We start from the raw sequence: 56,373 nt of genomic DNA on the forward strand, positions 1-56,373 counted from the left end.
ACACGGAGCGACGTGACGACGGCTCAGTCGATCGAGCGCTGCACCCCCTTGACGGGCAGCATCAGCACGAGCCCGGCCAGCAGGACGAGCGCGATCCCGACGATGCCGAAGCGGGTGTCGCCGGTCGCCGAGACGAACAGCGTGAAGAGTCCGGGCGCGAGGAAGCTCACGGCCCGTCCGGTCGTTGCGTACAACCCGAAGATCTCGCCCTCGCGCCCGGGCGGCGTCACCCGCGCGAGGAACGACCGGCTCGCCGACTGGATCGGACCGACGAAGAGCGCCAGCGCCAGGCCGAACACCCAGAAGAGGTTCGTCGCGGTCCCGATGGCGAGCACCGCGAAGGCGGCGATCACGAGCCCCACCAGCGACGCCACGATGATCGTCTTCGCGCCGAGGCGGTCGTCGAGCCAGCCCCCGACGAACGTGCCGATGCCGGCGACGAGGTTCGCGCCGACGGCGAAGTAGATCACCATGCTCGGTGAGAATCCGAAGACCTGAGCGGCGATGATCGCGCCGAAGGTGAAGACGGCCGCGAGGCCGTCACGGAACACGGCGCTGGCCAGCAGGAAGAGCAGCACCTGGCGGTTGGTGCGCCACAGCTTGGCGATCGTCGACCCCAGGAGGCGGTACGAGTGCCACAAGCCCACCCGGGTCCGTGCGGCGGTGGCGGGCAGCTCGGGCACCGACAGCAGGACCGGCACCGCGAAGATCGCGAACCACGCCGCGGCGACGACGATCGACAGGCGGACGTCCCAGGCGCCTCCTGCCGTTCCCGTGGCGACGCCGAACAGGCCGCCGCGTCCCTCGACGCCGAAGCTCTGCAAGAAGGCGACGAGCAGCAACAGCAGCAGGACGATGCCGCCGACGTAGCCGAGGCCCCAGCCGAACCCCGACACCTTCCCGATGGTCCTGGGCGTCGAGACCTGCACGAGCATGGCGTTGTAGTTGACGCTCGCGAACTCGAAGAAGAGGTTGCCGACGGCGAGCAGGGCCGCGCCGAAGACGAGGTACCCGGGTGCCGGGGCGACCAGCACCATCGCGGCCATGGCCAGCACGACGAGCCCGGTGTTGATCGCGAGCCAGAGTTTCCGGCGCCCCGAGCCGTCGCTGCGCTGGCCGAGCACCGGCGCGAGCAGCGCGATCAGCACCCCCGCGATCGTCAGGGCGGTCGAGATGACCGTCGCGTTCTCGGCCTTGGCCAGCACCAGGGCCGGGTTGCGCGCGTCGTCGCCGGCGGCGGCCACGATCGCCGGGTCGACGAAGGCGCCGCTCGCCAGGTAGGTGCTGAAGACGAACGAGGTGACCACGGCGTTGAAGGCGGCGGAGCCCCAGTCCCAGAGGGCCCACGAGAGCACCCGGCGGCGGGGGATCGGGTCGGCGTCGGCGAGCGTCTGCGCTGCGGTCATGGGGGTCAACCTAGTGGGCGTCCGTGGCCGAGGGGGGTCGCGCCTCCTCGTCCGGCGTGGGCGAGGTGACCCCCTTCGAGAGTTGAGCCATTCTGGCTCAACTTTCAGGTTCGCCGCTTGACCTCGTCGGCAGGGCGAGTAAAGTTGAGCCTGGCCGACTCAAGGCCGGCCCCCACAGGTTTCCGCAACATCGCACCACGAAGGAGAAAAGCACATGGCACGTGCAGTAGGAATCGACCTCGGTACCACCAACTCGGTCGTCAGCGTCCTCGAGGGTGGCGAGCCCACCGTCATCGCGAACGCCGAGGGTCTGCGCACGACCCCCTCGGTCGTCGCCTTCACGAAGGACGGCGAGGTGCTGGTCGGCGAGACCGCGAAGCGCCAGGCCGTCACCAACGTCGACCGCACCATCGCGTCGGTCAAGCGCCACGTCGGCACCGACTGGAAGGTCGAGATCGACGACAAGAAGTACACCCCGCAAGAGATCAGCGCGCGCATCCTGGGCAAGCTCAAGCGCGACGCCGAGCAGTACCTGGGCGAAGAGGTCACCGACGCCGTCGTGACCGTCCCCGCGTACTTCAACGACTCCGAGCGCCAGGCCACCAAAGAGGCCGGCGAGATCGCGGGCCTGAACGTCCTGCGCATCATCAACGAGCCGACCGCCGCGGCGCTCGCCTACGGCCTCGACAAGGGCAAGGAAGACGAGCTCATCCTGGTCTTCGACCTCGGTGGCGGAACGTTCGACGTCTCGCTGCTCGAAGTCGGCAAGGACGAGGACTTCTCCACCATCCAGGTGCGCAGCACCTCGGGTGACAACCGCCTCGGCGGCGACGACTGGGACAACCGCATCGTCGAGCACCTCATCAAGAAGTTCAAGGACGCCCACGGGGTCGACCTGTCGACCGACAAGATCGCCAAGCAGCGCCTCAAAGAGGCTGCCGAGCAGGCCAAGAAGGAGCTGTCGTCGAGCACCTCGACCAGCATCCAGCTGCCGTACCTCACGCTGACCGCCGACGGCCCGCTCAACCTCGACGAGACGATCTCGCGCTCGCAGTTCGAGCAGTGGACGAGCGACCTGCTCGACCGCACCAAGAAGCCGTTCAACGACGTCATCAAGGAGGCGGGCGTGAAGGTGGGCGACATCGCCCACGTCGTGCTCGTCGGTGGCTCGACCCGCATGCCCGCGGTCACCGAGGTCGTCAAGCAGCTCACCGGTGGTCAGGAGCCCAACAAGGGCGTCAACCCCGACGAGGTCGTGGCCGTCGGTGCCGCCCTCCAGGCCGGCGTGCTGAAGGGTGAGCGCAAGGACGTCCTGCTCATCGACGTCACCCCCCTCAGCCTCGGCATCGAGACCAAGGGTGGCGCGATGACGAAGCTCATCGAGCGCAACACCGCCATCCCGACCAAGCGCAGCGAGACCTTCACGACGGCCGACGACAACCAGCCGTCCGTCGCGATCCAGGTGTTCCAGGGCGAGCGCGAGTTCACGCGTGACAACAAGAACCTCGGCACCTTCGAGCTGACCGGCATCGCGCCGGCCCCCCGTGGCGTGCCGCAGATCGAGGTCACGTTCGACATCGACGCCAACGGCATCGTGCACGTGTCCGCAAAGGACAAGGGCACCGGCAAGGAGCAGTCGATGGTCATCTCGGGCGGCTCGTCGCTGTCGAAGGACGACATCGAGCGCATGGTGCGCGAGGCCGAGGAGAACGCCGCCGAAGACAAGGCGCGTCGCGAGGCCAACGAGACCCGCAACTCGGCCGAGCAGCTCGTCTACTCGATCGAGAAGCTGATCAAGGAGAACGACGAGAAGCTGCCCGCGGACGTCAAGTCCGAGGTCCAGGCCGACGTCGACTCGCTCAAGTCCGCCCTCGCCGGCGACGACGAGTCCGCGATCAAGCCCGCCTTCGACAAGCTCAACGAGAGCCAGCAGAAGCTCGGCCAGGCGATCTACTCGCAGAGCCAGGCCGACCAGGCCGGTGCTGCCGGTGCCGAGGGTGCTCCCGCCGACGGCCAGGCCCAGGGCGACGACGAGGACATCGTCGACGCCGAGGTCGTGGACGACGACGACAACGACAAGAAGTAGAGGCGGTCGGCATGACTGACGACAACAAGATGCCCGACGACGAGCCGCGTGCCACGACCCCGTCCGAAGACGGTGGCACGGCCGACGTGGTCGAGCCCGACGAGCTCGTCGACGCCGAGGCCCCCGACGTCGAGACCCCGGCCGACGCCGAGGCCCCGGCCGGGGCCAAGGCCGCCGCCGAGTCGATGGCCGAGGCGCCCGAGGGCACCGAGACGCTGAGCGCTGACGACGAGGCCATCCTCGACGCGGCCAGTGCCGACCTGGTGGCCGACATGCGACAGGACATGCTGCGGGCCCAGGCCGAGCTGGTGAACTTCCGGAGGCGCGTCGAGCGTGACCGCGAGGCCAACCGCGAGGCCGTGGTGGCCGAGGTCGTCCGTTCGCTGCTGCCGGCGCTCGACGACCTGGCCCGTGCCGAACAGCACGGAGACCTGGCCGAGGGCCCGATGACCGTCATCGCGCAGAAGATCCGCGGGGGGCTCGACAAGTTCGGCCTGGCGCAGATCGGCGCGAAGGGCGACGTCTTCGATCCCAGCAAGCACGACGCCCTCGTCCAGCTGCCGAGTGCCGACGTCACGGTCAACACCGTGGCCGACGTGATCGAGCCGGGCTACACGATCGGCGACCGGGTCATCCGGGCCGCCAAGGTCGCGGTGCACACCCCCCAGTAGCACCCCGGTGACGGGCGGCCACCGGGCTGCCCGTCACCACCCCCTGCGACGCGAGTCGCGATCGGCGGTGGGCTCCTCGACGAGGTGCCCACCGCCTCCCCCGTTCTCTTCCGGTCGCTGCCAGGCAGCGACCTCCAGTCAAGGAAGGAGGTGCCGCATGGCGAGTCAGGACTGGTTCGACAAGGACTTCTACGCCGTCCTCGGTGTCTCCAAAGACGTCACGCCCGCCGAGCTCAAGAAGGTCTACCGCAAGCTCGCGCGCAAGTACCACCCCGACTCCAACCCCGGCGACGCGGCCAGCGAGGCGAAGTTCAAAGAGATCAGCGAGGCCCACTCGGTGCTCTCCGATCCCGAGCAGCGTCGCGAGTACGACCAGGTGCGCGCCATGGGCGGCGGCGCCCGTTTCGCGGCCGGCAGTGGTGGCCCCGGAGGCGCGGGTGGTGGTTTCGAGGACGTCTTCGGCGGCATGTTCAACCAGGGCGGGCAGCGCACGCAGTACCGCCAGGGCGGCGGCGGCGGCTTCGACGACATCTTCGGTGGCATGTTCGGTGGCGGCGGTTTCGGTCAGACGAGTGGCGGCTACCGCGGCTTCGGCGGGCCGCAGAAGGGTCGCGACATGACGGCCACGACGACCCTCGACTTCCAGACCGCCATCGTCGGCGAGACCATCACGCTGCAGGCGTCGAACGGCAAACCGATCAAGGTCCGCATCCCGGCCGGTGTGCACGACGGCCAGAAGATCAAGCTGCGCGGTCGCGGCGAGCAGAGCCCCGACGGCGGCGAGGCCGGCGACATGGTGTTGACCGTCGCCGTCCGCAAGCACCCCGTCTTCGAGCTCGACGGGAAGAACCTGCGCCTCGACGTGCCGGTCACCTTCGCCGAGGCGACCCTCGGTGCGACCATCGAGGTGCCCACCCTGGGCGGCGACCCCGTGCGACTGCGCGTCGCGCCGGGTACGCCTTCCGGCCGGGTCCTGCGCGTCAAGGGGCGCGGCGTGCACGCGAAGGACGGCGTCGGCGACCTCCTCGCCACCGTCCAGGTCGCGGTGCCCGCCCACCTCAACGACAAGGCACGCGAGGCCGTCGAGGCGCTGGCCGCCGCCCTGCCGGCCGAGAACCCGCGCGACGACCTGATCGCCCGCGCCCGGGCCTGACGAGACCGACCCGACCCACGCCTCCTCGGCGGCAGGTCACGAGCGACGAGACAGGAGACGAGATGGACCGACCGGACCCCACCCAGTGGCCGATGGACGAGCACTCGCCCCTCTTCGCGATCGCGACCGCCGCCGAGCTCTCGGGCCTGCACGCCCAGACCCTCCGGCAGTACGACCGCCTCGGCCTGGTCGTCCCGCAGCGGACGGCCGGCAAGTCGCGACGCTACTCGATGCGCGACGTCGTGCAGCTGCGCGAGATCGCTCGACTGGGCGGCGAGGGCATCTCGCTCGAGGGCATCAAGCGCATCCTCGAGCTCGAGAACCAGGTCACCTCGTTGCAGTCCCGCGTGCGCGAGCTCGAACGGGCTCTGGCCGACGAGATGGTCAACCGCCCCGGCGCCCGGGTCTTCGCCGCGGGCGAGAGCGGCGTCGTGCCGCTGCGACACGGCACCCGCCCGTCGCGGCAGACCTCGGTCGTCGTCTGGCGGCCGCTGCGCTGACGGGCGGCACCGAGACGCCACGACGCGCCGCTCAGCAGGGGAGGCGAGCGGCAGGTCGTGACCTCCCGGTCGCGCCGACTAGCGTTGGCGGGTGATCGACTTCGAGCAGCTCCGCCGGTGGCCCGACATCGAGGCGCCCGAACTCGTTGCGCACGACGCCACCGACCGGCTGCTGCTCGACACCGCCGACGAGGCGCTCGCCGCCCACCCCGAGGCCGTGAGCGTGATCGGTGACCGCTACGGCGCACTGACCCTCGGGGTCGCGGCCCTGGTGCCGGGGGCGCACGTCCGGGTGCACCAGGACGCCCTCTCGGGCGAACAGGCGCTCGATGCCAACGCCGACCGCCTCGGCGTCGCCCCGACGTGGTCGCACCACGGTCTCGACGCGGCCCTGCTCGAGGGCGCGCGGACGGTGCTGCTGCAGCTGCCCCGCGGGCTCGACGCCCTGGACGAGATCGCGGGGTCGATCGCCCGGTACGCGCACCCCGACGTCCACATCCTGGCCGGGGGACGCGTCAAGCACATGACCCTCGCCATGAACGACGTCCTGGCGCGCCACTTCGGCGAGGTGACCGCCAGCCGGGCACGCCAGAAGTCCCGGGTGCTCACGGCGACCTCCCCGACACCAGGAGGCGCGCTCGGCTGGCCGCGCACCTCGCGTCACGGCGACGTGGTCGTCGTCGCCCACGGTGCGGCGTTCGCGGGCACCTCGATCGACGTCGGCACCCGAGCGCTGCTCGCCGTCCTCGACCGCGAGGCTCCCCAGGCCCGCGACGTCGTCGACCTGGGCTGCGGCACCGGGGTGCTCGCCGCCTCCTTCGCCCTCGCGCGGCCTGGGGCGAAGGTGGTCGCGACCGACCAGTCGTGGGCGGCGGTCGAGTCGGCGCGGGCCACGATGACGGCGACCGGGGTGTCCGATCGCGTGTCCGTGACGCGCGACGACGCCGGGTCGTCGCTCCCGGGAGCCTCGGCCGACGTCGTCCTGCTGAACCCGCCGTTCCACGTCGGGGCGACGGTGCACACGGCCATCGCCCACAAGCTGTTCGAGGCGGCCGCCCGGCTGCTGCGCCCGGGCGGCGAGCTGTGGTGCGTGTGGAACTCCCCCCTCGGTCACCGGCCGGTCCTCGAGCGCCTCGTGGGGCCGACGACCCAGGTCGCCCGTGACCGACGGTTCACGGTGACCCGGTCGATCCGACGGGTCTGACCCGGGCCGATGCCGTCAGCGGGCGCCGGCGTCGGTCTCTGCTCGGGCCTCGGCCTCGGGCTCGCCTTCGTCGAGGCGCAGGGACGCGTCGATGTAGGCGAGCAGGGCGTGCGCGTAGGCGTCCTCGGCGACGGAGGCGCGGTGCCGAAGATCCTCGTCGCCCCCTGTCGGGCGCGTGGTCACCTCGTAGACGGACCCGCCACCGTCGCGACCGCCGCCCGAGTCGGTGGTGCCGCGGGATCCGGGCTCAGGGTCGGGGTGGCGGGTGAGGCCCTGGAAGACGGGGCCGAGCAGCTCGCGCAACTGGTCCTCGCGGGGAAGCCAGAGACCGTCGTCAGCGGCGACCGAGTCGAGGGCCCACTCGGTGGTGCCGTTGAAGCCGAGCACCGTGCCGGTCGGGTAGTCGTGGGCCTCGATGGTCATGTCGCTGAGCGTGAAGACGTCGCCGTCGAATCCGGGCGTCTCGATGACGAAGCGGTCTCCGGCGCGGGGGTGCCAGCGCAGTCCGGCGTCGCGCAGGCGGCGGGCGAGGTCGTGGTCGAGCATCGGCCAATGATGCACCGTCCAGGTGGGAGGTGCCGCCGTGGCCGCTGGTGCCGACTCGCGCCGGGTCGGGCGGGGGAGGCGTGGGCGGGGCCGGTGCGTCAGCGCGTGGTGACGACGTTGCCCGTGCCGTCGGTGTTGAGCACGGGCTGGATGTCGTGGTCGAGTCGGACGGTGTTGTCGTCACCCATGGCGTCGACCTGGTCGACGTGGGGGACGTCCACGGTGTTGCGGTCGCCCAGGACGACCACGACCCGGGTCGGACCGAGGGCCAGCACGGCGTCGCTGCCGTTCACGATGACGGTGTCGCAGCCGTTGGGCAGGGCCTTCGCACGGGGTTCGCCGTCGCCGAACTGCATCCAGGCGAAGCCGTCGACGCAGGTGTCGTCGGCGGCATCGGCGGCGCCCTCGGCGGAGGGACTGTCCGACGACGGGGCGGTGGCGGGGGAGGCGCTGGTCGGGGAGGGGGACCGGTCGGTCGTCGCGGACTCGCTCGTGCAGCCGGCGAGGCCCGCGCCGAGGGCGACGGCCGTCACGAGGGCGATCAGGGTCGAGGTCGTCGTCATGGAGTGCTCCGGTGTCGGGAAGGGGAGGGGTGGGTGGAAGCGGATCGGGGCGGAACGGAGTGGGGCGGGTCCGGCGGTGGGTCGGACCCGCCCCTCCGGTCACTCCGTGGCGGGTTCTGCCGCGGGGGTGACGGTGTTGTCGTGGCCCTGGTCGTCCACGGCCGGGGCGTCGCCGGCGTGGTGGATCGTGTTGCGGTCGCCGGCGAGCTGGACGGTGTCGATGTCCTGCACCGAGACGGTCACGTCGGAGCCTTCGATGACGAGCGTGCCGACCTCGTCGAGCACGACGGTCCCGGTCGAGCCGACGATCGAGACGAGGTCGCAGCTGCTCGTGTCGAGCGGGGGTGCGTCGTCGTCGGTGGTGCCGAGGTCGACCAGCATGAAGCCGTCGTCACAGCTGCCGACGGGGGCGGCGTCGACGGTGGCGGTGCTGCTCGTCGTCGGGCTTGGCGTCTCGTCGGTCTCGGCCGAGGAGCACGCGGCGAGCGGCAGGGTCGTCGTGACCGCGGCCAGGGCGACGGCGGCGGGCCATCGTCGGGGGAGCAATCCGGCCATCAGCGCGCGGTGACGGTGTTGTCGAAGGTGCCGTTCTCGTTCACGGTCGGGGCGGCCCCGGTGTGGCTGACGGTGTTGCCGTCGCCGGCGAAGTCGACCGTGCCCACGGCACCGGCCGTGACGGTGACGCCCTGGCCCTCGATCACGAGGTGGCTGACGTCGGCGAGGGTGACGGCGCCGTCGCTGCCCACCACGTTGATGCTGTCGCAGGGTTCGGTGAAGGTGACCTCGGGGGTGTCTTCGTCGAGGACGACGACCGCGTTGCCGTCCACGCAGGTCTCGGTGACGGCGGGCTCGGGGGTGACCTCGGCCAGGGGCGTCGTCTCGACCTCTGCTTCGGTGCTGGTGGCGTTCGAGGTGCAGCCGGCGAGGGCGGCGACGAGCACGACGCCGAGAGCGGCTGTCCGCAGGGCGGAGGTGCGCATGGTGGTTCCCTTCGGGACGTGGGGGGAAGGTGCGGGGGCGTCGGCACGGGGTGTGGCCGGCGGACGATCTGAGGAGCCGGGGAGGCGCTGTGTGGGCGCCTCCCCGGCCGGGTGGTGCGGGTGGTGCGGTGTGTTGGTGGTGCGGGTGGTGTCAGTTGCCGCTGTGGTGCCAGGCGAAGCCGCTGATCGGGTCACCGGTCTGACCGTCGAGGGCCTTCTGGGTGATGTTCAGCGAGTAGTTGTGGCTGGGGCCCCAGGCGCGGCTGAAGGACCACTCGCCCTGGGCGTCGGCCTGGACCTCGCGGTACACGGTCGAACTCGCGGCCGAGCTGACGGTGACGGTGGCGAACGGGGTGGCGGTGCCGCTGAACGTGACGGCCACTCCGTTCTCGTAGGTGTCGCCGACCGCGGGGCTGGTCAGGACGAGGGGGGCGAACCGGGGTGCCTTGACGTTGACCGTGGTCTCGGAGGTCGTCTTGTCGGGGTTCGTCTGCGTGACCTTGATGGCGTAGTCGTTCGCGGGGCCCCAGTTGCGCTCGGGCAGGGCCCAGTTGCCCTTGTCGTCGACCCTGGCTTCGCCCATGGGCACGTTCCAGTTGTTCGTGGCGTTCACGGCCCGGACGGTGGCGCCGGGGGTCCCGGTGCCCTTCAGGACGTTGAGGCCGGGGCGGTAGGTGTCACCGTCGGCGATGCTCGTGACGGCCACGGGGACGGTGGTCGCGCGGTAGTCGAGGTGGACGAGCTGGCGCTGGACGTCCGTGCCCTTGGTGGCGACGAAGCGGATGTCGTAGCCGGCCGAGGTGGGTCCGAGGTAGCGGTTGAAGCTCCAGGTGCCCTGGAGGCTCGCGGTCGTGTTGCCCATGATGGTGCCCCACTGGTTCGTGGCGACGATCTCGGCGTTGGGTGCCGCGGTGCCACGGAACGTGGTGGTGCCCTCGGTGTAGGTGCTGTTGTGGACCGGGCTGGTCACCTGGAACGCGACGACGGTCGCGTAGTTCAGCTTCAGCGTGACGACCTGGGGGGTGCCCACCCGCGGTGTGGCGGTGAAGGTGATCAGGTAGCCGGCGGTGGTGGGGCCGAGGTTGCGGTTGAAGGCCCACGTGCCGTCGCTCGCGATCGCGGTGCCCATGGGGGTGCCCCACTGGTTCTTCGCGGCCACGGTCGATCCGATGGGTGCGGTGCCGCGGAAGGTGGTCTCACCCGCGTCGTAGAACTGGTCGTTCTCGTGGCTCGTGATGTGCAGCGGCAGATCGGCGGCGACGCGGTTGACGGAGTGCGCGATCGTCTGGACGTCGGAGCCCGAGGTCTGGGTCACGACGAGGTTGCTGGTGCCCAGGCTGAGCCCGCGGTTCGGGGTGATGGTCCACTCGCCGTCGACGACGATGCCGGTCCCGATGATGCTGTTGGGTCCGTAGCCGACGGTGATCGTTGCACCGTCCTGGCCGTGGCCGGAGAAGACCGGGCGGCTGGTGGTGACCGTGGAGCCCGCCTCGGGGGTCTCGACCGTCGGAGCGGTGATCACGGGGGGCTGTTCGCCGTTCTCGGGGTTGAGGGTCACCGTCGCGACGGTGGTGTTGTTGCCCTTGCCGGACTGGGTGGCCTCGAGGACGTGCTTGCGGTCGTCGACGTTCGTGGTGCGGATCGTCCACTGACCGTTGGCGAGGACCTGCTCGGAGCCGAGCACCGTGCTGCGGCCCTCCTCGCGGACCGTGACCCGCGCGCCGACCTCTCCGGTGCCGCGGAGCACGACGGGGCCTCCGTCGTGTGCCATGCCCTCGGTCGGGGCCGTGATCTGGACGGCCTCGCCGTACGGCACGGCGACGATGATCTCGCCGGTGGCCTCGCCGTCGATCTCCTGGTGGACGCGGACGTCGTAGTCGCCACCGGCGTCGGGGGCGGTGATCGGGGTGGACCACCGGCCCGACTCCCCGTGCGCGTCGGTGCGCGCGATCTCGTCGCCGTCCACGTCGGTGACCACCACGGTCGCGCCGGGGTGGGCGGTGCCCGACAGGACGGCGTCCTGACCCAGGTCGGTCGGGAACGACACGCTGCCCGCCACCGGGGTGACCTCGAGCTCGGCGTCGATCGTGGTCTCGCCGGTCTTCTCGCGGTTCTCCCATTGCTCGAGCGTGACGGGGTTCGAGCCGAGCTTGAGACCGGTGAGGGTGTGCGACCATCGGCCGTCGGGTCCGACTTCCACCTGACCCGGTTCGTCACTGCCGATCACCACGGACGCACCCGGAACGGCGGTGCCGGAGATCTCGGCGGTCCGGTTCGGGATGTCGGTCGAGTCCACCCGGGCGGAGAACCCGGCGACCTCGATCGGGGTGCGGACGCCGTTCACGGCGTTGTAGACGTAGGCGGTGCCCAAGGCGGCGGCGTCGTCGTTCAGCACGAACGAGAACGTGCCGTCGGCCTGCGCCTCCTCGGTCTGGACCGCGTTCGCGGACAGGCGGTCGGGACCGACGAAGACTTTCTCCGCCCCACCGGAGGCCTTGCCGCTCATGGTCACCGTGCCGTCCTCGCCGTGCACGACCTCGAGGTCGCTGACGGCAGGTATCCGGCCGGTCGACACGGTCTCCCACTGGCCCGATGCACCGAACTTGATGCGGACGTCCTCGCCGGCGCTGAGCAGCGACGACAGCGTGATCGTGGCGTCGCCGTCACCGTCCGTCCGATCCGTCGCCCCGTTGCCCCCGGCCATGTCCTCGACGAACACGTCCGTGTCCGGCGTGCGGCCCGTGAGCATGATCGTGACCGTGTCGTCCGCGACGTTGTAGGTGGCGCTGTCGGCATTGTCGAAGGCGTCGACGTCGGCGATGCTGTCGGAGTACCAATCCGGTTCGTACATCCCCGTTGCGGTGTCACCCGTCCGGGGGGCCTGGGCGCCGAACGTCAGCGCGGCGTCACCGGCCATGACCGGGCCGAGGCCGGTGCCCTTGGCCCACTGGTTCGACACGTCGATCCAGTGGAAGTCCTGCCGGGGCGAGCCGTCGCACCGTGCGGTGGTGGTGGTCACCGCGTTCGTCGACCCGACGAGACAGACGTCGGCAGAGGCGCCCGTGCCGCGCACGGGCCCCGTGGCACCGACCGCGGGGAGCTCCCAGTCGACGGCAGCAGCCCTCGCTGCCTCGATGCTCCTGTGGACGTTGCCGGAGATGCTCTGGTTGAGCTTCGGCGCCTGTGGGGTCCAGTACTTGTAGCGCAGAGATCCTGTGCCGTTGTCGAACTGGGTGATCAGCTTGCCGACGACACGGGAGGAAGACGTCGGTGTGGTGGCGGGGTCGACGGCGGCCGACGCTGCCGCGGGCCCGACGCCGAGGCCGGTGACGATCGTGGCTGCGGCGAGCCCGACCGCGCCGGCGCGCTGGAGATGTTTCTTCATGTGGGAGAGGTGTTCTTTCATGTCTGGGCAACGCGATGCGCCGCCAGGCGAACAGATGGTGAAATGTTAGACACAAAACAAGGCATGCACAACATGACGACCGCGAGGGCTTGCGATCCGGGCGTGTCGGCGTAAACTTGAGTCCGCTCCACTCAAGTTCCGAGAAAGGCACATCCATGGCGAACATGCAGGGCGCTCCGGCTTCCGACGAGAAGCAGAAGTCGGCGCTCGAGAAGTACGGCGTCGACCTCACCGCCATCGCCCGCAGCGGCAAGCTCGACCCGGTCATCGGCCGTGACGCCGAGATCCGTCGCATCAGCCAGGTGCTCACCCGCCGCACCAAGAACAACCCGGTCCTGATCGGCGAGCCCGGCGTCGGCAAGACCGCCGTCGTCGAAGGCCTCGCGCAGCGCATCGTCGAGGGCGACGTCGCCGACAGCCTCAAGGACAAGCGCCTGATCAGCCTCGACCTCGCCGCCCTCGTCGCCGGGGCCAAGTACCGCGGCGAGTTCGAGGAGCGCTTGAAGGACGTGCTCAAGGAGATCACCAAGAGCGACGGTCGGGTCATCACCTTCATCGACGAGTTGCACACCCTGATGGGTGCCGGCGGGGGCGAGGGGTCGGTCGCCGCGTCGAACATGCTCAAGCCGATGCTCGCCCGCGGCGAGCTGCGCCTCATCGGCGCCACCACCCTCGACGAGTACCGCCAGTACATCGAGAAGGACGCCGCCCTCGAGCGCCGCTTCCAGCAGGTCTACGTCGGCGAGCCCAGCGTCGAGGACACCGTCGCGATCCTCCGCGGGCTCAAAGAGCGGTACGAGGCGCACCACGGGGTGACGATCACCGACGGCGCCCTGGTGGCCGCCGCCTCCTTGTCCAACCGCTACATCCCCAGCCGTCAGCTGCCCGACAAGGCGATCGACCTCGTCGACGAGGCGGGCTCGCGCCTCAAGATGGAGATCGACTCGTCGCCCGTCGAGCTGGACCAGCTCTACCGGGGCCTGGTGCGCCTCCAGATCGAAGAGCTGGCCCTCAAGAAGGAGACGGACGACGCCTCGCAGGCGCGTCTCGCCACCCTGCGCGAGACCATCGCCCAGCAGCAGGCCGCCTACGACGACCTCGACGCCCGCTGGCAGGCCGAGAAGGCCGCGCTGCAAGGCGTCGGCACGCTGCGAAGCGACCTCAACGAGGCCCGGATCGACGCCGACCGCGCCCTGCGCGAGGGGCGCTACGAAGATGCGGCGCGCATCAGCTACGAGCGCATCCCCGACATCGAGAAGCGCCTCGCCGACGCCGAGTCGTTCGAGAAGTCGGGCGACCGGCTGGTCAGCGACTCGGTCACCGACGCCGACATCGCCGAGGTCGTCGCCGCCTGGACCGGCATCCCGGTCGGTCGTCTGCTCAGCGGCGAGACCGAGAAGCTGCTGCACCTCGAGAGCGAACTCGGGAGGCGCCTCATCGGTCAGAAGGCGGCCGTCCAGGCCGTCAGCGAGGCGGTCCGGCGCACCCGCGCGGGCATCAGTGACCCCGACCGCCCGACCGGTTCGTTCCTCTTCCTCGGCCCCACCGGGGTGGGCAAGACCGAGCTCGCCAAAGCCCTCGCCGACTTCCTCTTCGACGACGAGAAGGCGCTCGTCCGCATCGACATGAGCGAGTACGGCGAGAAGCACAGCGTGTCCCGCCTCGTGGGCGCGCCTCCCGGGTACGTGGGCTACGAAGCCGGTGGTCAGCTGACCGAGGCCGTGCGTCGTCGCCCGTACAGCGTCGTGCTGATGGACGAGGTCGAGAAGGCCCACCCCGAGGTCTTCGACGTCCTGCTGCAGGTGCTCGACGACGGCCGGCTGACCGACGGGCAGGGCCGAACCGTGGACTTCCGCAACACGATCCTGGTGCTGACGTCGAACCTCGGCTCGCAGGTCATCACCGATCCCGGTCTCAGCGACCCCGAGAAAGAAGAGCTGGTTCGGGGCCTGGTGCGCCAGGCGTTCAAGCCCGAGTTCGTCAACCGGCTCGACGACATCGTCGTGTTCTCGACCCTCAGCACCGACGACCTCGGCCAGATCGTGTCGCTCTACGTCGACCGCCTCGGACGACGGCTCACCGATCGCCGCCTCTCGCTCGCCGTCACCCCCGACGCGCGGGCCTGGCTCGCCGACCGGGGCTACGACCCGATCTACGGCGCCCGGCCTTTGCGCCGCCTCATGCAGCGTCAGATCGACGACGAGCTCGCGATGGCGCTGCTCGGGGGCGAGATCGCCGACGGCGACACCGTGCGGGTCGACGTGGCCGACGGGGGTGACGGGCTGAGCGTCACCCGGTACGACGTGGTCGAACCGGATGCCGACGAGCTCGACGACCTCGGCGACTGATCGTGGCGCCGCGGGCCGGGACGCCACCGACATGTGATGAGTGACATGTAGGTGCTACCGTGTGGGGATTCTGACGAGACCCCCGAAAGGCCCTGCATGACAATCGACGCCCCTCCGTTCCCGAGTCGTGACCAGAGGGGGCGTCGTTTGGCCGGTCGACTCGCTCTCGGCTCCGGTCTCTCGATGCTTCTCGTCGGCGGGGCCCTCGTGCCGGCCGTCGCCTCGCCGGCTCCGGGCGTGTCTCCCGCCGCGGCCGTCCGGGACTCCCCGCGGGCACCCGGTGCCCCGACCGAACTCTTCGTCGAGGACTTCGAGAACGAGCCCACCGGAAGCGCACGGCTCGTGACCGACTACGTCGGATCGGCGGGCACCCGGTACGCGGCGGACCCGGTCTGGGCCGACCCGGCGCGCTGCAACGGTCTCGTCGTCGACCACTCGTCGACCGGTTCGTCGTGTGGCAGCATGCCCGCGGTTCGTGCCCTGGCCTCGGCTCTGGGCACGATCGGTGGGTACGACGACCCGAACGCCAACCACGCCGTCTCGGCGTACACCAACGGTGGCGCTCCCGGGGCGGACCGCGTCCAGCTCGAGACGGTCCAGCCGATCCCGCTGCAGGTCGCGAACCGGTTCGTCACGTTCTCGGTCGACACCGTCGCCATGAGCTGCCACGCGTCGGACGACCCCCTGCTGGCGTTCTCCCTGCTCGACGGATCGACCGAGACCCCTGTGTCCGACCGTCCGATCGACCCGTGCGTCGACCCCGGCATGAGCGAGTTCACCGTCGACGGCCACCGCATGCGTGGCGGTCGCGTCGTCAGCCCCGGTGCCGTGCTCTTCAGCGGCACCGAGATGGGGGTCCGCCTGCGCAATGTGCAGGGCGGAGGGGCGGGCAACGACGCCGCCTTCGACAACGTCCGCGTCGTCGATGTCACGCCTCGCGCCGACGTGTCGCTGCCCGCCTCGGCCGTCCACGGTGACGTCGTCGACCTGATCGTCGACGTCACCAACACGAGCGAGGTCGGCGCGAAACCCGGCTGGTCCTTCGCCCAGACGTTGCCGGCGGGCCTGACCGTCGCCTCGGCGGGCGGCGCGACGTCGACCTGCGCCACGTCCGACCTCGTCGCCGAGCCGGGTGCCAGCGGGTTCTCGGTGTCCGCCGACTTCGACGAGGGCGACGTGCGGTGCCGGGTCCTCGTCCCGGTGCTCGTCGGTGAGGCGGGCAGCCACGTCGTGGCCGCGTCCCGGAGCGCGCTCTCGGGTCTGCTGCCCGACACCGACCAGACCCTGGTCGCCGACACCGAGGCGGCCACGATCAGCACCAGCCTCACCGCGCGACTCGACGACGTCGCGGCCGCCGGGACTGCCGGCGTTGCCGACGTCGGCGACCGGCTGACCTGGGTGCAGACCGTCGTCAACGTCGGCAACGCGCCCGTCCGTGACCTCGCGAGCACCCGCCCCGACATGGCGTGCGAGGTGACCGACCTGGCCGTCGGGACCCGCACCTCGTGCAGCTCGCCGACCTCGACGATCGACCAGGACGCCGTCGACGCCGGCGACCTCTCGGCGACCGTCCGAGCCGAGGCCGTCTCTCGTCTCGGCACGGCCCTCTCGACGAGCGAGGCGCGTGCCGTCGTCCCCGTCACCGACCCCGCCGGATCGATCGGCATCGTGGGCGAGGTCGCGCTCAGCGACGTCGACGGTACCGACCGCACCGGGCAGGAGGCTCGCCCCGGCGACCTCGTCGACGCTCGGTACACCCTCACCAACGAGGGCACCGTCACCCTGACCGACGTCGTCCTGAGCGTCGACGACGGTCTGCCCCCGGTGCCGACGGACCGGGCGGCGGGCCTGCCCGCCGCCGAGGCCCGCACCGTCTGCGACGACGACCACCTCGCGCCCGGCGACTCGACGGAGTGCGTCGTGGGCACGCGGACGATCGTCGAGGAGGACCTCGACTCGTCGTCGTTCTGGTTCTCGGCCACCGCCACGGGTCTACGCCCCGACGGCGCCACGGTGACGGCCATGCGAGCCTCCGACCCGATCGGACTGATCAAGCCCGCCCCGGCCCTGACGGCCACCACCGTCATCACTTCGGGCGGCTCACGGGTCGGTGACCTCTCGCTCGGCGACGACTGGCGGGGACGCGTCCGCGTGGTCAACACCGGCAACGTCGAGCTGTTCAGCCTGAGGGCCCTCGGCTTCACCTGCGACGTCGACCGCCTCACGCTCGGCCGGGCGACGCACTGTACGAGTGCGACGCGCACCGTCGCGGCGGCCGACGTCGCGGCAGGTCGGGTCTCGGTGTCGGCGACGGCCCGGGCCGTCGACCGGTGGGGCACCCGGGTCGAGGCCACCTCGTCCGCCCGAGCCGGTGTTCCGGCCGAGTCCGCGGCCGGCGCGCCGAACACCTCGCTCACCCCGGTCGCGAAGGTGCTCGCCTTCACTGGCTCGCCCCTGGCCGTGGCCGTCGTCGGCCTGGGTCTGCTGCTCGCCCTCGCCGGTGCGTGGCTCGTGGTGGTCAGCCGTCACGGCTCCCGTGGCGGGCACGCGGGCTGAGACGGTTCGCACGCCGAAGCATCACGACATGCCGCTCACCTGCGGAGGTGGGCGGCATGTCGCGTCCGTCCTAGCGCACGCAGAGGCCCGGCGCGCGGGCAGACTGGCGTCATGCGCACCTGGGTGAAGATCTGCGGCCTGTCCACGCCCGAGACGGTCGACGCGGCCGTCGAGGCCGGGGCCGACGCCGTGGGGTTCGTGTTCGCGGCAGGAAGCCCGCGCACGATCGACCCCGAGAGCGCACGCGAGTTGGCAGCCCGTGTGCAGGTGGGCATCGAGACCGTCGGCGTGTTCCGCGGCCAGGACATCGGGACGGTGCTCGAGCTGGCCCGCGCCTCCTCGGTCTCGACGGTGCAGTTGCACGGCGACGAGACGCCCGCCGACGTCGCCGCCGCCCACGCGGCGGGCTTCCGGGTGATCCGTGCCGTCAGCGCCGCCGCCTACGCGACCGAATCCGAGGAGGCGCGGGTCGCCTTCCGCGAGGACGCCTTGCTTCTCGACGCGATCGACCCGGGTGCCGGAGCCACCTTCGACGCCGGGCCGCTGCTGTCCGCGCCGCCTGCCCGGGAGTGGCTGCTGGCCGGGGGACTCGCCCCCGACAACGTCACCGGGCTGCTGGCCGAACTCCGTCCCCACGGTGCCGTCGGGGTCGACGTCAGCTCGGGCGTCGAGTCGTCTCGCGGCGTGAAGAGCGTAGAGCTGATCCGGGCGTTCGTCGAGGCCGCCAGAGCCTGACCGAATCTCGGCCCGAGCGGGCGCGGTCTCAGCCGACGAGCGCTCGGGCGTCCTCGACGAACCGGTCGACGTGCGCCTCGGTGGTGTCGAACGAGCACATCAGTCGCACCTCTCCGGTCACGCGGTTCCAGTCGTAGAAGTGGTGCGCGGCACGCAGGGGCCCCACGGCCTCGCGGGGCAGCACGACGAACACGGCGTTGGCGTCGACTGCCTGTGTGACGGTGACGCCCGGCAGCGTCGCGAGCCCGGCGGCGAGACGCGCCGCCATCGTGTTGGCCCGTGTCGCTGATCGCAACCAGAGGTCGCCGTCGAGCATCGCCAGGAACTGCGCGGAGACGAAGCGCATCTTCGAAGCCAGCTGCGCGTCCATCTTGCGCAGGTAGACCAGGCCGTCCCGCGCCTCCTCGGTGAAGGTGACGACCGATTCACCCAGGACCAGGCCGTTCTTCGTGCCGCCGAACGAGACCGAGTCGACGCCGGCGTCGCGCGTGATCGCGCGGAGCGACACCCCGAGCGACGCTGCCGCGTTCGCGAGCCGTGCACCGTCGAGGTGGACGCGCATGCCGAGCGAGTGGGCGTGGTCGGTGACGGCACGGATCTCGTCGGGCGTGTAGACGGTGCCGAGTTCGGTGCTCTGCGTGATCGTGACCGCGAGCGGCTGTGGGCGCTGCTGATCGCCCCAGCCGTAGGCCTGCCGGTCGACCAGCTCGGGCGTGAGCTTGCCGTCCGGGGTCGGCACCGTCAGCAGCTTGATGCCGCCGAGGCGTTCGGGTGCCCCGCCCTCGTCGGTGTAGACGTGCGCGGTCGTCGCGCAGATCACGGCCGCCCAGCGCGGGGTCAGGGCCTGCAGGGCGGCGACGTTCGCGCCCGTCCCGGTCAGGACGGGGTCGATCGTCGCCCCCTCGCCGAACGTCTCGACGACGACCTCGGAGAGGCGCTGCGTGTAGGGGTCGGCGCCGTACGAGCCGACGTGGCCGCCCGCCGCGTCGACGATCGCCTGCAGCACCTCGGGATGGGCCCCGGCGTAGTTGTCGCTGGCGAACGTGTGGACCGAGGGATCGTGGAGGCGCGTCACCCGTCGATTCTGCCCGACGGCCGACCTCTCGAGGTGTCAGGAGGCGCGGGGGTGTCGTGCGGTGAGGTGCCGTTCCGGTCGGGACGACGACGAGCGCCTTGTGCTGTGCAAATATCACACGTAGAGTTGTACGTGACACATCGTCGACTCGATGTCCCGCTCGGTCGAACCCGCCGGGCGCTCCTTCCACCCCGAGAGGCCCCGTCATGCTCTTCGCCCATGCCCCGAAGCTCGTCCTCGCCGGTCCGTACCCGGCGATCCGTCCCGTCGCCGATCGGGCGGCGGCACTCGACGCCGAGGTCGTCGTGCTCTCGTGCGAGATGGCGACCCCGACCGACGACGTCGTCGGCTTCGACTGGGCCGTGGTGGCCGTCGACGCCGCCACCCCCACCGCGGTACAGCTCGACCGTGCGGTCGACAGCCTCGCGGACGGCCTGCGGCGCGGTGCCCTCGTCGTCGTCGCGTCGGATCGCCCGGTCGCTCAGGCGGCGAGGCGTTTCGCCGACGACCTCGCCCGCGCCAGCGGCCTCCCGACCGGCGAGGCGTTCGCCGTCGCCGCGTGCGAGGCGGGTGTCGTCGCCTGGGCGGTCGACGCCCAGGCCGAGGACGAGGCGACCCATCTGCTCGAGCGCATCGGAGCGCCGGTGGGTGGCGGCGTGCCCGCGGCCTGACCCGGTCGTCCCGCCGGCCCCCGGGGCGTGCGACAGGATGGACCCATGGGTGGAGTGCTGATCGGGTTCGCGATCATCGGCGTGATCATCGTGACCGGCTACGTCGTCGGTCGCATCGACCTGCTCGGAGAATCCGGCCACCGGGTGCTCTCCCGCCTGGTCTTCTTCGTCCTGACGCCGTGCCTGTTGTTCTCCACCATCTCGCAGGCCGACGTCCACGTGCTGTTCTCGCGCCTGTTGGTGGTCTCGGCACTCGCCTCGCTCCTGGCCGCCGTCCTCTCGGTCGTCGTCCTGAAGTTCGTGCTCCGACGCAGCGCGGCGCAGACGGCCATCGGCACGATGGGTGGCGCCTACGTCAACGCGAACAACATCGGCCTGCCGGTCGCGACCTACGTGCTCGGCAGCGCCACCTTCGTCGCCCCCGTCCTGCTCTACCAGCTGCTCGTGCTCACGCCGATCGTGCTCGCCGTGATGGACACCGTGACGAACCGCGGCAGCAGCATCGGTCGGACGATCGCCCGACCGTTCACGAACCCCCTGCTGATCGGGTCCGCTCTGGGCGTGCTCGTGGCGGTCGCCGGCCTCGAGATCCCCCAGGCCGTCCGCGAGCCGTTCGAGTTGGTGGGCGGTGCCGCCGTGCCGGTCGTCCTGCTCTCGTTCGGCATGTCGCTGTACGGCTCGAAGCCGTTCCAGGCAGGGCAAGGACGCGCCGACATCGTCGTGGCCGTCGTCCTCAAGCTCGTCGTCATGCCGGTCGCGGCATGGTTGCTCGGGGCGTTCGTCTTCGACTTCGACCGCGACGAGCTTTTCGTGGCGGTCGTGCTGGCCGGTCTGCCGTCGGCCCAGAACGTCTTCAACTACGCCCAGCGCTACCAGACCGGGGTGGTCGTGGCGCGCGACACCGTGTTGGCGACGACCATCCTGTCGGTTCCCGTGCTGGTGCTGGTGGCGGCGTTGCTCGCCTGACCCGCGCCTCCTCGTGTCGAGGGAGCCGGGCCGGTCCGCGTGGGCGTCAGAAGATCATGGGGCGGTCGTCGTCGAGCTCGGTCTCGAGGTCGAGGTCGACGACCACGGGGACGTGGTCGCTCGGGGCGTCGCCCTTGCGTTCGTCGCGGTGGATGGCCGCGGACGTCACGAGGCCGTCGAAGGCCTTCGAGCCCAGGACGAAGTCGATGCGCATGCCCTCGTTCTTGGGGAAGCGCAGCTGCTTGTAGTCCCAGTAGGTGTAGCCCTCGGGCAGGCGCGAGCGGACGACGTCGGTCAGGCCGACCTCCTCGAAGCGGAAGAACGCGTCGCGCTCGGGCTGGCTGACGTGGGTGTGGCCCTCGAAGACCGACATGTCCCACACGTCGGTGTCGAGCGGTGCGACGTTCCAGTCGCCCATCAGGGCCAACGGCTGGTCGGGGCGCGCGGCGAGCCAGGCCTCGGTCTCGGTGGCGAGCTTCGACAGCCAGTCGAGCTTGTAGTCGTAGTGCGGGTCGCCCAGTTCGCGCCCGTTCGGCACGTAGAGGCTCCACAGGCGGACGCCCTCGACCGTGACGCCGATCGCCCGCGCCTCCTTGGGCTGGTCGGGGCCTTCCTGGCCCTTGGCGAAGCCCGGTTGCGACGGGAAGGTGATCTCGACGTCCTCCATCGGCAGGCGGCTGGCGAACGCCACGCCGTTCCACTGGCTGAGCCCGTGCAGCTCGACCTCGTAGCCCGCCTCGCGGAAGGCGTCGTAGGGGAACTGCTCGGGCTTGCACTTGATCTCTTGCAGCCCCACCACGTCGACGTCCTCACGGACGAGCCAGTCCACGACCCTGCCCACTCGAGCCCGGACGGAGTTGACGTTGTAGGTGGCGACGCGCATGCCGACCACGGTACCGGGCGGGCCCGGGCGTGGTTCGAGGCGGCCGTCGTCGGCCGACGGGGGGTCGGGCCCGATCCGCCCGCCCCGGTGTTCCCGGGCCGTCTGCTCTACCATGGGTCACCGTGACCGACGCACGCACGCAGCTCATCGACTACATCGGCTCCGAGGCCGTCTTCCACGGCGACTTCACGCTGACCAGCGGCAAGAAGGCGACGTACTACATCGACCTCCGCAAGGTCAGCCTCGACCACCGCGTCGCGCCCTTGATCGGTCGGGTCATGGTCGACCTGATCGACGAGGTGCCCGACGTGTTCGCGGTCGGTGGCCTGACGATGGGCGCCGACCCGATCGCCGCCGCCGTGCTGCACCAGGGCGTGGCGCTCGGCAAGGACTACGACGCCTTCGTCGTCCGCAAGGAGCCCAAGGACCACGGCCGCGGCAAGCAGGTCGAGGGGCCCGACCTCGAGGGCAAGCGCGTCATCGTGCTCGAGGACACCTCGACGACCGGCGGTTCGCCCCTCGCCGCCGCCAAGGCCCTCGAGGCCGTCGGAGCCGAGATCGCCGCCGTCGCCGTCGTCGTCGACCGCAGCACCGGGGCCCGCGAGGTGATCGAGGCGGCCGGCTACCCCTACTTCGCCGCGATCGGGCTGGAAGACCTCGGGTTGACACCGTGACCGACGACCGGCGCAAGGACGACGACGGCGACGACGCCGGGCGCGACGATGCCAGCGACTGGCTCGCCGCCCAGTTCGACGGTGACGCCGACGCCGACGACGACGCGACCGACACCCCGTCAGGAGGCGCGGGTCGTCTTCCCGACACCGCCCCCGAGGACGTCCCCACCCAGGCATTCGACCTGCCGCCGGCCACGCGCGCCGTCGAGGTCCCCCGCGACGACGTCGGTGCCGAGCGCCCGGTCGACCCGGGTGCCGAGCCGCCGTCCGAGGACTCGTCCGTGGTGCCGCCGACGCCGACCCCCCTGCCGTTCGTCGTGCCCGAGTCCCCGGCCGGGACGCCTCCGCCGAAGACGTCAGGCCACCCCCAGGCGCTCGACCTCGGAGCGCTGACGGGGTCCGTGTCGCCTCCGCCTCCGTCGTCCGTGCCCGTTCCCGACAGTCCCGCGCAGCCCGAGTCGAGGCGACCCGGGTCGCCGCAGTCCGGCCCCGAGCCCGCTGCGGACGCCGGTGACGCCGGTCAGGCATCGGGTGCCGCCGACGTCGAGGAGCGCACCGGCGTGAGCGACGAGCCAGGGCCCTTCACCGCCCTGATCTCGGCACCCCGGGCCGAGTCCGCCGAACCCGCGACCTTCGACTGGGATGCTCTGCCCGAGCCCGAGCCCGAGCCCGAGCCCGAGCCCGAGCCCGAGCCCGAGCCCGAGCCCGAGCCCGAGCCCGAGTCCGAGTCCGAGTCCGAGTCCGAGTCCGAGCCCGAGCCCGAGCCCGAGCCCGAGCCCGAGCGCCGAGCGGAGCCGACGTTCCAAGCAGCGGCAGAGCCGGAGCCGACGCCCGGGCCCGAGGCCGAAGTCGAGTCCGAGCGCCGAGTGGAGCCAGAGTTCCGAGCAGAGCACGAGCCAACGCCCGAGCCGGAGTTCCAGCCCGAGCCCGAGTCCGAGCCCGAGCCCGAGCCGGCGTCCCAGCCCGAGCCCGAGCCCGAGCCCGAGCCGGCGTCCCAGCCCGAGCCCGAGCCCGCCGTCGATTCCCGCGAGGGCGGTGTCGAGGCACCGTGGTGGGTCGAAGAGCACCACGAGATGACGCGGCGTGAGCGTCGTCTGGCCGAGGCGGCCGCAGCTGCTGCGGCCGCTGCCTCCGCGGCGGTCTCCCGTGGCGGGGTCGAGCCCGGCGTCCCCGGCGTCGCTGCGGTCCCCTCGACGCCGGCGCCGTCCCCCACGACCGAGGCGTCGTCCGTCCCGGAGCCCCGGGCCGACTCCGGCTCGAGGGGGGACCGCGAGCCCACCTTCACCGAGATCCTCGGTGTCGTCCCGTCAGGCGTCGGCACCGCGGCCGTCGAGCCGCGGGGCGTGCGTCCCGAGCCCGAGCACGAGCCCGAGCACGCGACGAACGCGGAGGACGTCCCCGCCGCCTGGTCGCTGTCCGGCTCGGGCGACGTGCCGCCGTCCGAGGTCGGGCCCGTGCCCGACGCCGACCAGCCGCCCCACGCAGACGCGGATGCGGACGCCGATGACGAGGGCCTGGACGACGGGGCCGAGGTGACGACCGCGACCGCGCTGTTCGCGCCTCCTCGTTCCGCCCTCGACGAGCGCGCCGACGTCGACGCCCCCGGGGCCGATGCCAGGCAGGTGCTGCCCGGCGTCTCGATGAGCGCCACCTCGGCTCTGACGGGCGAGCGGCCGCGCCGTGAGGTCGGCGGAGCCGGCGTGTTCGTGCCGCAGACCCGTCCGGTGGACGAGAGGCCCGCCACGACAACCCGCACCGCGGGCCTGGCCGAGTGGGTTCGGACGCACAAGGTCGTGGCCGGCGTGGGCGCCGGGCTCGTGATCGTGCTGCTGCTGGTCGCGCTCTTCTTCATCTCGAGGTCGCTCTTCGCCTCGACCGACGACCTGACGAGCGACGCTTCGGCCGCCGCCGGCGCGGCGCCGACCGCGGCCCGGACCGTGACGGCCGCGCCGGTCGAGCCCGCCGCCGAGGTCGTCCCTGCGGGCCCGCTCGCGGCCGGCACGCACTCGTACGCCGACCTGCAGGGCGGCGAGTGCTTCTCGGCGTTCGAATCGGCCTGGCAGCAGGACTACGAGGTCGCCGACTGTGCCCAGCCGCACGTCGCGCAGCTCACGCGCCTGGGCACCCTAGACGGTGACGCGGCGGCCGCCTACCCGGGTGCCGACGTGCTGCAGAGCCAGATGAACCTGCTCTGCACGGGCGCGGACGCACTCGACCGGCAGGCCGCCGCGGCCTACCCCGACGTGCAGTTGCTCGCGAGCTTCCCGGCCGACGCCGAGGCGTGGGCCGCCGGCGACCGCACGTACTCGTGCTTCGTCAACCGAAGTGGCGGCGAACCCCTGACGACCAGCCTCGTCGCCGTCGCGGGCTGACTCGTCGACGCGGCCCGCGCCTCCTTCGCTGGGGGCTCAGGCCTCGGACGGCACCACGTCGGACTCGATCGGCTCGCTGCGCACCAGTTCGTGCACCCCGGCCAGGATCTCGTTCGGCCGGAACGGGTAGCGATCGATCTCGGCCTGATCGCTGATGCCGGTCATCACGAGGATGGTGTGCAGCCCGGCCTCGATGCCGGCCATGATGTCGGTGTCCATCCGGTCGCCGATCATCGCCGTGTTCTCGCTGTGCGCGCCGATGCGGTTCATCGCCGAACGGAACATCATCGGGTTCGGCTTGCCGACCACGTAGGGCTCCTTGTTGGTGGCCTTCGAGATCATCGCGGCGATCGCGCCCGTCGCGGGCAGCACGCCGTCGGCGCTCGGGCCCGTGGCGTCAGGGTTCGTGACGATGAAGCGTGCACCGCCCAGGATGAGCCGCACGGCCTTGGTGATCGAGTCGAACGAGTAGTTGCGCGTCTCGCCCACGACGACGTAGTCGGGGTTGGTCTCGGTCATGATGAACCCCGCCTCGTGCAGGGCGGTGGTCATGCCGGCCTCGCCGATCACGAACGCCGAGCCACCGGGCATCTGTGAGCGGCAGAAGTCGGCCGTGGCGAGTGCGCTCGTCCAGATGCGCTCCTCGGGAACGTGCAGCCCCGAGGCGCGCAGACGGGCCGCCAGGTCGCGCGGGGTGAAGATCGAGTTGTTCGTCAGCACCAGGTAGGGCGTGCCCTCGTCCTGCCACTGCTGGATCAGTTCGGCCGCGCCGGGCAGGGCGTGGTTCTCATGGACGAGCACGCCGTCCATGTCGGTCAGCCAGCATTCGACGTCTTCGCGTGCACCCATGGCGCTCACCTTAGCGAGGTGCCCTGACGACGAGGAGGCGCGGGTCGCCTCCACCCACCGCCTACCCTGGTCGGATGCCCCAGGACGAGTCCCCGACCCCGCCGAGCGACGAACCGACGCACGGGGTGGGGCCCTGGCCCGGCGGCGAGGAGGCCTGGCCCGAGGGGGACCACTTCGACCCCGAGCTGCTGCGCGAGGGTGACCGACGCAACGTGGTCGACCGCTACCGGTACTGGACGATGGAGGCCGTGGTGGCCGACATCGACGCGCACCGGCACGGCTTCCACGTCGCCGTCGAGAACTGGCAGCACGACATGAACATCGGGTCGATCGTCCGCAGCGCCAACGCCTTCGCCGCGGACACCGTGCACATCATCGGCCGTCGCCGGTGGAACAAGCGCGGGGCGATGGTCACCGACCGGTACCAGCACGTGCTGCACCACCCGGACGTCGAGACGTTCCTGGCGTGGGCCCGTGAGCAGCGCCTCCCCGTCCTCGCCGTCGACAACGTCGAGGGGTCCGTGCCGATCGAGACGTTCGACCTGCCCGAGCGCTGCGTCCTCGTCTTCGGGCAGGAGGGGCCGGGCCTGTCGCCCGACGCGCTCGCGGCGGCCGAGGCCGTGCTCGAGATCTCGCAGTTCGGCTCGACGCGCAGCATCAACGCGGCGGCGGCCGCCGCCGTGGTGATGCACTCGTGGGTCGTGCGTCACCGCTTCTGACCCTCGTGCCAGTCGACCGTTGACCTGACTCATATTTCACACCTATACTCTTGATGATCGGTCTGAGGGTCGATCACTTCCTGTCTCCCGAACAGAAGCGAGAGTGTTCCGTGCCGTCGTCCGCCCCGTCCCCCGCCGCCGACGGCTCCCGCTCGGCGCCCCGGGTCCTGCTCGTCGCGGCGCCGTTGATGGCCCGCAGCGGGGTCTACCGCTCGACCCACGACCTGGTCGCCGAAGCGCGGGGCCGGGGGCTCGACTGGCGGGCCGTCGTGGGACTGCGCCCGACGGCTCGCGGCACCGTCGCGACCACCCCCGGCGTCCGCGAGGTGACGGTGCACGCGCACGGGCGCGCGGTCGTCGACGAGGTCGCCGGTCTCGTGACGAGCGCCCCCGAGGCCGATGCCGCGGACGTCGTCGTCACGCTCGTCACGCAGAGCGACGTCGCCCTCGCCCGGCTGCGCCGTGACGGGTCCACGCCCTGGGTGGCGTGGGTCCGCGGACTGCCGTGGCCCGCTCCCGGTGAGCAGGCGCACCTCCGTCGGGTCGCCCTCCGCCTCGTCGAGGGTCGCGCCCTGCGCGGGGCCGACGACGTCTGGGCGACGACGCCGGTCCTCGCCGACGAGGTGGCGAGGGCGCGCCGTCCCCACCTCGTCCCGGCCGGCATCCGTCTCTCGGCCCGCAGCTCGTGGGGCGAGGCCGCCACGCCTCTCGTCTGGGCGGCCCGGTTCGACGTCGACAAGCGGCCTGCGGCGTTCGTCGAGCTCGCGGCACGTGCAGGCGTCCCCGGCCGCCTGCACGGGCAGGGTCCGCTCGAGGGCCGGCTCCGCGCCTCCTTGCCCGACGGAGTGACCATGCCGGGGTGGATCGACCCGGCGAGGCTGTGGGACGACGCCGGACTCTTCGTCGGCACGGCCTCGCGAGAGGCCTTCGGGCGCAGCGCCGTCGAGGCCGCCGCCGTGGGCGTGCCCGTCCTGCTGGGCGACAGCTACGGTGCCGCGCCGCTCCTCGTGACCGACCCCGATCTACGACGACGACTCGTCCTGCCCGTGGGTGAACCCGACCGGTGGCTGTCCGCCGTCCGTGACCTGACCGACGACCCCGCGTTGCGCCGGAGGGTCTCGGACCACGTCGCCGCCAATGCCTCGCTCCTGTCCGTCGGCGCGTCGGTCGACGCCGTGGTCGACCGTCTGTCCCGGCTGGGCCTCACGGCGGCCGCCCGATGAGCGGCTCGTCCGGCCGCCCGACCCGAGCGCCTCGCCCCGGGGCGGGTCCCCTCCGGGTCCTCCAGTACGGGGTGCACGACACGGGCTACCCCCGCAACGTCCGCGTGCGGGCCCATCTCGAACGGCAGCTCGGCGCGTCGGTCGTCGTCGCGCCGCGGTCGCGTGCCGCGGGTCGGCTGCGTCGCGCGACCGATGACGTCCGCTCGCTCGTCCGGGGAGCCCGGCGGGCCGACGTCGTGCTGCTCTCCGAGTTCCGGCTCAGTCACGCGCCGCTCGCCTGGCTCGTCGCCCGGCTGCACGGCGCCGCCCTCGTCGTCGACGGGTTCGTCGGGCTCCACGAGACCGCGGTCGACGACTGGCGGCGGGTCTCGGCGGCATCGCCCGCGGCCCTCCGGCTCCGTGTGCTCGACGCCACGGCCGTGAGGTGTTCGGATCTCTACCTGATCGACACCGAGCCCCGGGCCGCCGCGATCGTCCGGCGGCACGCCCCCTCGGCGGCGGTCCTCCCGCTCGCGGTCGGTGCCCCGGCCTGGGCCACCCGGCAGCCGCCCGCTCCGCCTCACGACGCCCTTCGGGTGCTGTACTACGGGGGTTACATCCCCCTCCACGGCGTCGACCTCGTCGTCGACGCCCTCGCTCTGGTCGGGGCGCGTCGCCGGGTCGAGGTCGTCCTCGTCGGCGACGGTCCCGCCCGCCGAGCCGTCGAGACGCGCGTCCGGCGAGCGGGCCTCGGCGACCGGTGCACCTTCGTCGACGCGGTGCCCGAGAGTGAACTCCTCGCCCACATCGCCCGGGCCGACGTCGTCCTCGGGGTCTTCGGCTCCTCGGCCAAGGCCCGCGGCGTCGTGGCGAACAAGGTCTGGCAGGGGCTGGCGTGCGGTCGGACCGTCGTCACCCAGCGATCGAGCGCCCTCGACGACATCGGACGCGAGGTGGGGGACCTGCTCGTCCAGACCGAGCCGGCCAGCGCCTCCTCGATCGCCGAGGCCCTGGTGGCGGCCCGATCGGCCGACGAGATCGAGGCGCCCCGCGACGTCGCCGTGCGCCTCGAGGCCCTGGTGCGGCGATCGTACGACCGGTTCACCGACCACCTGTCGGCCCTCGGCCCGGGTCGGCTCCGCTCGTGAGGCGACTCGGGCGCCAGGTCGGCCGTCTCGCCCTCCATCTGCTCGTGCCGGCCCTCAGCGCGGCCGCGCCGTTGGCCGTCATCCCCGCGGTGACCTCGACCCACGGGGCGTCGGGCTGGGCGGCGGTGGCCGTCGGCCTCTCCGTCGGCGTCGCCACGGCGGTCGTCGCCGAACTCGGGTGGGGCATCGTGGGCCCGCAACGCGTCGCCCGGGGCACCCGGCCACCCGCCGACCTCTTCGCCGCGGCAGCGGCCAGCAAGCTCGTCGCCACCGCGATCCTGCTGCCCGTCGCGGCGGCCGTCACGCTCGTGGTCGTGGTCGTGGACGAGCACCGCACTGCTGCCGCACTCGTCTCGGTAGGGGTCGCCCTCGGAGCGCTCAGCCCGACCTGGTATTTCATCGGCCTCGGGCGCCCGCTGTTGGTCCTCCTCGCCGAGACCGTGCCGCGCGTGTTGGTCTCGCTGGTGTCGGCCGTCGCGATCGCGGCCGGTGCACCGCTCGAGGTCTACGGCGCCGGCATGGTCGTCGCGGCCGTCGTCACCTTCGCGGTGTCGCCTCGTCTCGGCGGGGCCCGTCCGCCCGGAGCGCGTGACTTCCGCGCCGTCCCGGCCGTCGTGCGCTCCCAGCTCGTCCTCGTGGTCGGGCGGGGCGTGGCGACGACCTACAAGTCCCTGCCCGTGGCCTTGTTGGGCGTGGTCTCTCCCGGTTCCGTGGCCGGATTCGCGGCGGTGGACCGGCCGCTGCGCATGGGGCTGCAGGTCGTGTCCGCGATCCCCGACCGCCTCCAGACCTGGGTGGGCGTGCCCTCCGCCGAACTCGCGCATCGTCGCAGCCTGGGCTCCCTGGGGATGAACGCAGGGCTCGGTCTCGTCGTCGGGGTCGGTTTCGCGACGACCATGCCGTCCGTCGCCGGCGTCCTCTTCACGGGGACCGTCCCGGTGCCGCCCGGCCTCGCGGTGGCGGGCGGCGTGCTCATCGCCGTCGTCTGCGCGTCTCGTGGTGCCGGTCTCGCCCTGGTCAGTGCGGGGCGTCACGCCCAGACGACGACGGCGTCGATCGGCTCGGCCGCCGTCGGCGTTCCGGGAGTCCTCGTGCTCGGGGTCCACCTGGGCGCGCTGGGTGCCGTGTCGGCACTCGTCCTGGCCGAGACCGTGGGGCTCGTCGTCCAGCTCGTCGTCCTCGCGCGGGCGGGCCGAGCCGAGCCCGGGTCGCCGTTGGAGCCCATGACCGTGCCCGCCCCGGTCGATCCGTCGCATCCGCACCCTCGTGGGGAGGTCGAACGATGATCGTCGTCCTCGCCGGTGCCGTCGCGGCGGCCCTCGTCGCGTTCGTCGGCGGACTCCTCCTGCCGGCCGACCGGCGCCGGGGTGCGGCGCTCGTCGTCGCCTTCGTCGTCCTCGTCTCGACGACGTCGGGTTCCGCGCCCGACATCGTCCGACACGCCGCCGTGGCCGCTGCGGTCGGAGTCTCCGGGGCGGCACTCGTCTCGCCCCGGTCGTGGACCGTCGGCCGCCCTCGGGCCACGCTGGCGACGGCTGCGTTCTTCGCCCTCTCGATCGTCTGCGTGCTGGTGCTCGCCCCGTCGACGATCGTGCTCATGGCCGAGCTCGCGGCGATCGGGGTCGCGATCTCATGGCTCGTGGCGTCGTCGTCGTCCCGTGACGTCACGGTGTTCGTCCGCGGGCTCGTCGCGCTGGGACTCGTCCAGGTGGTGATGGGGGTGGTCGAGCTCACCGTCACGCACCGTCCGTTCCCCTTCGGGTACAAGGTCCTCGCGACGGGCCGATCGTTCGTCAGCGACAACAAGATCCTGCCCGGTGGTCTCGTCCGGGTCGAGGGCACCCTCGGGCACCCCATCCCGTATGCCGTGTTCCTCGCGGTCTGCCTGGTCCTCGTCCTCGTCGCGCGGCGGACCTTCCCCGTCTGGTTCCCGCCGGTCGCCGTCCTCGTGCTGTCGGCGGGCATCCTGCTGTCGGGAAGCCGAAGCGTCGTCGCCGCCGTCCTCCTCGCCATGACCTACGTCCTGATGACCTCCGAGGCACGGTCCCGGGCCACGAAGATCGTCCTGACGGGGCTCGCGGCCGTCGCGGGCGCCGCCGCCCTGGCGTCCGAGATCGTCGAGGCGGTCGGGACGCTCGTGACCTCGGGCTCGTACGAGAACAGGATGGGGGCGGTCCGGTCGGTGCCGGGCCTCCTCGGACGGCCCGTGCTCGAGGCGGTGGTCGGCAGCGGCTTCGGTAGCGAGCCCGAGCTGTACGCCCGTGGGCTCCTGCCCCAGGAGGGGTTCACGATCGTGGACAACCAGGTCGTGACGACGCTCGCCACGTTCGGCCTCGCCGGAGTCGCCTCGTTGGTCGCCGCGCTCGTGATCGGGTTCGTCCATGCCTCCCGCGTGGGGCGGGCGGTCCTCGTCGTGATGGTCGTCACGCTGTTCTCGTTCGACTACCTCGTCTGGTTCTCGACGTCCGCGATGCTCTGGGCCTTCTGCGCCTTGCAGGACCGTCCGGGCGACGACCGAGCCGCGATGGACCCGTCCGGGTCGCATCGGGCTCGCGACGACCGGGGTCGGGACGACCGCGTGCCGCACGCCTCGTCGGACCGGCCCGGTGTCGTCGGCGGCACCGTCACGGCAGTCCGCTGAGCCAGCGGGACCGTCGCCGACGCGTGGTCGTCCCTGCCGCGCGTTCATCCCGGCCCACGACGAAGCGCCTCGACGACATGGTCGTCGGGGCGCTTGGCCGCAGGCGGTCGGGGCGGAGTCAGGCTCTCAGGGCACGCCCGAGATAGGCGACGACGTCGTTCGTCGCGTCGACGATCTGGGCGGTCGACTTCGCGTACACGTCGGCTCCGAGCCCGAACGGGTCGACGACGTCGTCCTCGTCGGGCGTGACGAGGACGCCGGAGCCGCGGTGCGCCGCCGCGAGGGCGACGACCCGGTGCAGACGGCTGGCGGGGTCCGGGGCCGATGCGATCGCCTGAGCCGTCTCGTGGGGATCGACGAGACGGCTCAGGCGTGCGAACTCCCGCAGGGTGAAGGTCTTGCGGTTCGCCCTCGGTACCAACGACACGACGGCTCGGCGGTGCTCCCGGGCGAGCGCCAGGACGAGGGGAGCGGGGTCAACGACTTCGGCCGTGAGCTGACGGGCACGATGGGCCGACAGGTCCAGTCCGAGGGACTCGGCGGCCTGCAGGGTGGGGCGGGGAGGCGGTTCGCCCACCACAGCGGACGTCCCGAAGCTCTCGACGGCCGCCGAGGTGGCACTGCGCACGAGTTCGGCGGCCAGCGGTGAGCGGCAGATGTTCCCGGTGCACACCATCGCCAGGGGTGGGACGCTCATCGGGCCGCCGCCGAGGCAGGGGCCGGGTTCTCGGTCACCGAACCGTAGTAGCCCCCGTAGGCGCCGTACCCGTAGGCACCTAGGCCCTTCGTCGGGGCCATCGTGAGCACGACCCCCAGGGTGCGGCTGCCGATCTCGGAGACGGCGGCGAGGGCCTGCTTCAGCTGGTGGCGCGATGATCGCTGGGCGGCACTCACCACGATCACGCCACTCACGCAGCGGCTGAGGACGGCGGCGTCGGTCACCGGCAGCAGGGGCGGGGTGTCGATGATGACGAAGTCGTAGTCGACCTCGACCGTCGAGACGAGGCTCGCCATGGCGAGCGAGCCGAGCAGTTCGCTCGGGTTCGGGGGAACGGTGCCCGAGGGCAGCACGTGGAGGCCCAGGCGCCCCCACGGCTGCACGACGTCGACGAGTTCTGCCCGCCCGACGAGCAGGTCGGTCAGTCCGACCGCACCCTCGAGACCCATGACCTCGGCGACGCGGGGCCGGCGCAGGTCGGCGTCGACGAGAAGCACGGAGGCGCCGGTCTCGGCCAGGCAGACGGCCAGGTTCGCCGCCGTCGTCGACTTGCCCTCGCCGGGCATGGCCGACGTGACGATGAACGTGCGGCTGCGTCCTTCGAACGAGACGAACTGGAGGTTGGTGCGGAGGGCGCGGTAGGACTCGGCGAGGGGGCTGCGGGGATCGTTGTTGACGACCAGCGGGGCCGAGGAGGCTTCTGTGTGGAAGCCGATGCCACCGAGCAACGGCGCGTTCGTCACCCCCTCGACGTCGGCCTTGCTGCGGATGCGCGTGTCGAGGGTGTTGCGGAGGAGGGCCAGGGCCGTACCCGACAGGAGGCCCAGGCCGAGGGCCAGACCGATCCAGAGGACCGGCTTGGGGTTGGCCGGGCTCGTCGGCACGACGGGACCGTCGATGGACTCGACGGTGACCAGCCCGCTGCCGCCGCCCACAGGTTGTTCGAGCTGCTCTTCGACCACCGTCTCGAAGCTCGTGGCCACGGCGTCGGCGAGTCGTGCGGCCTGGGCGGGGTCACCGTCGGTGACCGAGATGTCGATCAAGGACGTGTTGACCGGGCTGGAGGCCGAGATCTTCGAGGCGAGCCCGGCCGGCGTGGTGTCGAGCCCGAGATCGGCGATGACGGGTTCGAGCACCCGACCCGACGTGACGACGGACACGTAGGAGCGCACCTTGGCCTGCGCGGCGCTGCTGCCCTGGACGAGGTCGCCGGCGTCCGACGAGCCGATCGACGAGACCGAGACGAAGAGCTGGGTCGACGACGAGTACGACTTCGCCGTCGCGAGTGACGCGGTCGCCCCGAGCAGCACGGCGCTCAGGGTCACGACGACGATGAGGACCCACCGCGTCCGGACGACGGTGATGAAGGTCTTGAGTTCCATGGAGTTCTTCCCTGCTGAACGGCGTGGTGTCGGGTCGGGGACTGATCGGGTCTAGGACGGTCGACGGGCCGGCAGGCGGAGCGCGTCGCGGACGACATCGGCCTTCTGCCGCCACGTGGCGTCGGGAGGGATGGCACCGGGGAGCCGAGGCACCCGCCCGTCGGAGCTCGCGGCGAGTGCGGCGAGGACCGAGGCGTGCTCGGCGGTGTCGGCGACCGTCACGCCGTCCAGGCCGCGCGCCTCGATGCCGCAGACGGCCGTGCTGAGGACGGGCAGACCCGCCGCGCGGTACTCGTAGGTCTTGATGACGTCGCCGCCGACCTCGCGCTCGCCGACGTGGTGGGGCACCCAGCCGACGTCGAAGGTCTGCAGCAGGGCCGGCACGCGGTCGTAGTGCACGTCGCCCAGCAGGGTGACGTTGGGCGAATCGGCCAGTACCCCGTACTCGGCGTCCAGTACGGGGCCGGCGAACACGAACGACACGTGGGGCAGGGCGGTGACGGTCGTCAGGATGCCGTCGAGGTCGAGCCTCCGCCCGATCTTGCCCACGTAGCCGACGGTGGTCGGGCCGGTCGCCCGGCTCGTGCCGTCGAAGCGGTGGGGGTCGCATCCGTTGGGCAGCAGGACGACGTCGGCGCGTCCGTGCCGCCGGGCGAGGGCGGCGGTGCCCGCGCCGTTGGCCGTGACGACGTCGGCGCGGGCGAAGGCGGCGGCGTAGGCCTCGTCGACCTCGGCACGGATGCTCTCGAAGGCGTAGTGCTTGCTCCAGTCGTCGAGCAGGTCGAGGACGACCCGCCGGCGACCGGCGAAGGGATTGGCCGCGACCGGGGCGACGGCGGCGAAGGGGTTCCAGACGAGGGCCGGCACGGATGCCGCCGACGGCGGCAACGAGGGGTAGGCGCGGGCGGACGCGACCCACCATCGTCGTCGATCGCGCGGATCGGGTGCTCGGAGCGTGATCGCGTCGACCGACCGGGTGCCGGCGGCCGGTGCCCCGATCGGGCGACGGCGCGCGATCGAGGTCACCAGGGGCTCCGGCCTCGAGACGACGGTCACCCCGCCACGGGCCGCGAGGTCGTGACCGAGCCACTCGATCAGGTGACCGTCCCGGGTGCGGTAACCCTCGTCGAGCAGCTTGCGCTGGCCGTGCATCGGGTACGCCAGGAGGGCGGGGGAGTCGAGGGCGGCGCGGCGCGTTCGGGTCGTGGGCACGGTGGTCTTTCGTCGAGAGCTCACGGGCACCGTGGCGCCCGACACAGCCGATAGCCGTGTGTGATATCTCAGTATTGCACGACGAAACGAGTTATACCAGGGTCCGGACGGTCCCCGGGACGGGCGTCGGGGATGATGGGGGGATGACCTCAACGAACCTGCTCGGCGTGCCCGAGACCCGCCTGCCCGCCGAACCCGACGTCGTCGCCGACCTCGAGACGCTGACGACGGCCGAGGTCGTCGTCGCCCACCCCACGTCGTCGCTCGCCTGGGCCCTGCTCAGCGACGAGGCCGACGCCCGCGGCGCCCGGCTCGAGGCCTACGCCTATGCCCGGGTCGGCTACCACCGCGGGCTCGACGCCCTGCGCAAGGCGGGGTGGCGCGGGCAGGGCCCCGTGCCGTGGTCGCACGAGCCCAACCGGGGCGTGCTGCGGTCCCTCTTCGCCCTCCGTCGAGGTGCGGCCGCCATCGGCGAGGTCGACGAGGTCGAACGTCTGACGACGTTCCTCGCCGACGCCGATCCGAGCGTGCTGCCGACGCTCGAGGCGCAGGCGGGCTGACCGGGGCGACCGTCTCGGGAGCGCAGGAGGCGCGGGTCACCCGACCCGCGCCTCCTGCGTTCCCGGCGTCGGCCGGTCTCAGCCGATCAGCGAGGGCCGCAGGTCGCGCAACGTCCGCGCCCGCGTCATGCGGGAGGTCGCCACCCAGCTCAGCACGAGCGCTCCGAGCAGCCAGGCCGCCAGGACGCCGGCGTCGCCCCAGGCCGCGGCCGAGCTGCCGCCGTACATGACCTGGCGCAGACCGTCGGTGGCGTAGCTCATCGGCAGCACGAAGTGCAGGGCCGCGAGCGGGGCGGGCAGGGTCTGCCACGGGAACGTGCCACCGGCCGTGACGAGCTGCACGACCATCAGCACGAGGCCGAGGAACTGCCCGACGCTGCCGAGCCAGACGTTGAGCGTCATGATGATCGCCGCGAACGCCGCCGAGGCGAGGGCCATCAGCCCGATCATGCCGAGCGGGTGGGCGACCTCGAAGCCGAGCGCCTGGGTGACGATGACGTAGAGCGCCACCATCTGGACGACGCCGAGCACGACCGGGGCCAACCAGCCGGCCAGCGAGATGCGCACCGGGGCCTTGACGGCCGTGATGGCCCGCTTCGAGATCGGCTTCACGATCAGGAACAGCGCGTACATGCCGATCCAGGCCGCGAGGCTGATGAAGAACGGCGCGAGTCCCGCGCCGTAGGTGCCGGCGCTCGTGAGGGCGGCGTCCTTGACCGCGACCGGGTCGCTGATGGCGCTCGCCTGGTCGTCGCGCGTCCGGTCGGTGCTCGCGGGGATCTCGCCGAGTCCGCTCTGCAGTCCGTCGCGGAGCTGGGTGGTGCCGGTGTCGAGGCTGACGACGCCGTCGCGCAGCGAGGTCGACCCGCTGCTCAGGGTGTCGAGACCGGTCGCGAGGGTCGAGGCGCCCGTGGCGGCGCTCGCCGCGCCCGTGGCCAGTTGCGACGAGCCGGTCGCGGCCGACGAGATGCCCTGGGTCAGGGCCGGTGTGGCGGCGGCCAGGGTCGCGGCCCCGGTCGAGACCTGGTCGGCCCCCGTGGCGAGCTGCCCCACCTGGGTGTTCAGCCCCTGGATCTGGGTGTTCGCGTCCTGGAGGGCGGTGGTCAGCGACGCGGTCGCGGGGGCGAAGGTCGCGGCGATCTGCTGGATCTGCTCGTCGGTGTAACCCTGCTGGCGCAGGGCTTCGGCGATCTGCTGCTGCGCCTGCTGCTGCGCGGCGGGCAGGCCGGCCGCGGCCGTCGCGCTCGTCGCGGCCGCGTCGGCCACGCCGGTGGCCAGGGCATCGTTGCCGGCCGCCACCTGGGCGGCACCGTCCGCCAGGGTCTGGGTCTGCGCGGGCAGGTCCGTCGTCTGGGTCTTCAGCGTCTGCAATCCCGTGTCCAGCGCGGACGCCCCCGAGCTGAGCTGGCTCGTCCCGTCGGCGAGGGTGTGGGCCCCGGTCGCCGCGTCGGCCGCACCGTCGGCCAGCTGGTTCGCGCCGGCGACGGCCGAACCGGTGCCGGCGACGAGCTCGTTGGCCCCGTCGACCGCGCTGCCCAGGTTCGTGCGCACGTCGGCCAGGCCGACCAGCAGGCGGCCCGCCGCCTCCTTGCCGACCTTCTCGGTGACCGAGGCCCGGATGGTCTTCGCCGCCTGCTCGGCGATCGTGGACGAGAGGTAGCTGTTGACGTCGCTGGTCGCGAGGGTGATCTGGGCCCGCTTCGGGTCGTCGCCGCTCGCCGAGGTGAGGTCGTCGCTGAAGCCCTTCGGGATCGTGAAGGTGAAGTCGTAGGTCTGGTCGCGCAGCCCCGCTGCGGCCTGGGCGGCCGAGACGACGTGCCAGTCGAAGTCGCCGCCGTCGGTGATCTGGTCGGTGACCTCGTCGCCGTAGTTCACCGTCTCGCCGTCGACCGTGGTGCCCGCGTCGGTGTTGACGAGGGCGGCCGGGATCTGGTCGAGCTTGGCGTAGGGGTCCTGGTTGGCCCAGAGGTACAGGCCGCCGTAGAGCAGCGGCACGGTCATCAGCGCGACGAGTGCCAGGCGGGCGAGCGGGGTGGCGGTGAGGCGCTGCAGCTCGGAACGGACGAGGGCGTAGATCTTCACGGCTGGTCGCTTTCGACGGAGGTGTCGGGGGTGGTGGCGACCGCGGTGTCGTCGGGGGAGGAAGGAGGCGCGGTGTCGGTCTCGGGTACGGCGTCGGTCCCGGCCGCGGCGGCCGGGGCGAACTCGGGCGTGGGCAGCGACTCGATCGTCGCGAGGGCCGCGAACCCGGTGATGGTCAACACGGTGTAGTCGCGGCCGACGAGGTCGTGGACGACCGAGAGCCAGGCGGCGACGTCGCCTCCGTGTCGTTCGGGGGTAGTCACGACCAGCCCGCGCACCTCCGGGCGCAGCACCGCCAACTCGCAGAGCAGGCGGACGCGCAGCTCGGTGGGCAGGGCGCTCAGGCGGGTCCGCTCGTGCTCGTCCAGCCCGATCTCCTCGAGCAGCAGACGAGCCGAGGCCTTGTCGGCGCGGAGCCCGGCGAGGGCGAGCTCTTCGCGGGCGACCTGGACGACCGTGAGGGCCGCGAACGGTTCGGCGACGGTGGGGGTGTCGACGAGGGCGAAGGAGGCGCGGATCGCCGCGTCGTCCGCCCGACCGTCGATCGTCACCCGTCCGGTCTCGGGGCGCATGCGGCCCCCCGCGACGAGTGACGCCAGGGTGGGCGCGTTCTCGGTCTCGACCGCGACGAAGCCCGGGACCCAGCGGTCGGCGACCGCGCTGAGCCGGGGGAGTGCCGCGCCGGGGCCGTCGCCGATCGCGACGTCGTGCAGTTCGAGTCTCATGCGGGTTCTCCGGTCGGGGGCATCGAGGAGGCGCCGGTCGCCTGTTCGGGAGGGAGCGCGAGTTCGGGGGCGGTCGCGACGAGGTCGCCGGCGGTGCGCCAGTCGAGGCCGACGACGCCGAGCACCGCGAGCATGACCAGTCGGTGGCCCTCGGAGCGGCTGAGCCGCTGCGTCGTGGCCTCGTCGAGCACCGACAGAGCGGCGCCCTCGACGAGGTGCGCGAGCGTGCGCGGAGCGATGTCGTCGCGCATGCGTCCGGACTCGACGCCGCGCCGCACGACGTCGCGCACGGCCTTCCGCAGCGGGGCGAGGGCCTCACCGACCTCGTGGGCCATGGGGCCGCGCACGGTCAGCTGGGCCATGACCCGCACGTGCTCGACCTCGGCCCAGAGCAGGGCGGCCAGGGAGGCGAGCTGCACGACCGGGTCCGCGATCGGGGCGGGTCGAGCGGCGACGGCGATGCGGGCGGCGCCTCGGAGGCTGACCTCGCGCACCAGGTCGTCCCGCGTGGCGAAGTGGCCGTAGACCGATCGACGCGACAGGCCCGCCTCGGCGGCGATGGCCTCGAGCGACACCGACGGGTCGCGGTTGAGCAGCAATGCCGCGGCGGAGATCAGCGCATCGCGGTTCGCGGTGGCATCTCGGCGTGGCGCCCGGGTGGCGCGGACGAGGGGATCGGCGGCAGGCATGCCCTGATCGTACGATCTTGCACACCTTTGTGCAACTTATCTCGGCACCGCGGTCGTCGGTCAGCGCGAGCGGGGCAGGGTCGCTCGCAGCGCCTCCTCGTAGGCGTCGCAGACGGACTGCCAGGTGTAGGCGTCCGCGGCGCGAGCGAGTGCCGCCGCGCTGAGGCGCTCCTGCTCGGTCGGATCGTCGAGCAGCGCGGTGACGGCGGCGGCGATGGCGGCGGGCTCGGGCGCCACCAGGGTGCCGGCTCCGTCGAGCACCTCGCGGTTGTAGACGGTGTCGCGCGCGACGACGGGCGCGCCCGCGAACATCGCCTGAACCAGCGCCGGGTTCGTGCCGCCGACGCTGTGGCCGTGGAAGTAGGCCCCGGCGTGCTGCCAGAGGGCGTGCAGACGGTCGTCGTCGCTGACGTGGCCGAGCCAGGTCACGCGGTCGTTCGCCTCGGCCAGTCCGCGCACGAGCTCGTCGAGTTCGCCGCCGTAGCCGGTCGAGCCGACGATGACCACGTCGTGCCGCTCGGCGATCGAGCGAGCCGCCTCGACGAACTCGACGACGGTGTTCTCGGGCACGAAGCGCGCGACGACCAGGGCGTACCCGCGGTGTCGCTGGCCCGGCTCGACCGGCAGGTCGCGGACCGGGTCGCCGCCGTAGGGGATGAACCGGCCGTCCACGCCGAAGTCGGCCTGCCAGCGCCGGACGATCTCGCGGGCGTCGCAGATCAGCCCGTTCGCGAATCGCGCGCTGGCCTTGGCTCCGAGACGGAACACCGTCTTCGCCGCGCGTCCCCACTTGGCACGCTCCCACTCGATGCCGTCGACGTTGACCAGGACGGGGATGCCGCGCAGCCTGAGCAAGGGCAGCCAGAAGCCGTTGGCCACGTTCATGACGAGGGCCGCGTCGGGCCGGCGCACGAGGGCGTCCAGCACGGCGGTGAGGCCGTAGCTCAGGGTGCTGAGCGATTTGCTCTCGACGCCCTTCGTCAGGCGGGAGGTGACCCGACGGTCGCGGGCGGGGTCGTCGTCGCGGGTCGACCCGTCGCGACCGTAGACCGTGACGTCCCAGCCGGCGTCGACCAGGGCGGGGGCGATCCGGCGCACCGCGGTCTCGAACCCGCCGTAGTAGCTGGGGTAGCCGCGGGTGCCGATGACGGCGACCGACGGTCGATCGGTCGCCGAGCGGCGGGGGCGCAAGGGGCGGGCAGTCATCGAGGTCGATCCGTTCGGCCGGTCTTCAGAGCAATGCTCGTAATATACCGGATTCCTGCCCCCTGCTGGTGCCGCCGGGTCGGCCGCCCGACGGGACGGGGCGCGTCGGCGCTCGCGATGCGAACGCCGACGCGCCGGGCTCTAGCCCCGAGCGCCCATCAGGTGCTCGAGGGCGAGCTGCTGCAACCGCACGAAGCCGTACCCGTGTCCACCGAAGTGGGCGTCGGCGTCGAAGTCCTCGTAGGAGGCGCGGTCGGCGAGCAACTGCTCGTAGCCTTCACCGTCGGCGAGGGTGTTCACCGAGAGCTCGGCGACCTGGCTGGCGGCCAGGGCCTCCTGCACCTCGGGGTCGGCGCGGAAGGCCTGCGCGCGCTCCTTGAGGAGCAGGTACATCCGCATGTTGGCAGCCGCGGACTCCCACACGCCGTCGATCGTCTCGGTGCGCGAGGGCTTGTAGTCGAAGTGACGCGGGCCGTCGTAGGTCGGTCCGCCCTGGGGCGAGCCGTGCTCGAGCAGGTCGACGAGCGAGAAGGCGTTCTGGAGGTCGCCGTGGCCGAACACGAGGTCCTGGTCGTACTTGATGCCGCGCTGGCCGTTGAGGTCGATGTGGAAGAGCTTGCCCTGGTAGAGCGCCTGGGCGATGCCGGCCGTGAAGTTCAGTCCGGCCATCTGCTCGTGACCGACCTCGGGGTTCACGCCGGCCATCTCGGGGTGCTCGAGCGTCTCGATGAACGCGATGGCGTGACCGAGGGTCGGCAGCAGGATGTCGCCGCGGGGCTCGTTGGGCTTGGGCTCGATGGCGAAGCGCAGGTCGTAGCCCTTGTCGAGCACGTACTGCGAGAGCATGTCGACGCCCTCCTTGTAGCGCGAGAGGGCGGCCTGCACGTCCTTCGCGCTGTCGTACTCGGCACCCTCGCGACCACCCCACATGACGAAGGTCTTCGCGCCGAGCTCGGCGGCGAGGTCGATGTTGCGGAGCACCTTGCGCAGGGCGAAACGTCGCACGCCGCGGTCGTTCGAGGTGAAGCCGCCGTCCTTGAAGACGGGGGCGCTGAAGAGGTTCGTCGTGACCATGGGCACGACGATGCCGGTCGCGTCGAGGGCGCCCTTCAGGCGGTCGATCTGCTTCTGGCGCTCGGCGTCGGTCGAGCCGAAGGCGAACAGGTCGTCGTCGTGGAAGGTCAGGCCGTACGCGCCGAGGCGGTCGAGGTTCTCGACGGCCTCGACGACGTCGAGCTGCGGGCGGGTCGGGCCGCCGAAGGGGTCCGAGCCGTTGTAGCCGATCGTCCAGAGGCCGAACGAGAACTTGTCTTCGCGGGTGGGGGTGGTGGACATCGGTGTCCCTTCCAGGGTCGAGCGGTCGGTCGCGTGGGGCGATCCCGCCCCGACGCGAATGTTGTGAGCCTCAACATATCCCGTCTTTCGTCGGCGCGGAAGAGGTCGGAGCCATTTGTCGCGGGCTCCCACAAAAGACTTGCGCGCCCCGTCGCAGCTGACGTAGTGTCTCGACCCGCGGCAGTCGAAGCGCTTCCGCACCCGTTCGGCAATCGACAGCGAGGTCATCATGACGACGATCCACGACGTGGCCCAGGCCGCCGGTGTGTCGATCTCGACGGTCTCGTACGCCCTGTCCGGCAAGCGGTCGATCGCGGCGTCGACCCGGCAGCGGGTCACCGACGCCGTCGAGCGGCTCGGCTACCGGCCGCATGCGGGAGCCCGCATGCTCGCCGGTGCCCGGACCAACATCCTGGCGCTCAGCGCGCCGATCCGGCCCGACAACCACCAGCCCACCCAGATGCGGTTCGTCACCGCCGTCGTCGAGGCGGCCCGTCGTCGGGACTACGACGTGTTGCTCCTCGCCACCGACGACGAGGTGTCCGGCATCCGGCGCGTGGCCTCGAGCTCGCTCGTCGACGGCGTCGTCGCGATCGGCGTCGCGACCGTCGACGAGCGCGTCGACCTCGTGCGCGAACTCGACCTGCCGGCCGGGTTCATCGGCATCCCGCAGGGCGTCGACGACCTCGCCTGCATCGACCTCGACTTCGCGGCCGCAGCCGCCGAGAGCGTCGACCGTCTGGCCGACGCCGGGCACCGGACGATCGGCGTCATCGGTCACCCGGCCTCATACGGCGAGCGCGACACCGGCTTCATCCGGCGCTTCGACGACGCCTTCGCGGGCCGGGCGGACAGCCGCGGCGTCGAGACGCTGACCGTGGCGGCGGACCTCGGGCGGGCGTCGGCCGTCCGGGCGTTCGACGACCTCCGCGAGAGGCTGCCCGGCATGACCGCGCTCGTGCTGCACTGCAGCGAGCCCACCGCCGAGGCCGTCCTCCAGCGCGTCCGCCGCCTCGGGCTCGAGATCCCCCGCGACCTCTCGGTGCTGGCGGCGTGTGCCAGCTACCCCGCCGACGAGTTCGAGCCGGCCCTCGACACCATCCCGCTGCCGATCGACGAGATGTGCTCGCGGGCGGTCGGGGCCGCCTTCGAGCGGATCGACGGTCGTCTCGACACGGGCGTCGAGTTGATCGCGCCCACCTACCTGGCGAAGGGCTCGGTCTCCGGGCCGGCCCGCGCCTCCTGAACCCCCACCGACCGCACCAACGCACCACCGCACCACCGTCATCCGACGGCCAGATCACATCGCTCCACGCCGATCGTCGAAACGCTTCGACGATCGGCACGGGGCCTCTACGAGGAGGTAGACACATGAAGAAACGACGCATCGTCGCCGTCGGGACGGCCCTCGCGGCCACCGCGGCGCTGCTGACCGGGTGCTCGGCAGGCAGCTCGGGGTCCTCCGACCCCGACGTGCTGAAGCTCTGGCACTTCGAGAGCGAGACCAGCGCCATGGGCATCGCCTGGGACCAGGCGATCACGACCTTCGAGGAAGAGACGGGTGCGAAGGTCGAGTTCGAGGAGAAGAGCTTCGAGCAGATCCGCTCGACCGCGAGCCAGGTGCTCAACTCGAACGAGGCGCCCGACATCCTCGAGTACAACAAGGGCAACGCCACGGCGGGCCTGCTCGCGAGCCAGGGGCTGCTCGCGAACCTCGACGACGCCGTCGACGAGTACGGCTGGGACGACGACCTCGCCCCGTCGATCGCGACGACCTCGAAGTACGACGAGAAGGGCGTCATGGGCTCGGGCAGCTGGTACGGCATCCCGAACTACGGCGAGTACGTCGAGGTGTTCTACAACAAGGACGCCTTCGCCGAGCAGGGCATCGCGGTGCCCACGACGTACGACGAGTTCGAGACGGCCCTGCAGACCTTCGCCGACGCCGGCATCACGCCGCTCGCCGAGGCCGGTGGCGAGTACCCGCTCGGGCAGTTGTTCTACCAGCTGGCCCTCTCGAAGGCCGACCGTTCGTTCGTCGACGACTACCAACTCTACGAGGGCGACGTCGACTGGCAGGGCCCCGAGCTGACCTACGCCGCCGACAAGCTGAAGGAGTACGTCGACAACGGCTGGATCTCGAAGGACGTCACCGGCATCAAGGCCGAGGACATGGGCACGACCTTCATGAGCGGCGGGGCGCCGATCATGGTCTCCGGCAGCTGGTGGGCCGGGCGGGTCGCCGACGAGGCGACCTTCGACTGGGGCACGTTCCTGTTCCCCGGAAGCGACATGGCACCCGGGTCGGGCGGCAACCTCTGGGTCGTCCCCGAGAACGCGGCCAACAAGGACCTCGCGTACGAGTTCATCGACATCACGATGCGCCCCGAGATCCAGAACCTCATCGGCAACAACGGCGGCGTGCCGGTCAAGGCCGACCCGGCCGACATCACCGACCCGAAGAGCCAGGAGCTGATCGCGAACTTCAACACCCTGCTCGACCGCGACGGCCTGGCGTTCTACCCGGACTGGCCCACGCCGACCTTCTACGACCAGCTGGTCGCCGGCACCCAGGAGCTCGTCAACGGCACCACCACGCCGGACGAGATGCTCACCACCCTGGGCGACCAGTACCAGAGCGGCGTCGACGACATCACCGGGAAGTAGCCGTGACCTCCCTCGACACCCGCCCCGGTGCCAGGGAGGCGCGCCCCCGTCGCGAGGGCCGACGCACGTCGTCGGCCCTCCCGCCGGAGGAGAGCCTCCTGCCCGGAGCCCGCCGCGCGGGCTTCTGGCTGTACCTGATCCCCGGCTTCGTGCTGTTCGCGGTCGTGATCCTGGTCCCGCTGATCTGGAACGTCTACCTCAGCTTCACCGACTACCGGGGCATCCGCCCGCCGACCTGGGCGGGGCTCGACAACTGGCGCGAGCTGATGAGCGACGACCGCTTCTGGACGTCCTTCCTCAACAGCGTCTTCCTCATCATCGCCATGGTGGTGGTCCCCACCGTGCTGGGCCTCCTGCTCGCCGCGATGCTGTTCGACCTGATCGGCCGGAAGTTCGGCGGCCGTCTGGCGTCGTTCCTGCGGGCGACCTACTACCTGCCGCAGATCCTGCCCGTGGCCATCGCCGCGATCGTCATCGGTTGGATACTCCGACCCGAGAACGGCGCGCTCAACACCGTCCTCGACGCGGTGGGGCTGGGCGCCCTGCAGCACAACTGGCTCGGCAGCCCCGACACCGCGCTGCTCAGCATCATGGTGGTGATGGTCTGGGTGCAGCTCGGCTATCCCGTCGTCATCTTCATGGCCGCACTGCAACGGGTCGACCCCGAGCTGTACGAGGCCGCCGAACTCGACGGCGCAGGCTGGTTCCAGCGGTTCCGGGCGATCACCGTGAGCATCATCCGCCCCGAGATCTTCGTCGTCGTGCTCACCTGCACGATCGCCGCGCTGAAGGTGTTCGGACCGATCTACGCCCTGACCCGCGGCGGCCCCGGCGACTCGACGATCGTGCCGAGCTACTACGCGTACAGCGAGTTCTTCCAGAGCCAGCAGGTCGGCTACGGCGCGACCATCGCGACGGCGCTGACGCTCGTCATCGTCGTCATCACCGTCTTCTTCATCCGGGCACAGAACCGGGTCGAACGAGCAGAGAGGGAACGCTGATGGCCACGACCGTCGTGCCGCCGGTGAAAGACGACCGCATCCGTCCTGCGGTGCCCAGCCCGCGCCTCTCGAAGGCCAGGCAACGGGGGCGCAAGAAGACGGCCACCGACTGGCTGATCCTCGCCGCGGCGATCGCCTTCGGCGTGCTGATCGCCCTGCCGTTCCTGTTGATCCTGGTCAACTCGTTCAAGTCGCCCGCCGACTACACGACCGGAGGGCCGCTCAGCCTGCCGACGTCGCTGTACTTCGACGGCCTCGTCGACTTCTGGAACCGCGTCGAGTTCCCGGCCAAGCTCTGGAACAGCTTCGTGATCGCCGGGTTGGTGGCCCTGTTCGCCGTGGTCATCTCGGTGTTCAACGCCTACGCGCTCGGCATCGGCCGGGTGCGCGGTCGCACCTGGATCATCGTGCTGTTCCTGCTCGCGAACATGCTGCCCCAGGAGGCCCTGCTCTACCCGCTGTACTTCATGTTCAAGCAGGTGGGCCTCTACGACAACATCTGGGCGGTCATCATCATCTTCACGGTGATCCAGAGCGCCTTCGGCACCTACCTGCTGTCGAGCGTGTACGGCACGTTCCCGAAAGAGGTCCTCGAGGCGGCGTCGCTCGACGGGGCGAGTCGGTGGCAGATCCTCTGGCGGGTCATCGTGCCGATCAGTCGGCCGACCCTTTCGGTGCTCGCGATCTTCTTCTTCATCTGGACGTGGAACGAGTTCCTCATCCCGCTCACCTTCCTCGTGTCCAACGGCAACCAGACGGTCCCCGTCGCCATCACCGCCCTGCAGGGCGACCGGCTGATGGACGTCACCACGACGAGCGCCTCGGCCCTGCTCGGGTTGATCCCCACGCTCGTCTTCTTCCTGATCTTCCAGCGCACCCTGACCCGCGGCATCACGGCCGGCGCGGTCAAGTGACGCGTTCCACCCCGAAAGGCTCCACATGAAGTTCACCGACGGTTTCTGGCAGATCCGCCCGGGGGTCGAGTCCCTCTTCGCCCAGGAGGCCCACGACGTCGAGCCCCGGGCGGACGGACGCTCGATCGAGGTCACCGCACCCACCAAGGTGATCGGCTCGCGGGGTGACACCCTCAACCGCCCGACGCTCACGATCGCGCTGAGTTCGCCGATGGAGGGCGTGATCGCCGTCGACGTCACGCACTTCGCCGGTGGTCGTGACGAGATCGGGTTCGACCTGGTGGGCTCCGAGGGCGGCCCCGCCGGAGTCGGGGTCGTCGAGACGAGCGAAGGAGGCGCGACCCTGACCTCGGGACGCCTCACCGCCACGGTCGGTCGCGGAGCGCCGTTCGAGCTGACGTTCCGCGACGGCGACACCGTGCTCACCCGGTCGGGCCACAAGTCGGTCGGCTACCACCGGGTAGCCGCGGACGCCCAGGTCGACGGGGCGATGCTCGGCAACGCCCGGGCCGGCACCGGACGCGTCCTCGCGCCGAGCTACGTCTCGCAGCAACTCTCGCTGGGCGTCGGCGAGCTCGTCTACGGCCTCGGCGAGCGGTTCGGCCCGCTGGTCAAGAACGGCCAGACGGTCGACGTGTGGAACGCCGACGGTGGCACGTCGAGCGAGCAGGCCTACAAGAACGTCCCGTTCTACGTCACGAACCGCGGGTACGGCGTCCTGGTCGACCACCCGGGTCACGTCTCGTACGAGATCGGCTCCGAGTCGGTCGAGCGGGTGCAGTTCTCGGTGGCGGGCGAGACCCTGCGCTACCTGGTGATCGCCGGCCCGACGCCCGCCGACGTGCTCGACCGGTACACGCGCCTGACCGGTCGGCCGGCCCACGTGCCGGCCTGGTCGTACGGTCTCTGGTTGTCGACGTCGTTCACGACCGACTACGACGAGGCGACGGTCACGGGCTTCGTCGACGAGATGGCCCGCCGCGACATGCCGATCAGCGTGTTCCACTTCGACTGCTTCTGGATGCGCGAGTTCCAGTGGTGCGACTTCGAGTGGGACCCCCGCGTGTTCCCCGACCCCGAGGGCATGCTCGCCCGGCTGCACGAGCGCGACCTGCGCGTCTGCGTCTGGATCAACCCGTACATCGGTCAGCGCTCGGCACTGTTCCGCGAGGCGGCCGAGGCCGGTTACCTCGTGCGGAACCCCGACGGCAGCGTCTGGCAGTGGGACCTCTGGCAGGCCGGCATGGGCCTGGTCGACTTCACGAACCCCGAGGCGACGGCCTGGTTCCAGGGGCACCTGCGTCGGCTGCAGGCCCAGGGGGTCGACGCGTTCAAGACCGACTTCGGCGAGCGCATCCCCACCGACGTCGTCTGGCACGACGGCTCCGACCCCGAGCGCATGCACAACTGGTACACGCAGCTCTACAACCAGGCGGTCTTCGAAGTGCTCGAGGAGGTGCGCGGCGAGGGCGACGCCGTCGTCTTCGCCCGCTCGGCGACGACGGGCGGTCAGGCGCTTCCCGTGCACTGGGGTGGCGACTCGACGTCCACCTTCGAGTCGATGGCCGAGACCCTCCGCGGCGGACTCTCCCTGGCCATGAGCGGCTTCTCGTTCTGGAGCCACGACATCGGCGGCTTCGAGGGGACTCCCGACGCCGAGGTCTACAAGCGGTGGACGGCCTTCGGCCTGCTGTCGAGCCACAGCCGGTTCCACGGCAGCTCGTCGTACCGGGTGCCGTGGGCCTTCGACGACGAGGCCGTCGAGGTCACCCGCCGCTTCACGAAGCTGAAGCTGTCCCTCATGCCCTACCTCTACGCCGCCGGGCTCGCGTCGTCGCGCTCGGGACTGCCGGTCATGCGTCCGATGGCCCTGGCCTTCCCCGGCGACCGCGGCGCCGCCCACGTCGATACGCAGTACCTGCTCGGAGACGACCTGCTGGTCGCACCGGTCTTCTCGGCCGACGGCACCGTCGAGGTCTACCTGCCGGCGGGGCGCTGGACGAACTGGTTCACCGGCGAGGTCGTCGACGCGGGGTCCGGGACGTGGCGCACCGAGCGACACGACGTCATGAGCCTGCCGCTCTACGTGCGCGAGGGGGCGGTGATCCCGATCGGAGCGCGGGACGACCGGCCCGACCACGACTACCTCGACGGTCTCGTGCTGAGGGTGTTCCCCGGGGGTGAAGGCACCCGCTCGATCACGGTGACCACGCCCACCGGCGAGTCCGCCGACTTCGTCGTCACGCGGTCAGGAGGCGCGGTGTCGGTCGACACCGCCGCCACCGGCTGGCGGGTCGACGAGGTCTGACGCCGGGGCCGGCGGGCGGCTCCGGGACGGGCGGCGTGGCGCCCTCGACGCGCCGCCCGTCGAGGTCGAGGTAGCCTCGACCGACGAAGGGGCGGGGGCGTGACGACTCAGCAGGGCGACCGTGACAGCGCGGCAGCGGCTCCCGACCTCGGTGCGCGGTTCGACCGGGTCCGGCGGGACAACCTCGCGACGGTGCTCGGCATCGTCCACACCGACGGGGCCGCGTCGCGGTCGGCCCTCACGCAGGCGACCGGGCTCAACCGGTCGACGATCGCGGCGCTCGTGGGTGAACTCGTCGACCGGGGGCTCGTCGTCGAGACCGACCCGGTCGGCACCAACCGGGTCGGGCGGCCCAGCCCGGTCGTGGCGCCGGACCCCCGTGTCGTCGTCATCGCGGTCAACCCCGAGATCGACGCCGTCACGGTCGGGGTCGTCGGGCTCGACGGCGTCGTGCAGCATCGCGTCCGTCGCGAGACCGACGGGGTGCCCAGCGCACCCCGGGCCGCGGCGCTCGCCGCCGAGGTGATCGCCGGGCTCCGAACCGGCGCGCTGTCTCCCGACGCGCGGGTGCTCGGGGTGGGTCTCGCGGTCCCCGGCCTGGTCGGCTCCGACGGGGGAGTCGTGCGGCTCGCCCCGCACCTCGGATGGATCGACGAGCCGTTCGCGGCGGTCGTGGCGTCCGCGACCGGCCTGCCGACCCGCGCGGCCAACGATGCGTCGCTCGGTGCGATCGCCGAGGGCCGCTTCGGGGCCGGGCGGGGCGTCGACGACCTCGTGTTCCTGAACGGTGGTGCGAGTGGTGTCGGCGGGGGAGTCCTCATCGGTGGCAGTCCGGTGACCGGCGTGGGGGGTTTCGCCGGCGAGATCGGGCACACCCTCGTCAACTCCGTCGGCGAGCTCTGCCACTGCGGCGCCGTGGGGTGCCTCGAGACCGAGGTCGGTCAGGCCCGGTTGCTCGCCGTCACCGGACTCGACCGTGGTCAGGCCGACCAGCTGGACGCGGCGCTCGCCGGCGCCGAGCCCGGTTCGCCCGTGGCCGTCGAGGTGCGGCGTCAGATCGACTTCCTGGCCGTGGCCCTGCGAGGCGTCGTGAACTCGTTCAACCCGGAGCTGATCGTGCTCGGAGGTTTCCTCGGATCGCTGCACGCGGCGGACCCCGGTCGTCTGGCCGAGCGGGTCCACGGTCAGTCCCTGCCCGGCGCCCGCGACGACGTGGCGATCACCCGCGCGGCGCTCGGCGTGGACCGGCTGACGATCGGTGCGGCCGAACTGGCCTTCGCCGCCGTGCTCGCCGACCCGGCGTCCGTGACCCGCGCCTCCTGACCCGCCCCGCGCCTCCTGCGGTCGTCCTCGCGGTCATCGACCCGCCGGCGCGTCAGGCGTGCGTGTGCGGCTCGGAGTTCGCCCACACCGACGCCGCGGCGACGCCGGCCAGTTCGACGCTGCCGACCGCCCGGTCGTACGCGTCGGTCAGCACGACCTGTAGCGAGCCGGCGTAGTCGCGACGCTCGCCGACGCGCACGTGGGCGCCGACCCGCAGGTCGAGCGAGCTGAGGTAGCGCAGCAGCTCGGGTTCGTCGTCCGAGACGCGCACGACGAAGCCGCACTCGCCCTCGACGAAGTCGCCCAGCGGATGGGCGGCAGGCCGCACGACCGAGCCGTCGGCCGCGGGGATCGGGTCGCCGTGCGGGTCGGCCGTCGGATGTCCGAGCTCGACGTCGAACCGGTCGAGCAGCCGATCGCTGACGGCGTGCTCGAGCACCTCGGCCTCGTCGTGCACCTCGTCCCAGCCGTAACCCAGGCGTTCGACCAGGTACGTCTCGATCAGCCGGTGGCGCCGGACCATCGACACGGCGATCGCACGGCCCGCGTCGCTCAGGGCGATGCGCCGGTAGGGCTCGTAGTCGAGGTAGCCGTCGCGGTCGAGCTTGCGGAGGTTGCCCGAGACGGTCGACGCGCTCACGCCGAGCGTCGCGGCGATCTCGTTGGTCGAGATGCCGGCGCCGACTCCTGCCTCGGCCCACTCCTCGGCCTTCCAGATGACCTTGAGGTAGTCCTCGGCCATGGTGGTGCGCGTGCTGGCCGGGTCGCTGGGCATGGTCCGATCCTAGGCGGCGCCACCCGCGCCTCCTGCGGTCGTCCGCGCCCGGCGCACCGGGGTCACGGACGGGGCAACGACCCCAGCCCCTGCGCGGCCCGGTAGCGCTCGCCGACGGCGGGTCGCAGGTCGGCCTCGAAGGAGGCGCTGGTCGCCGGGGTCCAGGTCGGTCGCGTCCCCGAGAGGGCCCAGCCCGCCTGTCGTGCCGCGCCGTCGGCGACGTACTCGCCCGGCTCGGGCACGACGACGGGCAGGTCGAACACCTGGCGGGCGACGGCCTGGACGGCCGGGTTCAGCGCGGCCCCGCCGATGAGGAGGACGCGGGTGGCCTGGACGCCCTGTCGGCGGACGGCGGCGGCACCGTCGGACAGTGCCGACAGCATGCCCTCGACGGCGGCGCGGGCCAGGTTCTCGCGGGTGGAGCTCGCCAGGGTCAGGCCCGAGAGCGTCGCCGTGGCGTCGGGCAGGTCGGGGGTGCGTTCGCCCTCGAAGTAGGGCACCAGCGTGACCCCGCCGGCGCCGGGCTCGGCCGCGAGGGCCAGACGGGCCAGTTCGTCGTGGTCGACGCCGAGCAGTCCGCCGACCGACGACAGCACCCGGGCCGCGTTCAGCGTGGCGACCAGGGGGAGGTAGCCACCCGCGGCGTCCGCGAAGCCGGCCACCGTGCCGCCGGGGTCGGTCACGGGCCGGTCGGTGACGGCGAAGGCCGTCCCGCTCGTGCCGATGCTGATGACGAGGTCGCCGACCGTGGCGTCGAGGCCGAGGGCCGCCCCGGCGTTGTCGCCGGCGCCGGCGCCGACCACGATGCCGGCCGGGATCGGGCCGTCCGCGACCGTCGTCCCGGCCGCCCGGTCGGCCTGCAGCACCCGCGGCAGCACGACGCGCCCGGCGTCGCCCGCGGGGGAGCCGGTGGCCTCGCGTGCCCCGCGACCGAAGGCGTGCTCGAAGAGCTCGAGGTCGTACGCCTCGTCGGTGGGGCTCCAGTACGAGGTGCCGCTGGCGTCCGAGCGGTCGGTGACGAGGGCGTCGAGGTCCGGCCCGACCGGGCTCTCGTCGGCGGGACCGAAACCGAGGAGGCGCCAGGTGAGCCAGTCGTGCGGCAGGGCCACCGCGGCGACCCGCGCGGCGTTCTCGGGCTCGGCGTCGCGCAGCCAGCGCAGCTTGGTCGCGGTGAACGACGCGACGGGGACGGAGCCCGTGCGTCGGGCCCACTCGTCGGCCCCGAGCTCGTCGATCAGGTCGCGGGCGGCCGGGGCACTGCGGGTGTCGTTCCAGAGCAGGGCGTCACGCACGACGCGTCCCTCGGCGTCGAGGGCGACGAGGCCGTGCTGCTGACCGGCGACCGAGAGCGCGGCGACGTCGTCGAGGCCGCCGGCGTCCGCGATCGCCGCGAGCAGCGCCTTCCACCAGGCCGCCGGGGGCACCTCGGTGCCCTGGGGATGCCCGGCCGACCCCTGCCGGACGAGTTCGCCCGTCGAGAGATCACGGACGACGACTTTGCAACTCTGGGTCGATGAGTCGACCCCGGCGACGAGACTCATGGGCACAGTTTGTCGTACGTGACCACAAATGGCCACCGGCGGTGTCCCGCGGGTCGCGCGCCGCGCCTCCTCGACGGGTCCCGGGCCGTCCGGGCGGCCCGGACGAGCCTGTCGGTAGACTCAAGTGCACCTCACCCGGTGCGTTCCCCCGACGTGAGGAGAAACCCATGCCAGCAGTGGTGATCATCGGAGCCCAGTGGGGCGACGAGGGCAAGGGCAAGGCCACCGACCTGTTGTCGAGCCGCATCGACTACGTCGTCAAGTTCAACGGCGGCAACAACGCCGGCCACACCGTGGTGATCGGCGACCAGAAGTACGCGTTGCACCTGCTGCCCTCGGGCATCCTCTCGCCCGGCGTGACGCCCGTCATCGGCAACGGCGTCGTCGTCGACATCGAGGTGCTCTTCGACGAGCTCGACGCGCTGATCGCGCGTGGCATCGACGTCTCCCGGTTGCGGGTCAGCGCCAACGCGCACGTCATCACGCACTACCACCGCACCCTCGACAAGGTGACCGAGCGCTTCCTCGGCAAGCGCCAGATCGGCACCACCGGTCGAGGCATCGGCCCGACCTACGCCGACAAGATCAACCGCGTCGGCATCCGCGTGCAGGACATCTTCGACGAGGGCATCCTGCGGCAGAAGGTCGAGGCGGCCCTCGACCAGAAGAACCACCTGCTCGTCAAGATCTACAACCGTCGCGCGATCGAGGTCGACGAGGTCGTCGAGTCGCTGCTGTCGTACGCCGAGCGACTCAAGCCGATGGTCGCCGACACGGCGCTCGAGATCCACCAGGCGCTCGAGGCCGACAAGACCGTCCTCTTCGAGGCGGGCCAGGCGACCATGCTCGACGTCGACCACGGCACCTACCCGTTCGTCACCTCGTCGTCCGCCACCGCAGGAGGCGCCTCGACCGGCTCGGGCATCGGGCCGGGCCGCATCGAGCGCGTCATCGGCATCGTCAAGGCGTACACGACCCGCGTCGGCGCCGGGCCGTTCCCGACCGAGCTCTTCGACGCCTCGGGCGAGTTCCTCCGGGCCAACGGCTTCGAGTTCGGCACGACCACGGGCCGTCCTCGCCGCTGCGGCTGGTACGACGCCCCGATCGCGCGCTACACGGCGCGGATCAACGGCGTGACCGACTTCGTGCTGACCAAGCTCGACGTGCTCACCGGCCTCGAGACGATCCCGGTCTGCGTGGCCTACGACGTCGACGGCGTCCGGCACGACGAGGTCCCCGTCTCGCAGAGCGACTTCCACCACGCGACGCCGATCTACGAAGAGTTCCCGGGGTGGAGCGAAGACATCACCGGGGCGCGCGACTTCGACGACCTCCCGAAGGCCGCGCAGGACTACGTGCTCGCCGTCGAGGCGATGAGCGGCGCCCGCATCTCGGCGATCGGCGTGGGCCCGGGCCGTGACGCCATCGTGCAGCGGCACGACCTGGTCGGCTGAGCCGCGCTACCACACTCACCCGCCACCGAGCCAACTCCCAGAATCTAGGTATGGTCTTCTCCTCATGACACTCGACATCGCCTACACCGCCATCGCCCACGCCACCGGTGGGGGTCGTGACGGCCACGTCCGCAGCGAAGACGACCGACTCGACTTCGACACGCGGCCCCCCAAAGAACTCGGTGGCTCCGGCGAGGGCACCAACCCCGAGCAGCTGTTCGCGGCGGGCTTCGCCGCCTGCTTCCTCAGCGCCATGCACGGCGCCGGCAAGAAGCTCGGCGTCGACACGAAGGACGCCGAGGTCTCGGCGAGCGTCGGCATCGGCGGCAACGGCGAGGGCGGATTCGGCCTCGCGGTCGAGCTCGACATCTACACGCCGAACGTCGAGCCCGAGCGTCGTCAAGAGCTGGCCGACGCGGCCCACCACGTGTGCCCGTACTCGAACGCCACGCGTGGCAACGTCGAGGTCACGCTGACGCTGGTCGACTGATCCCGGCCGGGCCGACCCGGCCGTGAAGGAGGCGCGTCCTGCGAGAGCGGGACGCGCCTCCTTCGTCCGTGGCGGTCCGTCGGCGGCCCCGTCGTCGGGCGCGCCGATAGGGTCGGTGCATGGCACTCGACAGTCCTCTCGGGGCGGACAGCCCCCTCAGCTCGGCCGACCAGGGCGCGATCGACGAACTCGCGGGCATCCGCCAGAGCATCGACAACATCGACGCCGCCCTCGTCCACATGCTCGCCGAACGGTTCAAGTACACGCAGTCCGTCGGCCTGCTCAAGGCGGCGGCGGGCATGCCGGCGAGCGATCCCGAACGTGAGCGCGTGCAGATCCAGCGCCTGCGTCGCCTGGCCGAAGAGGCCCGGCTCGACCCGGCCTTCGCCGAGTCCTTCCTGAACTTCATCGTCGCCGAGGTGATCCACCACCACGAGCGCATCGCCGCCGGCGACGACCCCACCGCCGGCCGCGCATGAGCGACCTCGGCCCGTCCGGCCCCCAGCGTCTCTACGTCGGTTCGTACACCGCGGTCAGCGGTGGCCACGGCCTCGGCATCACCGTCCTCGAGCGGTCGAGGGCCGACGGTCGCTGGCAGGCCGGGCAGGTCGTCGAGGCCGACGACCCGTCGTTCCTCGTCGTCACCGAAGGAGCCCTGCACGCGGTCGCCGAGACGAACGAGGGCCGCGTGCTGTCGTACACGATCGCCGCGGGCCGCCTGGTCGAGGCCGGCGTCGCGGCGTCCGGCGGTGCCTCGCCCTGCCACATCGCCCACGACCCGGCCTCGAACGCCCTGCTCGTCGCGAACTACGTCGGCGGCACCTTCGGCGTGCTCAGCTCCGAGGCGACCGACCCGGCACGCGTGACGGCGACCGTCGCGCTCCCGTCGGGTTCCGGCCCGGTCGCCGACCGCCAGGGCGGGCCGCACGCCCACCAGATCGTCGCGACCCCGTGGGGCACCCACCTGGTCAGCGACCTCGGCACCGACCGGCTGATCGAGGTCGCCGTCGACGTCGTCACGCTCGAGCCGTCGGTCGTCGCCGTCCACCCGATGCCTGCCGGCTCGGGCCCGCGACACCTCGCCTGGCTCGGTGACGACCTGCTCGTCGTGGGTGAGCTCGACGCCCGGCTGTACGTCGTCCGCCGCCAGGGCGACGAGCTCGTCATCCCGTACTCGGTGGCGGTCGTCGAGGGCGAGCCGAACGAGCGGGGCGACCTCCCGTCGCACCTGGCCGTGCACGGCTCGCGGGTCTACGTCGCCACGCGCGGCCGCGACACGATCAGCGTGCTCGAGACCTCGGTCGACGCCGAGGGTGGCTCCGACGGCGGCGAGCCCTCGCGGCTCCGGCTGGTCGGTCAGGTGCCGTGCGGCGGCGAGTGGCCGCGGCATTTCACCATCGCGGACGGCCTGCTCTACTGCGCCAACCAGGGTTCCGACACCGTCTCGGTGCTGCCCGTCGACGAGGCCACCGGTCTGCCCGGGGCCCCCGTCGACCTGTTCACCCTCGGCAGCCCCGCCTGCATCGTCGCCGTCTGACCGGACCGCAGGAGGCGCGGGTCAGCGTCGCGGCACGAGTCGCTGCAGCACGGCGATGACGTCGTCGATCGACGTGTCGTGGCGCGGGTCGCCGCCCGAGTCCACCGGTGAGAAGGGCCGCGGCGTGAAGTAGAGCCCGTCGGAGACGAGCGACACCACCCGGGCGACCGCGGGGTCGCCGACGGCGTCGAGGACGACCTGGTGCCAGCGGGACTGCATGGCGGTGAGGGCCTCGAGTGCCCGGGGGTGGCGTCCGCTCGACGCGAGGTTCGAGACGGCGGTGATGCAGCGGTCGAGCGGGTCGTCGGCCGGGATGGCCGCGGGTGACGAGGTGCGGACGAAGTAGTCCACGACGCCCTCCGGTGCGCTGGTCATCGCCGCGACGTCGTCGTCGAGCAGCGCGGTGAGGCGGTCGACGAGGGCGTCGACCAGCGCCTCGCGCGTGGGGAAGTGGTAGAGCAGGCCGCCTTTCGAGACCCCGGCCGCGGCGGCCACGGCATCGAAGGTCGCGGCGCGTTCGCCGTCGTCGACGACGAGCGTCTCGAACGTGTCGAGCATCGATTCCCGGGCTGACGGTCGAGGACTCATTCTGTTACTGTACCGTCTGGACGGTGTAACTGTACCGTCCGGACGGTCGGCACCGCGCCTCCTGCCCTCGTCGGGCCGCCGGCGCCAGGCGGTGCGCGCACCGATCGACCCACCACTCCACCGACCGCGAGAGAACGCCATGACCCGCCCCGCCACCGCCACCGCCACGACCCCGACCGGCGTCCCGCCGCGTGCCGGCCGACGACAGTGGGCCGCGTTGGTCGTGCTCATGCTGCCGGTGCTGCTCGTCTCGGTCGACAACACGGTGCTGAGCTTCGCCCTGCCCGAGATCTCGACCGCACTGCAGCCGAGCGCCGCGGGCCAGCTCTGGATCGTCGACGTCTACTCGCTCGTCCTCGCCGGCCTGCTCGTGGCCATGGGGTCGATGGGCGACCGGTTCGGCCGCCGCAAGCTGCTGCTCACCGGCGCGAGCGGATTCGCCGTCGTCTCGGTGCTCGCCGCGTTCTCCACGAGCGCCGAGCAGCTCATCACGGCACGAGCCGTGCTGGGCT

49 protein-coding genes (1 of these 49 cut by a window edge) are annotated in these 56,373 nt (G+C 71.8%); 29 read left to right on the plus strand and 20 right to left on the minus strand.

Going from position 1 to position 56,373, the window contains the following annotated elements; all coding sequences use genetic code 11:
• Positions 1–23: 23 nt before the first annotated feature.
• The gene (locus tag ACVJ1F_RS11525) at positions 24–1,406 is read right to left on the minus strand and encodes an MFS transporter (RefSeq protein ID WP_456886330.1); all 1,383 of its coding nucleotides are present in this window, start codon (positions 1,404–1,406) and stop codon (positions 24–26) included.
• A gap of 214 nt (positions 1,407–1,620) precedes the next feature.
• On the opposite strand from ACVJ1F_RS11525, the gene dnaK reads away from it, so the two are divergent.
• From dnaK to ACVJ1F_RS11550, 5 genes are all read left to right on the plus strand, one after another.
• On the plus strand, positions 1,621–3,492 hold the full coding sequence (gene dnaK / locus ACVJ1F_RS11530) for a molecular chaperone DnaK (RefSeq protein ID WP_054147035.1): 1,872 nt from the start codon (positions 1,621–1,623) through the stop codon (positions 3,490–3,492).
• Positions 3,493–3,503: 11 nt separating this feature from the next.
• On the plus strand, positions 3,504–4,163 hold the full coding sequence (locus ACVJ1F_RS11535) for a nucleotide exchange factor GrpE (RefSeq protein ID WP_456886332.1): 660 nt from the start codon (positions 3,504–3,506) through the stop codon (positions 4,161–4,163).
• Positions 4,164–4,320: 157 nt separating this feature from the next.
• A complete protein-coding gene (locus ACVJ1F_RS11540; RefSeq protein ID WP_456886333.1) occupies positions 4,321–5,316 on the plus strand; it encodes a DnaJ C-terminal domain-containing protein in 996 nt (331 codons plus the stop codon).
• A gap of 92 nt (positions 5,317–5,408) precedes the next feature.
• On the plus strand, positions 5,409–5,816 hold the full coding sequence (locus ACVJ1F_RS11545) for a heat shock protein transcriptional repressor HspR (RefSeq protein ID WP_056049862.1): 408 nt from the start codon (positions 5,409–5,411) through the stop codon (positions 5,814–5,816).
• Positions 5,817–5,907: 91 nt separating this feature from the next.
• Positions 5,908–7,020, plus strand: coding sequence for a class I SAM-dependent methyltransferase (locus tag ACVJ1F_RS11550; protein WP_456886334.1), 1,113 nt, complete (start codon positions 5,908–5,910; stop codon positions 7,018–7,020).
• A gap of 15 nt (positions 7,021–7,035) precedes the next feature.
• Here the strand turns inward: ACVJ1F_RS11550 and ACVJ1F_RS11555 are convergent, their stop codons facing one another.
• From ACVJ1F_RS11555 to ACVJ1F_RS11575, 5 genes are all read right to left on the minus strand, one after another.
• On the minus strand, positions 7,036–7,566 hold the full coding sequence (locus ACVJ1F_RS11555) for a pilus assembly protein CpaE (protein WP_456886336.1): 531 nt from the start codon (positions 7,564–7,566) through the stop codon (positions 7,036–7,038).
• Positions 7,567–7,664: 98 nt separating this feature from the next.
• Positions 7,665–8,129, minus strand: a complete 465-nt coding sequence (locus tag ACVJ1F_RS11560; protein WP_456886337.1) for a DUF3060 domain-containing protein — start codon at positions 8,127–8,129, stop codon at positions 7,665–7,667.
• Between the two features lie 99 nt (positions 8,130–8,228).
• Positions 8,229–8,684, minus strand: a complete 456-nt coding sequence (locus tag ACVJ1F_RS11565) for a hypothetical protein (RefSeq protein WP_456886338.1) — start codon at positions 8,682–8,684, stop codon at positions 8,229–8,231.
• The gene (locus ACVJ1F_RS11570; RefSeq protein ID WP_456886340.1) at positions 8,684–9,109 is read right to left on the minus strand and encodes a hypothetical protein; all 426 of its coding nucleotides are present in this window, start codon (positions 9,107–9,109) and stop codon (positions 8,684–8,686) included. The genes ACVJ1F_RS11565 and ACVJ1F_RS11570 overlap by 1 nt, the downstream gene beginning before the upstream one ends.
• A 151-nt stretch (positions 9,110–9,260) precedes the next feature.
• Positions 9,261–12,494, minus strand: coding sequence for a hypothetical protein (locus ACVJ1F_RS11575; protein ID WP_456886341.1), 3,234 nt, complete (start codon positions 12,492–12,494; stop codon positions 9,261–9,263).
• Positions 12,495–12,670: 176 nt separating this feature from the next.
• Between ACVJ1F_RS11575 and ACVJ1F_RS11580 the strand changes: the two genes are divergently transcribed.
• From ACVJ1F_RS11580 to ACVJ1F_RS11590, 3 genes are all read left to right on the plus strand, one after another.
• On the plus strand, positions 12,671–14,863 hold the full coding sequence (locus ACVJ1F_RS11580; RefSeq protein ID WP_456886343.1) for an ATP-dependent Clp protease ATP-binding subunit: 2,193 nt from the start codon (positions 12,671–12,673) through the stop codon (positions 14,861–14,863).
• A 183-nt stretch (positions 14,864–15,046) separates the two neighbouring features.
• The gene (locus tag ACVJ1F_RS11585; protein ID WP_456886345.1) at positions 15,047–17,419 is read left to right on the plus strand and encodes a DUF7507 domain-containing protein; all 2,373 of its coding nucleotides are present in this window, start codon (positions 15,047–15,049) and stop codon (positions 17,417–17,419) included.
• Positions 17,420–17,530: 111 nt separating this feature from the next.
• On the plus strand, positions 17,531–18,154 hold the full coding sequence (locus ACVJ1F_RS11590; RefSeq protein ID WP_456886347.1) for a phosphoribosylanthranilate isomerase: 624 nt from the start codon (positions 17,531–17,533) through the stop codon (positions 18,152–18,154).
• 28 nt (positions 18,155–18,182) lie between these two features.
• Here the strand turns inward: ACVJ1F_RS11590 and ACVJ1F_RS11595 are convergent, their stop codons facing one another.
• On the minus strand, positions 18,183–19,229 hold the full coding sequence (locus ACVJ1F_RS11595; protein WP_456886348.1) for a threonine aldolase family protein: 1,047 nt from the start codon (positions 19,227–19,229) through the stop codon (positions 18,183–18,185).
• Between the two features lie 206 nt (positions 19,230–19,435).
• Between ACVJ1F_RS11595 and ACVJ1F_RS11600 the strand changes: the two genes are divergently transcribed.
• Positions 19,436–19,900, plus strand: a complete 465-nt coding sequence (locus ACVJ1F_RS11600) for a hypothetical protein (protein WP_456886350.1) — start codon at positions 19,436–19,438, stop codon at positions 19,898–19,900.
• 45 nt (positions 19,901–19,945) lie between these two features.
• On the plus strand, positions 19,946–20,866 hold the full coding sequence (locus ACVJ1F_RS11605; RefSeq protein ID WP_456886352.1) for an AEC family transporter: 921 nt from the start codon (positions 19,946–19,948) through the stop codon (positions 20,864–20,866).
• Between the two features lie 46 nt (positions 20,867–20,912).
• Here the strand turns inward: ACVJ1F_RS11605 and ACVJ1F_RS11610 are convergent, their stop codons facing one another.
• Entirely contained in the window at positions 20,913–21,749 is an 837-nt protein-coding gene (locus tag ACVJ1F_RS11610) for an exodeoxyribonuclease III (RefSeq protein WP_456886354.1), read from the minus strand.
• Between the two features lie 122 nt (positions 21,750–21,871).
• Between ACVJ1F_RS11610 and pyrE the strand changes: the two genes are divergently transcribed.
• Positions 21,872–22,423: an orotate phosphoribosyltransferase gene (gene pyrE / locus ACVJ1F_RS11615; protein ID WP_055978230.1), complete on the plus strand. Its 552-nt coding sequence runs from the start codon at positions 21,872–21,874 to the stop codon at positions 22,421–22,423.
• Positions 22,420–24,795 (plus strand): septum formation family protein, encoded by a 2,376-nt coding sequence (locus ACVJ1F_RS11620; protein WP_456886356.1) that lies wholly within the window; start codon positions 22,420–22,422, stop codon positions 24,793–24,795. The genes pyrE and ACVJ1F_RS11620 overlap by 4 nt, the downstream gene beginning before the upstream one ends.
• Before the next feature lie 36 nt (positions 24,796–24,831).
• Here the strand turns inward: ACVJ1F_RS11620 and ACVJ1F_RS11625 are convergent, their stop codons facing one another.
• On the minus strand, positions 24,832–25,644 hold the full coding sequence (locus ACVJ1F_RS11625; protein WP_055978234.1) for an HAD-IIA family hydrolase: 813 nt from the start codon (positions 25,642–25,644) through the stop codon (positions 24,832–24,834).
• A 74-nt stretch (positions 25,645–25,718) separates the two neighbouring features.
• Between ACVJ1F_RS11625 and ACVJ1F_RS11630 the strand changes: the two genes are divergently transcribed.
• The 5 genes from ACVJ1F_RS11630 to ACVJ1F_RS11650 all read left to right on the plus strand — a co-directional run bounded on the left by ACVJ1F_RS11630 (position 25,719) and on the right by ACVJ1F_RS11650 (position 31,354).
• Complete coding sequence (locus ACVJ1F_RS11630) at positions 25,719–26,363, plus strand: TrmH family RNA methyltransferase (protein WP_456886358.1); 645 nt, start codon at positions 25,719–25,721, stop codon at positions 26,361–26,363.
• A gap of 110 nt (positions 26,364–26,473) precedes the next feature.
• Positions 26,474–27,586, plus strand: a complete 1,113-nt coding sequence (locus ACVJ1F_RS11635; protein ID WP_456886360.1) for a glycosyltransferase — start codon at positions 26,474–26,476, stop codon at positions 27,584–27,586.
• On the plus strand, positions 27,583–28,713 hold the full coding sequence (locus ACVJ1F_RS11640; RefSeq protein ID WP_456886361.1) for a glycosyltransferase: 1,131 nt from the start codon (positions 27,583–27,585) through the stop codon (positions 28,711–28,713). The genes ACVJ1F_RS11635 and ACVJ1F_RS11640 overlap by 4 nt, the downstream gene beginning before the upstream one ends.
• Complete coding sequence (locus tag ACVJ1F_RS11645; RefSeq protein ID WP_456886362.1) at positions 28,710–29,999, plus strand: hypothetical protein; 1,290 nt, start codon at positions 28,710–28,712, stop codon at positions 29,997–29,999. Before ACVJ1F_RS11640 ends, ACVJ1F_RS11645 begins: the two co-directional genes overlap by 4 nt.
• Positions 29,996–31,354, plus strand: coding sequence for an O-antigen ligase family protein (locus tag ACVJ1F_RS11650; RefSeq protein WP_456886364.1), 1,359 nt, complete (start codon positions 29,996–29,998; stop codon positions 31,352–31,354). The genes ACVJ1F_RS11645 and ACVJ1F_RS11650 overlap by 4 nt, the downstream gene beginning before the upstream one ends.
• Before the next feature lie 118 nt (positions 31,355–31,472).
• On the opposite strand, the gene ACVJ1F_RS11655 is transcribed toward ACVJ1F_RS11650, so the two are convergent.
• The 3 genes from ACVJ1F_RS11655 to ACVJ1F_RS11665 are packed head-to-tail and all read right to left on the minus strand — an operon-like array spanning position 31,473 to position 34,666.
• Positions 31,473–32,051 (minus strand): arsenate reductase/protein-tyrosine-phosphatase family protein, encoded by a 579-nt coding sequence (locus ACVJ1F_RS11655; protein ID WP_456886366.1) that lies wholly within the window; start codon positions 32,049–32,051, stop codon positions 31,473–31,475.
• Positions 32,048–33,454 (minus strand): polysaccharide biosynthesis tyrosine autokinase, encoded by a 1,407-nt coding sequence (locus ACVJ1F_RS11660; RefSeq protein ID WP_456886367.1) that lies wholly within the window; start codon positions 33,452–33,454, stop codon positions 32,048–32,050. Before ACVJ1F_RS11660 ends, ACVJ1F_RS11655 begins: the two co-directional genes overlap by 4 nt.
• A 51-nt stretch (positions 33,455–33,505) precedes the next feature.
• Positions 33,506–34,666, minus strand: coding sequence for a glycosyltransferase (locus tag ACVJ1F_RS11665; protein WP_456886368.1), 1,161 nt, complete (start codon positions 34,664–34,666; stop codon positions 33,506–33,508).
• Positions 34,667–34,809: 143 nt separating this feature from the next.
• Between ACVJ1F_RS11665 and ACVJ1F_RS11670 the strand changes: the two genes are divergently transcribed.
• Positions 34,810–35,226: a DUF3151 domain-containing protein gene (locus ACVJ1F_RS11670; protein ID WP_456886370.1), complete on the plus strand. Its 417-nt coding sequence runs from the start codon at positions 34,810–34,812 to the stop codon at positions 35,224–35,226.
• A 78-nt stretch (positions 35,227–35,304) separates the two neighbouring features.
• Here ACVJ1F_RS11670 and ACVJ1F_RS11675 read toward each other — a convergent pair whose 3' ends face one another.
• The 5 genes from ACVJ1F_RS11675 to xylA all read right to left on the minus strand — a co-directional run bounded on the left by ACVJ1F_RS11675 (position 35,305) and on the right by xylA (position 41,263).
• The gene (locus ACVJ1F_RS11675; protein WP_456886372.1) at positions 35,305–37,308 is read right to left on the minus strand and encodes a YhgE/Pip family protein; all 2,004 of its coding nucleotides are present in this window, start codon (positions 37,306–37,308) and stop codon (positions 35,305–35,307) included.
• Positions 37,305–38,033: a hypothetical protein gene (locus ACVJ1F_RS11680; protein ID WP_456886374.1), complete on the minus strand. Its 729-nt coding sequence runs from the start codon at positions 38,031–38,033 to the stop codon at positions 37,305–37,307. Before ACVJ1F_RS11680 ends, ACVJ1F_RS11675 begins: the two co-directional genes overlap by 4 nt.
• A complete protein-coding gene (locus ACVJ1F_RS11685; RefSeq protein WP_456886376.1) occupies positions 38,030–38,722 on the minus strand; it encodes a TetR/AcrR family transcriptional regulator in 693 nt (230 codons plus the stop codon). The genes ACVJ1F_RS11680 and ACVJ1F_RS11685 overlap by 4 nt, the downstream gene beginning before the upstream one ends.
• 60 nt (positions 38,723–38,782) lie before the next feature.
• Positions 38,783–39,928, minus strand: a complete 1,146-nt coding sequence (locus tag ACVJ1F_RS11690; protein WP_456886378.1) for a glycosyltransferase — start codon at positions 39,926–39,928, stop codon at positions 38,783–38,785.
• A gap of 141 nt (positions 39,929–40,069) precedes the next feature.
• The gene (xylA, locus tag ACVJ1F_RS11695; RefSeq protein ID WP_055978258.1) at positions 40,070–41,263 is read right to left on the minus strand and encodes a xylose isomerase; all 1,194 of its coding nucleotides are present in this window, start codon (positions 41,261–41,263) and stop codon (positions 40,070–40,072) included.
• A 229-nt stretch (positions 41,264–41,492) separates the two neighbouring features.
• On the opposite strand from xylA, the gene ACVJ1F_RS11700 reads away from it, so the two are divergent.
• The 6 genes from ACVJ1F_RS11700 (at position 41,493) to ACVJ1F_RS11725 (ending at position 49,476) form a co-directional block, all read left to right on the plus strand.
• Entirely contained in the window at positions 41,493–42,509 is a 1,017-nt protein-coding gene (locus ACVJ1F_RS11700; protein WP_055978259.1) for a LacI family DNA-binding transcriptional regulator, read from the plus strand.
• A 125-nt stretch (positions 42,510–42,634) separates the two neighbouring features.
• On the plus strand, positions 42,635–43,930 hold the full coding sequence (locus tag ACVJ1F_RS11705) for an ABC transporter substrate-binding protein (protein WP_456886380.1): 1,296 nt from the start codon (positions 42,635–42,637) through the stop codon (positions 43,928–43,930).
• 2 nt (positions 43,931–43,932) lie between these two features.
• The gene (locus ACVJ1F_RS11710) at positions 43,933–44,931 is read left to right on the plus strand and encodes a carbohydrate ABC transporter permease (protein WP_456886382.1); all 999 of its coding nucleotides are present in this window, start codon (positions 43,933–43,935) and stop codon (positions 44,929–44,931) included.
• Entirely contained in the window at positions 44,931–45,845 is a 915-nt protein-coding gene (locus ACVJ1F_RS11715; protein WP_456886384.1) for a carbohydrate ABC transporter permease, read from the plus strand. The genes ACVJ1F_RS11710 and ACVJ1F_RS11715 overlap by 1 nt, the downstream gene beginning before the upstream one ends.
• Positions 45,846–45,870: 25 nt before the next feature.
• On the plus strand, positions 45,871–48,153 hold the full coding sequence (gene yicI, locus ACVJ1F_RS11720) for an alpha-xylosidase (RefSeq protein ID WP_456886385.1): 2,283 nt from the start codon (positions 45,871–45,873) through the stop codon (positions 48,151–48,153).
• 99 nt (positions 48,154–48,252) lie between these two features.
• Positions 48,253–49,476 carry an ROK family transcriptional regulator gene (locus ACVJ1F_RS11725; RefSeq protein ID WP_456886387.1) on the plus strand — a complete coding sequence of 408 codons (1,224 nt, stop codon included), beginning with the start codon at positions 48,253–48,255 and terminating at the stop codon, positions 49,474–49,476.
• 52 nt (positions 49,477–49,528) lie between these two features.
• On the opposite strand, the gene ACVJ1F_RS11730 is transcribed toward ACVJ1F_RS11725, so the two are convergent.
• Together ACVJ1F_RS11730 and ACVJ1F_RS11735 are read right to left on the minus strand one after the other, a co-directional pair.
• Positions 49,529–50,251 (minus strand): metal-dependent transcriptional regulator, encoded by a 723-nt coding sequence (locus ACVJ1F_RS11730; protein ID WP_456886389.1) that lies wholly within the window; start codon positions 50,249–50,251, stop codon positions 49,529–49,531.
• Positions 50,252–50,313: 62 nt separating this feature from the next.
• Complete coding sequence (locus tag ACVJ1F_RS11735) at positions 50,314–51,792, minus strand: xylulokinase (protein WP_456886391.1); 1,479 nt, start codon at positions 51,790–51,792, stop codon at positions 50,314–50,316.
• Positions 51,793–51,959: 167 nt separating this feature from the next.
• Between ACVJ1F_RS11735 and ACVJ1F_RS11740 the strand changes: the two genes are divergently transcribed.
• The 4 genes from ACVJ1F_RS11740 (at position 51,960) to ACVJ1F_RS11755 (ending at position 55,273) form a co-directional block, all read left to right on the plus strand.
• On the plus strand, positions 51,960–53,246 hold the full coding sequence (locus tag ACVJ1F_RS11740; RefSeq protein WP_456886393.1) for an adenylosuccinate synthase: 1,287 nt from the start codon (positions 51,960–51,962) through the stop codon (positions 53,244–53,246).
• A gap of 64 nt (positions 53,247–53,310) precedes the next feature.
• The gene (locus ACVJ1F_RS11745) at positions 53,311–53,736 is read left to right on the plus strand and encodes an organic hydroperoxide resistance protein (protein WP_055978271.1); all 426 of its coding nucleotides are present in this window, start codon (positions 53,311–53,313) and stop codon (positions 53,734–53,736) included.
• Positions 53,737–53,855: 119 nt separating this feature from the next.
• Positions 53,856–54,215 carry a chorismate mutase gene (locus tag ACVJ1F_RS11750; RefSeq protein ID WP_082452693.1) on the plus strand — a complete coding sequence of 120 codons (360 nt, stop codon included), beginning with the start codon at positions 53,856–53,858 and terminating at the stop codon, positions 54,213–54,215.
• On the plus strand, positions 54,212–55,273 hold the full coding sequence (locus ACVJ1F_RS11755; RefSeq protein WP_456886395.1) for a lactonase family protein: 1,062 nt from the start codon (positions 54,212–54,214) through the stop codon (positions 55,271–55,273). Before ACVJ1F_RS11750 ends, ACVJ1F_RS11755 begins: the two co-directional genes overlap by 4 nt.
• 21 nt (positions 55,274–55,294) lie before the next feature.
• Here ACVJ1F_RS11755 and ACVJ1F_RS11760 read toward each other — a convergent pair whose 3' ends face one another.
• The gene (locus ACVJ1F_RS11760; RefSeq protein WP_043593162.1) at positions 55,295–55,861 is read right to left on the minus strand and encodes a TetR/AcrR family transcriptional regulator; all 567 of its coding nucleotides are present in this window, start codon (positions 55,859–55,861) and stop codon (positions 55,295–55,297) included.
• A gap of 139 nt (positions 55,862–56,000) precedes the next feature.
• Here ACVJ1F_RS11760 and ACVJ1F_RS11765 point away from each other — a divergent pair, with 139 nt between their 5' ends.
• On the plus strand, positions 56,001–56,373 hold the start of the coding sequence (locus ACVJ1F_RS11765) for an MFS transporter (RefSeq protein ID WP_456886397.1). 1,172 nt of this gene lie beyond the right edge of the window; the window shows 373 of its 1,545 coding nt (coding positions 1–373); the start codon lies at positions 56,001–56,003; its stop codon lies beyond the right edge, outside the window.

This window comes from Frigoribacterium sp. 2355 (assembly GCF_054060695.1).

Bases quoted from the DNA above. Each gene is read 5' to 3' on its own strand.
- ACVJ1F_RS11610 (WP_456886354.1), bottom strand. From the start codon at position 21,749: ATGCGCGTCGCCACCTACAACGTCAACTCCGTCCGGGCTCGAGTGGGC.
- ACVJ1F_RS11555 (WP_456886336.1), bottom strand. From the start codon at position 7,566: ATGCTCGACCACGACCTCGCCCGCCGCCTGCGCGACGCCGGACTGCGC.
- ACVJ1F_RS11680 (WP_456886374.1), bottom strand. From the start codon at position 38,033: ATGAGACTCGAACTGCACGACGTCGCGATCGGCGACGGCCCCGGCGCG.
- ACVJ1F_RS11540 (WP_456886333.1), top strand. From the start codon at position 4,321: ATGGCGAGTCAGGACTGGTTCGACAAGGACTTCTACGCCGTCCTCGGT.
- ACVJ1F_RS11705 (WP_456886380.1), top strand. From the start codon at position 42,635: ATGAAGAAACGACGCATCGTCGCCGTCGGGACGGCCCTCGCGGCCACC.
- ACVJ1F_RS11560 (WP_456886337.1), bottom strand. From the start codon at position 8,129: ATGACGACGACCTCGACCCTGATCGCCCTCGTGACGGCCGTCGCCCTC.
- ACVJ1F_RS11585 (WP_456886345.1), top strand. From the start codon at position 15,047: ATGCTTCTCGTCGGCGGGGCCCTCGTGCCGGCCGTCGCCTCGCCGGCT.
- ACVJ1F_RS11590 (WP_456886347.1), top strand. From the start codon at position 17,531: ATGCGCACCTGGGTGAAGATCTGCGGCCTGTCCACGCCCGAGACGGTC.
- ACVJ1F_RS11750 (WP_082452693.1), top strand. From the start codon at position 53,856: ATGGCACTCGACAGTCCTCTCGGGGCGGACAGCCCCCTCAGCTCGGCC.
- ACVJ1F_RS11740 (WP_456886393.1), top strand. From the start codon at position 51,960: ATGCCAGCAGTGGTGATCATCGGAGCCCAGTGGGGCGACGAGGGCAAG.
- xylA (WP_055978258.1), bottom strand. From the start codon at position 41,263: ATGTCCACCACCCCCACCCGCGAAGACAAGTTCTCGTTCGGCCTCTGG.
- dnaK (WP_054147035.1), top strand. From the start codon at position 1,621: ATGGCACGTGCAGTAGGAATCGACCTCGGTACCACCAACTCGGTCGTC.
- ACVJ1F_RS11690 (WP_456886378.1), bottom strand. From the start codon at position 39,928: ATGACTGCCCGCCCCTTGCGCCCCCGCCGCTCGGCGACCGATCGACCG.
- ACVJ1F_RS11605 (WP_456886352.1), top strand. From the start codon at position 19,946: ATGGGTGGAGTGCTGATCGGGTTCGCGATCATCGGCGTGATCATCGTG.
- ACVJ1F_RS11545 (WP_056049862.1), top strand. From the start codon at position 5,409: ATGGACGAGCACTCGCCCCTCTTCGCGATCGCGACCGCCGCCGAGCTC.
- ACVJ1F_RS11535 (WP_456886332.1), top strand. From the start codon at position 3,504: ATGACTGACGACAACAAGATGCCCGACGACGAGCCGCGTGCCACGACC.
- ACVJ1F_RS11525 (WP_456886330.1), bottom strand. From the start codon at position 1,406: ATGACCGCAGCGCAGACGCTCGCCGACGCCGACCCGATCCCCCGCCGC.
- ACVJ1F_RS11565 (WP_456886338.1), bottom strand. From the start codon at position 8,684: ATGGCCGGATTGCTCCCCCGACGATGGCCCGCCGCCGTCGCCCTGGCC.
- ACVJ1F_RS11715 (WP_456886384.1), top strand. From the start codon at position 44,931: ATGGCCACGACCGTCGTGCCGCCGGTGAAAGACGACCGCATCCGTCCT.
- ACVJ1F_RS11735 (WP_456886391.1), bottom strand. From the start codon at position 51,792: ATGAGTCTCGTCGCCGGGGTCGACTCATCGACCCAGAGTTGCAAAGTC.
- yicI (WP_456886385.1), top strand. From the start codon at position 45,871: ATGAAGTTCACCGACGGTTTCTGGCAGATCCGCCCGGGGGTCGAGTCC.
- ACVJ1F_RS11760 (WP_043593162.1), bottom strand. From the start codon at position 55,861: ATGAGTCCTCGACCGTCAGCCCGGGAATCGATGCTCGACACGTTCGAG.
- ACVJ1F_RS11660 (WP_456886367.1), bottom strand. From the start codon at position 33,454: ATGGAACTCAAGACCTTCATCACCGTCGTCCGGACGCGGTGGGTCCTC.
- ACVJ1F_RS11685 (WP_456886376.1), bottom strand. From the start codon at position 38,722: ATGCCTGCCGCCGATCCCCTCGTCCGCGCCACCCGGGCGCCACGCCGA.
- ACVJ1F_RS11745 (WP_055978271.1), top strand. From the start codon at position 53,311: ATGACACTCGACATCGCCTACACCGCCATCGCCCACGCCACCGGTGGG.
- ACVJ1F_RS11600 (WP_456886350.1), top strand. From the start codon at position 19,436: ATGCTCTTCGCCCATGCCCCGAAGCTCGTCCTCGCCGGTCCGTACCCG.
- ACVJ1F_RS11700 (WP_055978259.1), top strand. From the start codon at position 41,493: ATGACGACGATCCACGACGTGGCCCAGGCCGCCGGTGTGTCGATCTCG.
- ACVJ1F_RS11730 (WP_456886389.1), bottom strand. From the start codon at position 50,251: ATGCCCAGCGACCCGGCCAGCACGCGCACCACCATGGCCGAGGACTAC.
- ACVJ1F_RS11630 (WP_456886358.1), top strand. From the start codon at position 25,719: ATGCCCCAGGACGAGTCCCCGACCCCGCCGAGCGACGAACCGACGCAC.
- ACVJ1F_RS11670 (WP_456886370.1), top strand. From the start codon at position 34,810: ATGACCTCAACGAACCTGCTCGGCGTGCCCGAGACCCGCCTGCCCGCC.
- ACVJ1F_RS11650 (WP_456886364.1), top strand. From the start codon at position 29,996: ATGATCGTCGTCCTCGCCGGTGCCGTCGCGGCGGCCCTCGTCGCGTTC.
- ACVJ1F_RS11625 (WP_055978234.1), bottom strand. From the start codon at position 25,644: ATGGGTGCACGCGAAGACGTCGAATGCTGGCTGACCGACATGGACGGC.
- ACVJ1F_RS11570 (WP_456886340.1), bottom strand. From the start codon at position 9,109: ATGCGCACCTCCGCCCTGCGGACAGCCGCTCTCGGCGTCGTGCTCGTC.
- ACVJ1F_RS11580 (WP_456886343.1), top strand. From the start codon at position 12,671: ATGGCGAACATGCAGGGCGCTCCGGCTTCCGACGAGAAGCAGAAGTCG.
- ACVJ1F_RS11755 (WP_456886395.1), top strand. From the start codon at position 54,212: ATGAGCGACCTCGGCCCGTCCGGCCCCCAGCGTCTCTACGTCGGTTCG.
- ACVJ1F_RS11655 (WP_456886366.1), bottom strand. From the start codon at position 32,051: ATGAGCGTCCCACCCCTGGCGATGGTGTGCACCGGGAACATCTGCCGC.
- ACVJ1F_RS11640 (WP_456886361.1), top strand. From the start codon at position 27,583: ATGAGCGGCTCGTCCGGCCGCCCGACCCGAGCGCCTCGCCCCGGGGCG.
- ACVJ1F_RS11575 (WP_456886341.1), bottom strand. From the start codon at position 12,494: ATGAAGAAACATCTCCAGCGCGCCGGCGCGGTCGGGCTCGCCGCAGCC.